The sequence below is a fragment of the Streptomyces sp. NPDC041713 genome, from assembly GCF_055591085.1.
The window spans coordinates 624,529-680,717 of sequence record NZ_JBVIZY010000002.1 but is presented as its reverse complement, the minus strand read 5'-3'; the positions used below and the strand labels follow the sequence as shown (position 1 = coordinate 680,717).

48 protein-coding genes (1 of these 48 running past the window's edge) are annotated in these 56,189 nt (G+C 72.5%); 34 read left to right on the top strand and 14 right to left on the bottom strand.

Annotation, left to right across the window (positions count from 1 at the left end; translation table 11 throughout):
- Window positions 1-503 precede the first annotated feature (503 nt).
- A complete protein-coding gene (locus tag ACZ6CV_RS07905; RefSeq protein WP_469250056.1) occupies window positions 504-1,850 on the bottom strand; it encodes an SWIM zinc finger family protein in 1,347 nt (448 codons plus the stop codon).
- 153 nt (window positions 1,851-2,003) lie between these two features.
- On the opposite strand from ACZ6CV_RS07905, the gene ACZ6CV_RS07900 reads away from it, so the two are divergent.
- From ACZ6CV_RS07900 to sucD, 5 genes are all read left to right on the top strand, one after another.
- Window positions 2,004-3,281: an ATP-binding protein gene (locus ACZ6CV_RS07900; protein ID WP_469250055.1), complete on the top strand. Its 1,278-nt coding sequence runs from the start codon at window positions 2,004-2,006 to the stop codon at window positions 3,279-3,281.
- On the top strand, window positions 3,278-6,298 hold the full coding sequence (locus ACZ6CV_RS07895; protein WP_469250054.1) for a DUF5682 family protein: 3,021 nt from the start codon (window positions 3,278-3,280) through the stop codon (window positions 6,296-6,298). Before ACZ6CV_RS07900 ends, ACZ6CV_RS07895 begins: the two co-directional genes overlap by 4 nt.
- 568 nt (window positions 6,299-6,866) lie before the next feature.
- The gene (locus ACZ6CV_RS07890) at window positions 6,867-7,994 is read left to right on the top strand and encodes a VWA domain-containing protein (protein ID WP_469250308.1); all 1,128 of its coding nucleotides are present in this window, start codon (window positions 6,867-6,869) and stop codon (window positions 7,992-7,994) included.
- Between the two features lie 380 nt (window positions 7,995-8,374).
- Window positions 8,375-9,553 (top strand): ADP-forming succinate--CoA ligase subunit beta, encoded by a 1,179-nt coding sequence (sucC, locus tag ACZ6CV_RS07885; RefSeq protein ID WP_362363632.1) that lies wholly within the window; start codon window positions 8,375-8,377, stop codon window positions 9,551-9,553.
- Window positions 9,554-9,575: 22 nt separating this feature from the next.
- Window positions 9,576-10,460, top strand: a complete 885-nt coding sequence (sucD, locus tag ACZ6CV_RS07880) for a succinate--CoA ligase subunit alpha (protein WP_362363635.1) — start codon at window positions 9,576-9,578, stop codon at window positions 10,458-10,460.
- A 148-nt stretch (window positions 10,461-10,608) separates the two neighbouring features.
- Here sucD and ACZ6CV_RS07875 read toward each other — a convergent pair whose 3' ends face one another.
- The gene (locus ACZ6CV_RS07875; RefSeq protein ID WP_469250053.1) at window positions 10,609-11,982 is read right to left on the bottom strand and encodes a helix-turn-helix domain-containing protein; all 1,374 of its coding nucleotides are present in this window, start codon (window positions 11,980-11,982) and stop codon (window positions 10,609-10,611) included.
- Window positions 11,983-12,226: 244 nt separating this feature from the next.
- Between ACZ6CV_RS07875 and ACZ6CV_RS07870 the strand changes: the two genes are divergently transcribed.
- A complete protein-coding gene (locus tag ACZ6CV_RS07870) occupies window positions 12,227-14,962 on the top strand; it encodes a cell division protein PerM (protein ID WP_469250307.1) in 2,736 nt (911 codons plus the stop codon).
- A gap of 116 nt (window positions 14,963-15,078) precedes the next feature.
- On the opposite strand, the gene ACZ6CV_RS07865 is transcribed toward ACZ6CV_RS07870, so the two are convergent.
- Window positions 15,079-15,945, bottom strand: coding sequence for a hypothetical protein (locus ACZ6CV_RS07865; RefSeq protein ID WP_469250052.1), 867 nt, complete (start codon window positions 15,943-15,945; stop codon window positions 15,079-15,081).
- Window positions 15,946-16,218: 273 nt separating this feature from the next.
- On the opposite strand from ACZ6CV_RS07865, the gene purN reads away from it, so the two are divergent.
- Window positions 16,219-16,857 carry a phosphoribosylglycinamide formyltransferase gene (gene purN, locus ACZ6CV_RS07860; RefSeq protein ID WP_469250051.1) on the top strand — a complete coding sequence of 213 codons (639 nt, stop codon included), beginning with the start codon at window positions 16,219-16,221 and terminating at the stop codon, window positions 16,855-16,857.
- A complete protein-coding gene (gene purH / locus ACZ6CV_RS07855) occupies window positions 16,854-18,431 on the top strand; it encodes a bifunctional phosphoribosylaminoimidazolecarboxamide formyltransferase/IMP cyclohydrolase (protein ID WP_469250050.1) in 1,578 nt (525 codons plus the stop codon). The genes purN and purH overlap by 4 nt, the downstream gene beginning before the upstream one ends.
- A gap of 83 nt (window positions 18,432-18,514) precedes the next feature.
- On the opposite strand, the gene ACZ6CV_RS07850 is transcribed toward purH, so the two are convergent.
- Window positions 18,515-19,144 (bottom strand): hypothetical protein, encoded by a 630-nt coding sequence (locus ACZ6CV_RS07850; protein ID WP_469250049.1) that lies wholly within the window; start codon window positions 19,142-19,144, stop codon window positions 18,515-18,517.
- Window positions 19,145-19,398: 254 nt separating this feature from the next.
- On the opposite strand from ACZ6CV_RS07850, the gene ACZ6CV_RS07845 reads away from it, so the two are divergent.
- The 4 genes from ACZ6CV_RS07845 to ACZ6CV_RS07830 all read left to right on the top strand — a co-directional run bounded on the left by ACZ6CV_RS07845 (window position 19,399) and on the right by ACZ6CV_RS07830 (window position 23,045).
- The gene (locus tag ACZ6CV_RS07845; protein ID WP_355803687.1) at window positions 19,399-20,253 is read left to right on the top strand and encodes a bifunctional methylenetetrahydrofolate dehydrogenase/methenyltetrahydrofolate cyclohydrolase; all 855 of its coding nucleotides are present in this window, start codon (window positions 19,399-19,401) and stop codon (window positions 20,251-20,253) included.
- A gap of 19 nt (window positions 20,254-20,272) precedes the next feature.
- On the top strand, window positions 20,273-20,854 hold the full coding sequence (locus ACZ6CV_RS07840) for a DUF3017 domain-containing protein (protein ID WP_469250048.1): 582 nt from the start codon (window positions 20,273-20,275) through the stop codon (window positions 20,852-20,854).
- A 293-nt stretch (window positions 20,855-21,147) separates the two neighbouring features.
- Window positions 21,148-22,311 carry a sensor histidine kinase gene (locus tag ACZ6CV_RS07835; RefSeq protein ID WP_469250047.1) on the top strand — a complete coding sequence of 388 codons (1,164 nt, stop codon included), beginning with the start codon at window positions 21,148-21,150 and terminating at the stop codon, window positions 22,309-22,311.
- On the top strand, window positions 22,308-23,045 hold the full coding sequence (locus tag ACZ6CV_RS07830; protein ID WP_469250046.1) for a response regulator: 738 nt from the start codon (window positions 22,308-22,310) through the stop codon (window positions 23,043-23,045). The genes ACZ6CV_RS07835 and ACZ6CV_RS07830 overlap by 4 nt, the downstream gene beginning before the upstream one ends.
- Window positions 23,046-23,090: 45 nt before the next feature.
- Here the strand turns inward: ACZ6CV_RS07830 and ACZ6CV_RS07825 are convergent, their stop codons facing one another.
- On the bottom strand, window positions 23,091-23,429 hold the full coding sequence (locus ACZ6CV_RS07825; RefSeq protein ID WP_362363665.1) for a hypothetical protein: 339 nt from the start codon (window positions 23,427-23,429) through the stop codon (window positions 23,091-23,093).
- 618 nt (window positions 23,430-24,047) lie between these two features.
- On the opposite strand from ACZ6CV_RS07825, the gene ACZ6CV_RS07820 reads away from it, so the two are divergent.
- Together ACZ6CV_RS07820 and ACZ6CV_RS07815 are read left to right on the top strand one after the other, a co-directional pair.
- The gene (locus tag ACZ6CV_RS07820) at window positions 24,048-25,169 is read left to right on the top strand and encodes a helix-turn-helix domain-containing protein (RefSeq protein WP_469250045.1); all 1,122 of its coding nucleotides are present in this window, start codon (window positions 24,048-24,050) and stop codon (window positions 25,167-25,169) included.
- Between the two features lie 658 nt (window positions 25,170-25,827).
- Window positions 25,828-26,817, top strand: coding sequence for a malate dehydrogenase (locus ACZ6CV_RS07815; RefSeq protein WP_362363671.1), 990 nt, complete (start codon window positions 25,828-25,830; stop codon window positions 26,815-26,817).
- 120 nt (window positions 26,818-26,937) lie between these two features.
- Here the strand turns inward: ACZ6CV_RS07815 and ACZ6CV_RS07810 are convergent, their stop codons facing one another.
- A complete protein-coding gene (locus ACZ6CV_RS07810; protein ID WP_469250044.1) occupies window positions 26,938-27,285 on the bottom strand; it encodes a hypothetical protein in 348 nt (115 codons plus the stop codon).
- A gap of 78 nt (window positions 27,286-27,363) precedes the next feature.
- On the opposite strand from ACZ6CV_RS07810, the gene ACZ6CV_RS07805 reads away from it, so the two are divergent.
- The 7 genes from ACZ6CV_RS07805 (at window position 27,364) to ACZ6CV_RS07775 (ending at window position 35,534) form a co-directional block, all read left to right on the top strand.
- A complete protein-coding gene (locus ACZ6CV_RS07805; protein WP_355803673.1) occupies window positions 27,364-27,609 on the top strand; it encodes a helix-turn-helix transcriptional regulator in 246 nt (81 codons plus the stop codon).
- Window positions 27,609-28,160 carry a hypothetical protein gene (locus ACZ6CV_RS07800; RefSeq protein ID WP_469250043.1) on the top strand — a complete coding sequence of 184 codons (552 nt, stop codon included), beginning with the start codon at window positions 27,609-27,611 and terminating at the stop codon, window positions 28,158-28,160. The genes ACZ6CV_RS07805 and ACZ6CV_RS07800 overlap by 1 nt, the downstream gene beginning before the upstream one ends.
- Window positions 28,161-28,277: 117 nt before the next feature.
- Window positions 28,278-29,807 (top strand): aldehyde dehydrogenase family protein, encoded by a 1,530-nt coding sequence (locus ACZ6CV_RS07795; protein WP_362363680.1) that lies wholly within the window; start codon window positions 28,278-28,280, stop codon window positions 29,805-29,807.
- A 127-nt stretch (window positions 29,808-29,934) separates the two neighbouring features.
- Window positions 29,935-31,470 (top strand): GMC family oxidoreductase, encoded by a 1,536-nt coding sequence (locus tag ACZ6CV_RS07790; RefSeq protein WP_469250042.1) that lies wholly within the window; start codon window positions 29,935-29,937, stop codon window positions 31,468-31,470.
- Window positions 31,467-32,591 (top strand): quaternary amine ABC transporter ATP-binding protein, encoded by a 1,125-nt coding sequence (locus ACZ6CV_RS07785; RefSeq protein ID WP_469250041.1) that lies wholly within the window; start codon window positions 31,467-31,469, stop codon window positions 32,589-32,591. Before ACZ6CV_RS07790 ends, ACZ6CV_RS07785 begins: the two co-directional genes overlap by 4 nt.
- Window positions 32,591-34,567 carry an ABC transporter permease gene (locus ACZ6CV_RS07780; protein ID WP_469250040.1) on the top strand — a complete coding sequence of 659 codons (1,977 nt, stop codon included), beginning with the start codon at window positions 32,591-32,593 and terminating at the stop codon, window positions 34,565-34,567. Before ACZ6CV_RS07785 ends, ACZ6CV_RS07780 begins: the two co-directional genes overlap by 1 nt.
- 1 nt (window position 34,568) lies before the next feature.
- Entirely contained in the window at window positions 34,569-35,534 is a 966-nt protein-coding gene (locus tag ACZ6CV_RS07775; RefSeq protein ID WP_469250039.1) for an ABC transporter substrate-binding protein, read from the top strand.
- 75 nt (window positions 35,535-35,609) lie between these two features.
- Here ACZ6CV_RS07775 and ACZ6CV_RS07770 read toward each other — a convergent pair whose 3' ends face one another.
- From ACZ6CV_RS07770 to ACZ6CV_RS07760, 3 genes are read right to left on the bottom strand one after another with little or no spacing between them, the layout of a single operon-like run.
- Window positions 35,610-36,341, bottom strand: coding sequence for an isocitrate lyase/PEP mutase family protein (locus ACZ6CV_RS07770; protein ID WP_469250038.1), 732 nt, complete (start codon window positions 36,339-36,341; stop codon window positions 35,610-35,612).
- Entirely contained in the window at window positions 36,335-36,781 is a 447-nt protein-coding gene (locus tag ACZ6CV_RS07765) for a carboxymuconolactone decarboxylase family protein (protein ID WP_469250037.1), read from the bottom strand. The genes ACZ6CV_RS07770 and ACZ6CV_RS07765 overlap by 7 nt, the downstream gene beginning before the upstream one ends.
- Window positions 36,778-37,335, bottom strand: a complete 558-nt coding sequence (locus ACZ6CV_RS07760; protein WP_469250036.1) for a carboxymuconolactone decarboxylase family protein — start codon at window positions 37,333-37,335, stop codon at window positions 36,778-36,780. The genes ACZ6CV_RS07765 and ACZ6CV_RS07760 overlap by 4 nt, the downstream gene beginning before the upstream one ends.
- A 46-nt stretch (window positions 37,336-37,381) precedes the next feature.
- Here ACZ6CV_RS07760 and pdxR point away from each other — a divergent pair, with 46 nt between their 5' ends.
- Window positions 37,382-38,893, top strand: a complete 1,512-nt coding sequence (pdxR, locus tag ACZ6CV_RS07755) for a MocR-like pyridoxine biosynthesis transcription factor PdxR (protein WP_469250035.1) — start codon at window positions 37,382-37,384, stop codon at window positions 38,891-38,893.
- 417 nt (window positions 38,894-39,310) lie between these two features.
- On the opposite strand, the gene ACZ6CV_RS07750 is transcribed toward pdxR, so the two are convergent.
- On the bottom strand, window positions 39,311-40,156 hold the full coding sequence (locus ACZ6CV_RS07750) for a DMT family protein (protein WP_469250306.1): 846 nt from the start codon (window positions 40,154-40,156) through the stop codon (window positions 39,311-39,313).
- Between the two features lie 186 nt (window positions 40,157-40,342).
- Here ACZ6CV_RS07750 and ACZ6CV_RS07745 point away from each other — a divergent pair, with 186 nt between their 5' ends.
- On the top strand, window positions 40,343-40,744 hold the full coding sequence (locus tag ACZ6CV_RS07745; protein WP_469250034.1) for a hypothetical protein: 402 nt from the start codon (window positions 40,343-40,345) through the stop codon (window positions 40,742-40,744).
- 34 nt (window positions 40,745-40,778) lie between these two features.
- A complete protein-coding gene (locus ACZ6CV_RS07740) occupies window positions 40,779-41,966 on the top strand; it encodes a glutathionylspermidine synthase family protein (RefSeq protein ID WP_469250033.1) in 1,188 nt (395 codons plus the stop codon).
- A 49-nt stretch (window positions 41,967-42,015) separates the two neighbouring features.
- On the opposite strand, the gene rocD is transcribed toward ACZ6CV_RS07740, so the two are convergent.
- Entirely contained in the window at window positions 42,016-43,323 is a 1,308-nt protein-coding gene (gene rocD / locus ACZ6CV_RS07735; protein WP_469250305.1) for an ornithine--oxo-acid transaminase, read from the bottom strand.
- 200 nt (window positions 43,324-43,523) lie between these two features.
- Here rocD and trpS point away from each other — a divergent pair, with 200 nt between their 5' ends.
- Both trpS and ACZ6CV_RS07725 read left to right on the top strand, forming a co-directional pair.
- On the top strand, window positions 43,524-44,537 hold the full coding sequence (gene trpS, locus ACZ6CV_RS07730; protein WP_469250032.1) for a tryptophan--tRNA ligase: 1,014 nt from the start codon (window positions 43,524-43,526) through the stop codon (window positions 44,535-44,537).
- 85 nt (window positions 44,538-44,622) lie between these two features.
- Entirely contained in the window at window positions 44,623-45,204 is a 582-nt protein-coding gene (locus tag ACZ6CV_RS07725) for a 2'-5' RNA ligase family protein (protein ID WP_469250031.1), read from the top strand.
- Between the two features lie 26 nt (window positions 45,205-45,230).
- Here the strand turns inward: ACZ6CV_RS07725 and ACZ6CV_RS07720 are convergent, their stop codons facing one another.
- Both ACZ6CV_RS07720 and ACZ6CV_RS07715 read right to left on the bottom strand, forming a co-directional pair.
- Complete coding sequence (locus tag ACZ6CV_RS07720) at window positions 45,231-45,986, bottom strand: decaprenylphospho-beta-D-erythro-pentofuranosid-2-ulose 2-reductase (protein ID WP_362363718.1); 756 nt, start codon at window positions 45,984-45,986, stop codon at window positions 45,231-45,233.
- 11 nt (window positions 45,987-45,997) lie between these two features.
- Window positions 45,998-47,422 carry an FAD-binding oxidoreductase gene (locus tag ACZ6CV_RS07715; protein WP_362363721.1) on the bottom strand — a complete coding sequence of 475 codons (1,425 nt, stop codon included), beginning with the start codon at window positions 47,420-47,422 and terminating at the stop codon, window positions 45,998-46,000.
- 176 nt (window positions 47,423-47,598) lie between these two features.
- Here ACZ6CV_RS07715 and ACZ6CV_RS07710 point away from each other — a divergent pair, with 176 nt between their 5' ends.
- From ACZ6CV_RS07710 to ACZ6CV_RS07695, 4 genes are read left to right on the top strand one after another with little or no spacing between them, the layout of a single operon-like run.
- A complete protein-coding gene (locus ACZ6CV_RS07710; protein ID WP_362363724.1) occupies window positions 47,599-48,120 on the top strand; it encodes a phosphatase PAP2 family protein in 522 nt (173 codons plus the stop codon).
- Window positions 48,113-49,066, top strand: coding sequence for a decaprenyl-phosphate phosphoribosyltransferase (locus ACZ6CV_RS07705; protein WP_469250030.1), 954 nt, complete (start codon window positions 48,113-48,115; stop codon window positions 49,064-49,066). The genes ACZ6CV_RS07710 and ACZ6CV_RS07705 overlap by 8 nt, the downstream gene beginning before the upstream one ends.
- Window positions 49,063-49,536 (top strand): GtrA family protein, encoded by a 474-nt coding sequence (locus ACZ6CV_RS07700; RefSeq protein ID WP_469250029.1) that lies wholly within the window; start codon window positions 49,063-49,065, stop codon window positions 49,534-49,536. Before ACZ6CV_RS07705 ends, ACZ6CV_RS07700 begins: the two co-directional genes overlap by 4 nt.
- Window positions 49,524-50,441, top strand: coding sequence for a YihY/virulence factor BrkB family protein (locus tag ACZ6CV_RS07695; RefSeq protein ID WP_469250028.1), 918 nt, complete (start codon window positions 49,524-49,526; stop codon window positions 50,439-50,441). The genes ACZ6CV_RS07700 and ACZ6CV_RS07695 overlap by 13 nt, the downstream gene beginning before the upstream one ends.
- Here ACZ6CV_RS07695 and ACZ6CV_RS07690 read toward each other — a convergent pair.
- On the bottom strand, window positions 50,432-51,676 hold the full coding sequence (locus tag ACZ6CV_RS07690) for a D-alanyl-D-alanine carboxypeptidase family protein (protein ID WP_469250027.1): 1,245 nt from the start codon (window positions 51,674-51,676) through the stop codon (window positions 50,432-50,434). The genes ACZ6CV_RS07695 and ACZ6CV_RS07690 overlap by 10 nt on opposite strands.
- 133 nt (window positions 51,677-51,809) lie before the next feature.
- Here ACZ6CV_RS07690 and ACZ6CV_RS07685 point away from each other — a divergent pair, with 133 nt between their 5' ends.
- The 4 genes from ACZ6CV_RS07685 to ACZ6CV_RS07670 form a co-directional block, all read left to right on the top strand.
- A complete protein-coding gene (locus ACZ6CV_RS07685) occupies window positions 51,810-52,052 on the top strand; it encodes an SCO4848 family membrane protein (protein ID WP_355803629.1) in 243 nt (80 codons plus the stop codon).
- A 2-nt stretch (window positions 52,053-52,054) separates the two neighbouring features.
- A complete protein-coding gene (locus tag ACZ6CV_RS07680) occupies window positions 52,055-53,356 on the top strand; it encodes a metallophosphoesterase (RefSeq protein WP_469250026.1) in 1,302 nt (433 codons plus the stop codon).
- Between the two features lie 93 nt (window positions 53,357-53,449).
- Window positions 53,450-53,842: a hypothetical protein gene (locus ACZ6CV_RS07675; protein WP_469250025.1), complete on the top strand. Its 393-nt coding sequence runs from the start codon at window positions 53,450-53,452 to the stop codon at window positions 53,840-53,842.
- On the top strand, window positions 53,842-56,189 hold the 5' portion of the coding sequence (locus ACZ6CV_RS07670) for a DUF4132 domain-containing protein (RefSeq protein ID WP_469250024.1). 226 nt of this gene lie beyond the right edge of the window; the window shows 2,348 of its 2,574 coding nt (coding positions 1-2,348); its start codon is at window positions 53,842-53,844; its stop codon lies off the right edge, out of view. The genes ACZ6CV_RS07675 and ACZ6CV_RS07670 overlap by 1 nt, the downstream gene beginning before the upstream one ends.

The following is a 56,189-nucleotide window of genomic DNA, read 5'->3' as shown; positions in this document are numbered from 1 at the left end:
CGGACGCTGAGGTGACGTAGCAGCTGGGCGCGCAGGCGGCGGCGCAGGGGCTTGGTCTCCGCTCGGAGCCGCAGCGGCACCGCTCCGGTTCGTCGACGCCACGGCACGGCTGCCCCTCATCGACGGTTCGGCACCGCCCCCGTCCGTCAGCGCACCGGGACCTCTGCCGTTCGTCGGCGTCGCGGCACTGCCTCTGTTCGTCGGCGAACCGGAACCGCCGTCACCCACCAATGCAGCACCGTCTCCGTCCCGCAGCGCGCCAGAACCATCGCTGTTCCTCAACCCAGCGGCACCGCCGCCGTTTCTCGACGCACTGGAACCCCCGCTCCTCGTCCCCGCAGCGGCACTGCCGCCGGCCGTCAGCGTCGTCGCACCGCCCCCGTCCGTCCGCACCCCAGAACCACCCCCGCCCGTCAGCGTCCGCCCACCGCCCCCGTCCGGCAGCGCCCCACAACCGCCCCCGTCCCCCACCACCCCGGCACCTCCCGCGCCACCCCCACCCCTCAGCACAGCGTCACCGTCTCTCCCGCGTCGTTCGACCACGCCGCCAGTGGTGTGAAGCCCTGGTGGCCGTGCTCGCCGAAGACCGTCAGGGGGGCGCCGCCCGACAGGGCCACCAGGCGCCACAAGCCCGGTCTCGACGCCGCGTACGGGGTCAGGGGCAGTGCCGAGGCGCCGTTCGCGTCGGCCAGTTGCCAGGAAGCCTCGTCCTGGGTCGGTATCACTTCGGTGAGCGTCACCGGCCAGGACTCCAGCCAGGGGTCGCCGCGCAGCGCCTCCCCGTAGCGGTCGGCCGCCTCGTCCGTCCGTATGCCCGGCGGCCGCCCGTGCGGCCCCGGTGTCGGCGCCGCGAACTGTTCGCCCAGGTCCACGCGGAGCTGACTCGCGCCGGGGTACCGCCTCACCTCGGCGTCGAGCACGAGGCCGACCGGCAGGGCGAGTTCGGGCGCGCGCCCCGCGGCCCCGTACGAGAGCAGGAGCGCGAAGCGGTCCGATTCCGTGCCGTGGAGCCAGATGCGGCGGGTGGTAAGTCTGCTGTCCGCCGTGTCGTACTGCGCGAGGACCAGCCAGCGGTCCCGTATCGACGGTCCCTGCGCCTTGGCCGGCAGGCCGACGCGGGAGCGCACCGTGGCGGCCAGCTCGTCCGGCAGCCGGTCGCGGTGGAGCCAGCCCTGGTCGAGGAGGTGCAGCAGCGCGCACTCCGCGAGCAGCCGGGACGGCCACCCGGGGCCGGTCGAGGGGATGGCCCCCAACTCCCGTACGCGCGCGGCCAGCCCGGGGGCCTGGGCGTCGACCATGCGGGCCGCTGTCTCCTCCCACAGTCCGTACCCCGCCTGCTCGGCCGTCGCGGTTCCGCTACGGAGCAGGTCGCAGAGGCGCTGCTCCAGCTCCGTCGCCCCCGCGGTGATCCGCTCGGCCCGCTTGTCCGCCCGTCTGCGCGCCGCGTCGGGATCGGCGGAGGCGGCCGGTGTCGCGGCCGGATCGCGCCGGGTGTTCGTCTTGCTGCGGCGTGCGGCCAGCCATGTCTCGGCCCACTCCGGCGGTTCGGCGCCCTCCGGCACGGTGCCGTCCGCGCCCGCCCACACCAGCAGCAGCCCCAGCGCGTGTTTGCACGGGAACTTGCGGCTCGGACAACTGCACTTGTACGCCGGATCCGCGATGTCCACGACCGTCTGATACGGCTTGCTGCCACTGCCCTTGCACAGCCCCCACACCGTCCCCTTGTCAGAACTGCCCGCCTCCGACCATGGGCCGGCGACGCCGAGTTTGCTGCCCGCCTTGCGTGACGAGGCATCAGGAGCCAGTGCCAGCACCTGATCCGCCGTCCAGCGCACCCCCTGCTGAGTCATGTCTCGAAGGTAGGCGCCGCCACTGACAATCGACCCTGACGCGCCCATCGTTGCAGGTCAGCGGCGTGCGAAGGGCGATTGTCAGTGGCGTGGTGCACGGTGGAGACACATCCGGGCCAGATGTGTCCGGACGAGCTGGAGGGGGATCGCTCCATGACCGTTTCCGTCGACTCGACGACGTCCGCGACCGCGAATCAGCCCACGCCCGCGCCCACGTCTGCGGCCACGCCCACGTCCGGTTCCGCCGGAGGTTCCGCGGGCGGCTCCGCCGCTGAGTCCGTGCCGGGTGGTGCCGTGTCGGGTGGTGCCGTGCCGGGTGGTGCGGTCGCCGCGCCCGCCCCCACCCCCGTCGAGCAGGCCCTGCGGCCGCACGCCGAGCACGCCTTCGCCGCCGAACTGGCCGCGCTCGCCGCGCAGGACGACCGGCCTCGGCCGCGCCGGTGGAAGCTCTCGCCGTGGGCCGTCGCGACGTACCTGCTCGGCGGCACGCTGCCGGACGGCACGGTGATCACGCCGAAGTACGTGGGGCCCCGCCGCATCGTCGAGGTCGCCGTCACCACCCTCGCCACCGACCGCGCCCTGCTGCTGCTCGGCGTGCCCGGCACCGCCAAGACGTGGGTGTCCGAGCACCTCGCCGCCGCGGTCAGCGGCGACTCGACGCTGCTCGTGCAGGGCACCGCGGGCACCCCGGAAGAAGCCATTCGGTACGGCTGGAACTACGCCCAGCTGCTCGCCCACGGCCCCAGCCGCGACGCGCTCGTGCCCAGCCCCGTCATGCGGGCGATGGCTGAGGGCATGACGGCCCGCGTCGAGGAACTGACCCGCATCCCGGCCGACGTGCAGGACACGCTGATCACGATCCTGTCGGAGAAGACGCTGCCCATCCCGGAGTTGGGGCAGGAGGTGCAGGCTGTCCGCGGCTTCAACCTCATCGCCACCGCGAACGATCGCGACCGGGGCGTGAACGACCTGTCGAGCGCCCTGCGGCGCCGCTTCAACACCGTCGTCCTGCCGCTGCCCGCGAGTGCCGACGCCGAGGTCGACATCGTCTCGCGTCGCGTCGACCAGATCGGCCGCTCCCTCGACCTGCCCACCGGACCCGAGGGCATCGACGAGATACGCCGTGTCGTCACCGTCTTCCGCGAGCTGCGCGACGGCGTCACGACGGACGGCCGTACGAAGGTGAAGTCGCCCAGCGGCACGCTCTCCACGGCCGAGGCGATCTCCGTCGTGACCAACGGGCTCGCGCTGGCGGCCCACTTCGGAGACGGCGTCCTGCGTCCCGCCGACGTCGCCGCCGGCATCCTCGGAGCCGTCGTGCGCGATCCGGCGGCGGACCGCGTCATCTGGCAGGAGTACCTGGAGGCGGTCGTGCGGGAGCGCGACGGCTGGAAGGACTTCTACCGCGCGTGCCGCGAGGTGAGCGCATGACGAACACGGGCGAGCACGTGACGAATACGGACGGGCACGTGACGAATGCGGGTGAGCAGGTGCCGAAGACGGGTGGGCGCAGGGCGAACACGCGGGGACCGTTGCTGCTCGGGGTGCGGCACCACGGTCCGGGCTCCGCGCGCGCCGTCCGGGCCGCGCTCGACGCGGCGCGGCCCGACATCCTGCTCGTCGAGGGCCCGCCGGAGGCCGACGCCCTGGTGGATCTCGCCGCCGACGAGGGGATGCGACCGCCCGTCGCCCTGCTGGCGCACGTGGTGGACGAGCCGGGCCGCTCCGCGTTCTGGCCGCTCGCGGAGTTCTCCCCGGAGTGGGTCGCGATCCGGTGGGCCCTGGGGGAGGGCGTTCCGGTGCGCTTCATCGACCTCCCGGCGGCGCACTCGCTGGCGCTGCGCGCCGAGGAGGAGCAGGAAGAGGAGCACGCAGAGGGGGGCAGGGAAGGCGGGAGAGGCGGGGGAGGTGAGGGGCACGATGAGCGGCGCGGGCGTGGTGAGGGGGACGGGCGCGGTGCGGGGGACGTGCGGATCGATCCAATTGCCGTCCTCGCCGAGACCGCCGGGTACGACGACCCCGAACGGTGGTGGGAGGACGTCGTCGAGCACCGGGGGACGGGCGGCGAGCAGCGGGGGGTGGGCGGCGGGCGCCTGGGTACGGGCGGCGAGCAGCCGGGGGTGGACGGCGGGCCCGGGGGGACGGGCGGCCAGCACCTGGGGGCGGACGGCGGGCCCAGGGGGACGGGCGGCCAGCACCTGGGGGCGGGTGGCGAGCAGCGCGAGGCGGGCGGCGGGCGCCGGGGGACGAGAGCCGAACACCTGGGGGCGGGCGGCGAACAGCGGGGGATGGACGCTGGGTGCCTGGGTACGCGCGGCGAGCAGCACGGGGCGAACGGCGGGCACCGAGGGTCGGGCGGCGAGCAGCGGGCGGCGGGCGGCCAGCACTTGGAGACGAGCGGCGGGCGGCGCGGGGCGGACGGTGAGCGCAGAGGGGCCGGCGGTGACGTGTTCGCTCCGTTCGAGGCGTTGGGTGAGGCGATGGGGGCGTTGCGCGAGGCCTACGGGGACGGTGGTCACGGCGGCCGTGACCTCGTGCGCGAGGCGTACATGAGGCTCCAACTGCGCGCGACGGCGAAGGAGTTCGGGGCCGGTCGGGTCGCTGTCGTATGCGGGGCCTGGCACGTGCCGGCGCTGCGGCGGACGACCACGGTGGCCGCGGACCGGGCGTTGCTCAAGGGGCTGCCCAAGGTCAAGGCGGAGATGACCTGGGTGCCGTGGACCCACCGCCGGCTCTCCCGCGCGAGCGGATACGGGGCGGGGATCGCCTCGCCCGGATGGTACGGCCACCTGTTCGCCGCGCCCGACCGGCCCATCGAGCGCTGGATGACGAAGGTCGCGGGGCTGTTCCGCGACGAGGACCGGCTCGTCTCGTCCGCGCACGTCATCGAAGCGGTGCGGCTGGCCGACACGTTGGCCGCGATGCGGGGGCGGCCGCTGGCCGGGCTCACCGAGACGACGGACGCCGTACGGGCGGTGATGTGCGAGGGCTCCGACGTGCCACTCGCTCTGGTGCACGACAAGCTCGTCGTCGGTGACGTGCTGGGCGAGGTGCCGGAGGCGGCGCCCGCGGTGCCGTTGCAGCGGGACCTGACCCGGCTACAGCGCCGACTGCGCCTCAAACCGGAGGCGCTGGAACGGGAGTTGGAGCTCGACCTCCGCAAGGAGACGGACGCGGCGCGCAGCAGGCTGCTGCACCGGCTGCGGCTGCTCGGCATCGGCTGGGGCGAGCCGGCGGTGTCCCGGGGGAGTACGGGGACGTTCCGTGAGACCTGGCGGCTGCGGTGGGAGCCGGAGCTGTCCGTGCGGGTCGCGGAGGCGGGGGTGTGGGGCACCACGGTCCTGGGCGCGGCCACCGGGAAGGCGGCGTCCGACGCGGTCGAGGCGCGGGCCCTCGCCGACGTCACCGCGCTCGCCGAGCGGTGTCTGTTCGCGGAGCTGCCGGACGCGCTCCCCGTGGTGATGCGGGTCCTCGCGGACCGGGCGGCCCTGGACACGGACGTCGGTCACCTCGCGCAGGCGCTGCCCGCGCTGGTGCGGTCGCTCCGGTACGGGGACGTGCGGGGCACCGGCACGGAGGCGCTGGGGGAGGTGGCCCTCGGCCTTGCCGAGCGGATCTTCGTGGGGCTGCCGCCGGCCTGCGCGGGGCTGGACGCGGACGCGGCGCTGGAGATGCGGGGGCATGTCGACGCGGTTCACCAGGCGGTGGGCCTGCTGGACGAGCTGACGCCCGCCGAGCCGGTTCTCACGGGGGCGTCCCCTACTGCGCCGGTCCTCGCAGAGTCGGTCCTCACCGCGCCGGACCCCGCCGAGCCGGCGCCCGCCGGGAGCGTGGCCGCTCCGGGCATGCGGGTGCGGTGGGGGGCCGTGTTGCGTGTGCTCGGTCAGCGGGAGGGCGTGGCCGGGATCGTGCGGGGGCGGTGCGTGCGGTTGTTGTTGGACGGTGGGGAACTGGGGGACGAGGAGGTGGCCCGGCTCATGGGGCTCGCGCTCTCCCGAGGGAGCGCACCGGCTGATGGCGCCGCCTGGATCGAGGGGTTCGTCGGGGGCGGCACCGGCGGCGGGATGTTGCTGATGCACGACACGCGTCTGCTGGGGCTGGTCGACGACTGGCTGTGCGGGGTGTCGGACGACGCCTTCACTGACGTACTGCCGTTGCTGCGGCGCACCTTCTCGGCGTACGAGCCGGGGGTACGGCGGACGTTGGGTGAGCTGATACGGCGCGGGCCCGCCCGCGCCGGGGCCGGGTCGAGCGGCGACGGCGCGGGGACGCCCGGCTCCGTGGGGGAACTCGACGCGGCGCGCGCGGACGCGGTGGTGCCCATCGTGCGCCTCCTGCTCGGCCTGTCGGCCGGGTCAGGGGCGACCGACCCCCACGCGACCGCGTCGGACGGGCCGCGCCGGACGGGACGAGGTCCTCGGCTGGAACGACCAAGGGCAGCGAGCTGATGGGGGTGACGGGATGACGGCGACGATCGGGGCGAGGGGGACGACGGAGGTGACCAACGTGACCGAGGCGACCAAGGTGACCGGGGTGACCGACGCGACCGGTGCGACCAACCTGCCCGGCGCGGACGGAGTGACCAGCCCGGCCGGAGTGACCCGCCCGGACGGTGCGATCGGCGCGAATGGCGTGACCCGCCCGGACGGAGTGCCTGGCGCAGACGGTGCGACCGGCGTGGACGGAGTGACCTGCCCGGACGGAGTGTCCGGCGCAGCCGGTGCGACCCGTGCGAACGGCGTGACCTGCCCGGACGAGGTGTCCGGCGCTGACGGAGAGCCTCGCGCGGCCGGAGCGACCGGCGCGTACGCCGTGCCCCGCCCGCCCGAAGCGACCCGCACGGACGGCGTGCCCGGCACGGACGCCGTGACCCGCCCGGACAGCGGAAGCAGCCGCATCAACGCCACCGCCACCGCCAACACCGCCGCCACCCCCGACGCCACCGCCACCGCCGACACCACCACCGACACCGCCACCCCCGCCGCCCCCGACGCCCGCCTCCGGCGATGGCGGCTCGTGTTGGGGGGCGACGGGGGGGACGGGACCGGGTGGGCGCTTCAGGGGCGGGACGTGGCGGTGGACGGGGCGTTGAGCGCGTTGTACGGCGGGGCGGGGGAGAAGGACGGGCGGGGGCGGGACCGTTCCGCGGGGCTCGGCGCGTCCGCGCCGTCCGTGGCGCGGTGGCTCGGGGACATCCGGACCTACTTCCCCTCGTCCGTCGTACAGGTCATGCAGCGCGACGCCATCGACCGCCTAGGCCTCTCCGCACTGCTCCTGGAGCCGGAGATGCTGGAGGCCGTCGAGGCGGACGTCCACCTCGTGGGCACGTTGCTCTCGCTCAACAAGGCCATGCCGGAGACGACCAAGGAGACCGCGCGGGCCGTCGTGCGCAAGGTCGTCGAGGACCTGGAGAAGCGGCTCGCGACCCGCACCCGTGCCACGCTCACCGGCGCCCTCGACCGCAGCGCCCGCGTCAGCAGGCCGCGCCACCACGACATCGACTGGAACCGCACCATCGCGGTCAACCTCAAGAACTACCTGCCGGAGTACCGGACGATCGTCCCCGAGCGGCTCATCGGGTACGGGCGGGCGTCCCGGTCGGTGAAGAAGGAGGTCATCCTCTGCATCGACCAGTCGGGGTCGATGGCCGCCTCCGTCGTGTACGCCTCGGTGTTCGGGGCCGTGCTCGGGTCCATGCGCTCGCTCGACACGCGGCTCGTCGTGTTCGACACCAACGTCGTCGACCTGACCGACCAGCTCGACGACCCCGTCGACGTCCTCTTCGGCACCCAACTGGGCGGCGGCACGGACATCAACAGGGCGCTCGCGTACTGCCAGGCGCAGATCACCCGGCCCGCCGACACCGTCGTCGTACTCATCAGCGACCTCTACGAAGGGGGCATACGCGACGAGATGCTGAAGCGGGTCGCCGCGATGAAGGCGTCCGGGGTGCAGTTCGTGACGCTGCTCGCGCTCTCCGACGAGGGGACACCGGCCTACGACCGCGAGCACGCCGCGGCGCTCGCCGCGCTGGACGCGCCGGCCTTCGCCTGCACCCCCGACCTCTTCCCGGAGGTGATGGCCGCGGCGATCGAGCGGCGCCCGCTTCCCATACCGGACACCGCGGCGGGGCACCGTGCCTGAGGGGCGGGGCAACGTGCCTGAGGAGGGCGCCGGTACGTGACGTACCTCTCGTCGGCTCCCCCGCCCCCACCCGGTTGCGGGAGCAACTGCGGCAACCGGAGCAAACGGCCGATCCCGGCGCCCCGGGGGCCGCACCCGTTGCGGGGCCGGTGCCGGCGGTTGACATCTGTGACCGTCATCACCGCCCAAATGTGATCTGCGATTTAGGGACCTACGTCCCGCGGCGATAACCTGCGAGACGGACATGCCGCGTACCGGACTCCGTCCTACGCCTCCCTTGTGACAGCGCAGTCACGTTGCCCTCCGCGGCACGCCCATGCAGACAGCTGACACCAAAGCAGCGAGATCGCAGCGAGATCACGGATAAGGGACGGACGCGCGTGGACCTGTTCGAGTACCAGGCGAGGGACCTCTTCGCCAAGCACGGTGTACCGGTGCTGGCCGGTGAAGTCATCGACACGCCTGAGGCGGCGCGCGAGGCCACCGAGCGACTGGGCGGCAAGTCGGTCGTCAAGGCGCAGGTGAAGGTCGGTGGCCGCGGCAAGGCCGGCGGCGTGAAGCTGGCGGCGAACCCGGACGAGGCCGTCGCTCGCGCGACGGACATCCTCGGCATGGACATCAAGGGCCACACGGTCCACAAGGTGATGATCGCCGAGCTGTCGCCGGAGATCGAGGCGGAGTACTACGTCTCGTACCTGCTCGACCGCACCAACCGCACCTTCCTGGCCATGGCGTCGGTGCAGGGCGGCATGGACATCGAGGAGGTCGCGGAGAAGACCCCCGAGGCCCTCGCGAAGGTCCCGGTCAACGCCGTCGAGGGCGTGACCATCGAGAAGGCCCGCGAGATCGTGGCCCAGGCGAAGTTCCCGGCCGAGGTGGCCGAGGGCGTCGCCGAGGCGATGGTGACCCTGTGGGAGACCTTCGTCGCCGAGGACGCGCTCCTCGTCGAGGTCAACCCGCTGGTGAAGACCAAGGACGGCCGCATCCTGGCCCTGGACGGCAAGGTCTCGCTCGACGAGAACGCCGACTTCCGCCAGGCCGACCACGAGGCTCTTGAGGACAAGGCCGCAGCCAACCCGCTCGAGGCTGCCGCCAAGGCCAAGAACCTCAACTACGTCAAGCTGGACGGCGAGGTCGGCATCATCGGCAACGGCGCCGGCCTGGTCATGTCGACCCTGGACGTCGTCGCGTACGCCGGTGAGAACCACGGCGGCGTGAAGCCGGCCAACTTCCTCGACATCGGTGGCGGCGCCTCCGCCGAGGTCATGGCGAACGGCCTGGAGATCATCCTCGGCGACCCGGACGTCAAGTCCGTGTTCGTCAACGTCTTCGGTGGCATCACCGCGTGCGACGAGGTCGCCAACGGCATCGTGCAGGCCCTGGAGCTGCTCGCCTCCAAGGGCGAGAAGGTCGAGAAGCCGCTGGTCGTGCGCCTCGACGGCAACAACGCGGAGCTGGGTCGCAAGATCCTGAGCGACGCCAACCACCCGCTCGTGCAGCGTGTGGACACCATGGACGGCGCGGCCGACAAGGCCGCCGAGCTCGCGGCTGCGAAGTAAGGGAAGAGGTTAAGACACCACCATGGCTATCTTCCTCAACAAGGACAGCAAGGTCATCGTCCAGGGCATGACCGGTGCCACGGGCATGAAGCACACCAAGCTCATGCTGGGTGACGGCACGAACATCGTCGGCGGCGTGAACCCGCGCAAGGCCGGCACCGAGGTCGACTTCGACGGCACGTCCGTGCCGGTCTTCGGCACGGTCAAGGAGGCCATGGAGAAGACGGGCGCCAACGTCTCCGTCCTCTTCGTGCCGCCGGCCTTCTCCAAGGCCGCCGTCGTCGAGGCGATCGACGCCGAGATCCCCCTCGCCGTCGTCATCACCGAGGGCATCGCCGTCCACGACTCCGCCGCCTTCTGGGCGTACGCGAAGTCGAAGGGCAACAAGACCCGCATCATCGGCCCGAACTGCCCCGGTCTCATCACCCCGGGCCAGTCGAACGCCGGCATCATCCCGGGCGACATCACGAAGCCGGGCCGCATCGGCCTGGTCTCGAAGTCCGGCACGCTGACGTACCAGATGATGTACGAGCTCCGTGACATCGGCTTCTCCTCGGCCGTCGGCATCGGTGGCGACCCGGTCATCGGCACGACGCACATCGACGCCCTGGAGGCGTTCGAGGCCGACCCCGAGACCGACCTGATCGTCATGATCGGCGAGATCGGCGGCGACGCCGAGGAGCGCGCGGCGGACTACATCAAGGCCAACGTGACGAAGCCGGTCGTCGGCTACGTCGCCGGTTTCACCGCCCCCGAGGGCAAGACCATGGGCCACGCCGGCGCCATCGTCTCCGGCTCCTCCGGCACCGCGCAGGCCAAGAAGGAGGCCCTCGAGGCCGCCGGCGTCAAGGTCGGCAAGACGCCGACCGAGACGGCGAAGCTGGCGCGCGCGATCCTCGCGGGCTGAGTGTGCCGCGACGGCTGCCGCTAAGGCTGCCTCGGCAGGCGCGCCGGCGGTCGCCGTAACGGCAGCCCCGGCACCTGCCTCAGCGACTGAAAGCGGGCCCGCACCTCGACAGAGGTGCGGGCCCGCTTTTTTCGCGCCGTGGAGCGCGCTACTCCGTCCGCGGGGTCAGCCGGTAGGGGCCGCTGGTCAGCTCCGTGTGGAGCTTGTTCCGCAGCGCCTGGTCCGCCGGTGTGAACGGGCCGGGGCCCATCCGCGGCGGCACCCCGCTGATGGCCCGGCCCGGCGCCAGCGGGGCCTCGTACCGGGTGGGGGCGTGCTGCAGGGTCAGCCCGGTCGCGCCGACGATCAGGGTCGTGAACGCGATGGCGGTACGCGTCCAGAAGCGAGTGCGGTGCTCGCCGCCTGTGCGGATGCGCTCGGCCTTCGGGAGCCGCAGCCGCTCGCCCCTGCCGATCTCGTCGAGGCGCCGGTGCAGTGCCTCGGGGTCGGCCAGGTCGGGGAGCCGCTCGCCGACGGTCTCGCGCGCGTTCATCAGGCGGTGCGCGGTGGCGGGTGTGCTCGCCTCGGTCTCGGCCGCGGTCTCCGGCAGGTCGAGGCCGACGCCGTCGTACAGCATCAGGGCGCGGCGCTGCACGGGTGGCAGGTCCATGAGCACCTTGAGGAAGGCGCGGTCGGCCGGTGTCGCGGGCGGGGCGTCCGAGCGGCGGCCGGGGCGCAGGCGGTGCCAGGGGGACATCGCGTACTCGTACGCCGCCGCGCGCACCCAGCCCGCCGGGTCCCGGTCGACGGCCACCTCGGGCCAGCGCTGCCACGCCAGCTGGAAGGCGCGCTCCACCGACTCCTGGGCGAGGTCCCGCCGCCCGGTGAGCGCGTACGCCTGTCGTACGAGGCCGGGGGCGCAGTCGGCGCAGAGGGCGTCGAACGCCTGGGCGGGCGTGAGGTCCGCGGGGTCGGCGGGCGGGGGAACGGCGGTCGGCCCCGACACCGACACCGACACCGGCACCGACACCGACACCGGCGTCGGGGGCGGTGCGGGAGCCGCCTTAATCGGGCGCTTGGCGGCGGCGGTGGGGGCGGGCTCCCGGTCGCGTTCGAGCAGGGTGGTCCCGGCGCCGCGGGTGGCGCGGCCGCTGCCCGCGACGACCTTCTCCGGCGCGCTGTCCGCCGTACGGCCGGGAGCGTTGGCCGGAGCCTTGTCCGGGGCGGTGTCCCGGGGCTGGGCCTTCGCGGGCCGCGAAGGCTCCGAGGGCTTCGACGCCACCGACGCCACCGACGGTTTCGACGCCACCGGCGGCTCAGCGGGTGTCATGGACGTCGTGGGCTCGGCGAGCGCGTTCAGGAGCTTCGCGTAGGCCTGGAGCTTGCGGCCCCGCGGCTGGGTGCGGCCCGTCTCCCAGGAGCGCACCGTTTCGCGGGTGACACCGATCCTCGCCGCGAGGTCGGCCTGGCTCAGCGACTTCGCCTCGCGCAGCCTGCGGCGTTCCTTGGGGGACGGCAGAGGCGTGGCAGGGCTCTGGGGCATGTCGGACTCTCCGCACCGTGGGCCGACGTGCGGCGGGTGGCCGGGCACGACCCTCCCGCCGTACGTATAAGTACATAAACGTATCTTGAGCGACACATCGGACATTCGCCTGTTACGGGACGAAAGCGCGTGTCGTTGGGAGCATGGCCGGGTGACGCAGACGACCGATCCTCACGCCCCGTTGCCACCCGTGGAGCCGTTGCGCGAACGGGTCCGTGACCGCTCGCCCGGCCTGGCCGGCTGCATGGTCGGCGGGGTGGTCGCGGCGGGCCTCGGGCTCGGGGCGTTCGCGGTCCTGGTGATGGTGCTGTGGATCAGTTCGCCGTATCCGGACAGCGGGCCGCAGGGTGCGCTGCACGTCGCCGCGGGGCTGTGGCTGCTGGCGCACGGCGCGGAACTCGTGCGTACGGACACGCTCTCGGGGGCGGCCGCGCCGATCGGGGTGACCCCGCTGCTCCTCGCCGTGGTCCCCGGTCTGCTGGTGCACCGGGCGGCGCGGGAGGCGGCGGCGCCCGACGGGCGTGGGGAGGCGGCGCGGACGGCGTGGGCCGGCGTAGTGGCCGGTTACCTGCTGGTCGCCGTGGCCGCGGCGCTGTACGCGACGGGCGGCGAGCTGCGGCCCGACTGGATCGGCGTGATCGTGCATGTGCCGGCGCTGACGGCGGTGGCGGCCGGGTTCGGGGTCTGGACGGCGCACGGCCGCCCGCACGGGCCGCTGCCGGCGTCCCTGCGGGATGTCTCCCTACGGGACGTTTCCTTGAGGGGCGGACCGCTACGAGGTGGGTCGCTGCGGGGCGGTGCGCGACGGGGTGGGTCTCTACGAGACAGGCGGGTCGTCCCTCCCCGGGGGCCGGACGGGACGCTGGCGGGCGGCTTCGTCGTACGGCGCGGGGCGATCGCCGTCGTACGGGCCGGGGCGGCGGGCGCGGTGGCGCTCGTCGGCGGCGGGGCGCTGCTCGTCGCGGTGTCGCTGGTGCTGCACGTGGGGCCCTTGCAGTCGTCGTTCACGCAGGTCACGGACGTGTGGTCGGGACGGCTCGCGGTGCTGATGCTGGCGCTCGCGCTGGTGCCGAACGCCGCGGTGTGGGGTGCGTCGTACGGCTTGGGGCCCGGTTTCGCGCTCGGTACGGGGGCGGTCGTCGACCCGCTGGCCGCGGGGACGGTGCCGTTGCTGCCGCCCTTCCCGCTGCTGGCCGCGCTGCCGTCGCCGGGCGAGGGGACGCCGCTGAACTGGGCGACCGTGGCGGTGCCGGTGGGGGCGGGACTCGCGGTGGCGTGGTGCACGGCCCGGGCGGCGGCGCCCGCCCGCGGGGAGCGTGGCGGAGCGTGGTCGCGGGGCCGGACGGCCGCGGGGTCGGCCATGGCGGCGGTGGTGTGCGGGGTGCTGACGGCCGGGCTGGCGGCACTGGCGGGCGGCCCGATGGGGGTGGCGGTCCTGTCCGAGTTCGGTCCGGTGTGGTGGCTGACGGGGGCGGCGGCGCTGGCCTGGACGACGGTGATCGGTGTCCCGTCGGCCCTGATCCTGCGCGCGTGGCGCCTGCGGGCGCCGTCGGACAGACAACGGTGGCACCGCCTCCGCCGCCTGACCCTCCCCACGCTCCGCCTGCCCCGCCCACGCCTCCCCCAGGCGGGAACGGGCCGCGCACGGTTGCCGTGGCCGGGGCGGTCGGGTGCGGTGGAGGGGGCCGGTGTCGAGGGTGCGAGGCCTGGGGCTGGGGAGGGTGTTCCGGGGGTGACGGGTGAGCGCGTACGGAGGCCATGGCCGGGGCGGCGACGGGGGGCGGAGAGTGCCCCTGGGGGCGGCGCAACGGGTGCCGCCTCACCGGGAGATGGGGCGGGCGCCAGTCCCGATCCCCGGGACGCCGTACCGAGTGGTGAGACGGCCCCGGCGCCCGGAGCGGGGGCCGTGCCCGGCGACGACGGGACGACGAACGCCGGGGCCGCCACCGCCACCGAACCGGCGGAGGGACAGCCCCGACACTGGTGGTCCGCACCGACGGCCGGGGCTGCCCCCGCGGAGGGCGACGCCCGGCCGAAGCGATCCGGCGCGAACGCTGACGCCCGCCCCGAGGACGAGGTGGCGGCGACAGGTGGGCGGATGGGGTGGCCGTGGCCCGGACGGAGGACCGAGGACGACCCGGCGGCTGCGCGCGGTGAGCACGGGAGTCACGACGCCCCGCGCCCGCCGTCCGAGCGGCGGACCGAAGCCGAGGCGGCGCTCCGTGCGGAGGTGACCGGAGCTGACGTATCCGGAGGCGTTCGGCCGGAGTCGACTCACGGGACCGGCCCCGTGCCGGGTAAGCACGGGGGTCAAGCTGACCTGACTGGATCCGACGTAACCGGAGGCGCCCGGCCTGAGTCGACTCACGGGACCGGCCCCGTGCCGGGTAAGCACGGGGGTCAAGCTGACCTGACTGGATCCGACGTAACCGGAGGCGCCCGGCCGGAGCCGACTCACGGGACCGGCCCCGTGCCCGGTGAGCGTGAGGGTCACGCTGGCCTGACCGGAGCTGACGTATTCGGAGGCGTTCGGCCGGAGCCGACTCACGGGATCGGCCCCGTGCCCGGTGAGCGCGGGGGTCACGCTGACCTGACCGGAGCTGGCGTATCCGGAGGCGTCCGGTCTGAGCCGGCTGACGAGACCGGCCCCGTGCCCGGTGAGCGCGAGGGGCACGCTGACCTGACCGGATCCGACGAATCCGGAGGCGTTCGGCCGGAGCCGGAAGACGGGCGCGAACCCGTTGCGAGCGGAGGCGGCAAGCGTGCCCGGCTCTCGTGGTTCGGTCGGCTGGCCGACGCGGAGCCCCCGGACACGGGGAGCGACACGGCGCCGGCAACCGAGCCGTCCGACGCCGCGTACCCCCGGTCGGAGTCCGGCGAGCTCCCACCCTCCTGGCACGAGGACGCCGTCCGGGAAGCCCGTTGGAGGGCCCTGAAGGAGGCGCGGGAGGAGAGGGAGCGCAGGGAGCGGGGGGAGTAGCAAACCCGGGACGTGGGCCCCGGGCCCGTACCTGTTCCGGCGCCACCCGTGGCCCAGCTACCCGCCCCTGCCCCCCCGGGGTCCTCTCGCCCCGCCAAGGAGACCGGCTCGGTCAGTCAGTCCTGCTCGCCCAGGAGTGGACGCAGCGGCTTCGGGAGGTGGTCCTCGCAGGACTGCTGCGACGCGTTCGTGAGCGCGTCGTCCACGCACGTGTAGTAGTCCCGGTACACCAGCTGCGCGGTGAACGTCGCCGCCACCATGAGCAGCGCGAGCCCACCCGTCACCAAACCGCTGATCGCGGCCGTCGTCTGCGGCCGGGTGCTCGACGGCGGGTCGGCCGGGGCCCGGTCGGCCGGGGCCCGGTCGGCCGGCGCGGGCGGAGTGGCCGCAGTCGCCGTCGGCGTCGGTGCCGACACGGCAGCACGTGCCGCCGCATCCGCCGCATCCCGCGTACGCGGCTTCGCCCGCAGCGCCTGCACCGCCCACATCACCGCGAGCGCGCCCAGCAGCAGCGCCAGGTACCGCCAGCCGAACAGGGCGAAGAAGAAGCCCCACATGCCGGACAGCAGCGCGTAGCGCGCGCGGCGCTGGGCCGGGTCCGCGGGGTCCCAGCGCATGCCGGAGCCGCCGGGCGACGAGGGGTCCTCCTTGCCGGGGCCGTTCTGCTGGCGGGGCCGGTCGCCGAAGCCGCCCTGCGAGCGGCCGGGCTGACGGTCGCTCCACTGGCTCCCCCAGGGAGACCCATGGCCGTCACCGGAACCGGAACCGGAGCCGGAACCCTCGCCGTCAGGCCCGGCCTCGCCCGACGGGCGGCGCGGCTGCCACGGCCGGTCCGGCGTCCCCTCCGGCGGCGGCGCGAAGGGGTTGTCGTCGTCCTTGCCCGTCCCCTGGGAGCCCGAGCCCCGGGCACCCGCGTCCCGGGACTCCGGTCCCTGGGCGTCCGGGTCCTGCGGTGGAGACGAAGGGCGGCTACGGTCCGGCATCAGGTGTGCGTCTTCCCCTTGGTAGGGCCCCTCGCGGGGCCGTGACAGGGCCGTGGCGGAGCCGTTGCGCGGCTCGACAACGCGGCGTTCTTCGGTATTCAGGCGCTTCCCCACAGACGCTACCTTCCGGTCGCGCCCCCGTCCCGTGAGGGGCGGTTCCGTGTGCCGGTATCGTTGCTCGCGGTCGGCCGCTTCGTAGGGTTCCCCGTATCGCGGGGCTCGAAGCCTTCGTGCGACCGTACAAAGACGCACCTTCCGAGAAAGGGCCCCGCTGTGGCCGAGAGCGCTGTGGTCGCGCCTCCCAAGCGACTCGTCGTGCTGGTCTCCGGGTCGGGCACGAACCTGCAGGCGCTGATCGACACGATCGCGGCCGAGGGCACCGGCGCCTACGGGGCCGAGATCGTCGCGGTCGGCGCCGACCGCGACGGCATCGCGGGCCTGGAGCGCGCCGAGCGCGCCGGACTGCCCACCTTCGTCTGCCGCGTGAAGGACCACGCGACGCGCGATGCGTGGGACGCGGCTCTGGCCGAGGCGACCGCCGCGCACGATCCCGACCTGGTGGTCTCCGCCGGGTTCATGAAGATCGTGGGCAAGGAGTTCCTCGCGCGCTTCGGCGGGCGGTTCGTGAACACGCACCCCGCGCTGCTGCCCAGTTTCCCGGGGGCCCACGGTGCGCGCGACGCGCTCGCGTACGGCGTGAAGGTCACCGGCTGCACCGTCCACTTCGTCGACGACGGCGTCGACACCGGACCGATCATCGCCCAGGGCGTGGTCGAGGTCCGGGACGAGGACGACGAGAGCGCTCTGCACGAGCGCATCAAGGAAGTCGAGCGCACGCTGCTCGTCGATGTCGTGGGGCGTCTGGCCCGGCACGGCTACCGCATTGAGGGACGAAAGGTTCTTATCCCGTGACCGCCGAAGCTACGAACGCCCCCGAGGCGCAGCGCCCCGTCAAGCGCGCACTCGTCAGCGTCTACGACAAGACCGGCCTGGAAGAGCTCGCGCGCGGGCTGCACGAGGCGGGCGTCGAGCTGGTCTCCACCGGCTCCACCGCCTCGAAGATCGCCGCCGCCGGAGTGCCCGTCACCAAGGTCGAGGAGCTCACCGGCTTCCCCGAGTGCCTGGACGGCCGCGTCAAGACCCTCCACCCGAAGGTGCACGCCGGCATCCTCGCCGACCTGCGTCTGGAGGACCACCGCCGGCAGCTCGACGAGCTGGGCGTCGAGCCCTTCCAGCTCGTCGTCGTGAACCTGTACCCCTTCAAGGAGACCGTCGCCTCCGGGGCCACCCCCGACGAGTGCGTCGAGCAGATCGACATCGGCGGCCCCTCGATGGTCCGCGCCGCCGCCAAGAACCACCCCTCGGTCGCGGTCGTCACCGACCCGAAGCGGTACGCGGACGTCCTCGCGGCGGTCAAGGCGGGCGGCTTCGACCTGACGGCGCGCAAGCGGCTCGCGGGAGAAGCGTTCCGGCACACCGCCGCGTACGACGTGGCCGTCGCCTCCTGGTTCGCCGATGACTACGCCGCCGCCGACGACTCCGGTCACCCCGGCTTCCTCGGCGCCGCGTACGAGCGCAAGAACGTGCTCCGCTACGGCGAGAACCCGCACCAGGGCGCGGCCCTCTACGTCGACGGCACGGGCGGCCTCGCCGAGGCCGAGCAGCTGCACGGCAAGGAGATGTCGTACAACAACTTCACGGACACGGACGCCGCGCGCCGTGCCGCGTACGACCACGACGAGCCCTGCGTCGCGATCATCAAGCACGCCAACCCGTGCGGCATCGCGATCGCCGCGAACGTCGCCGAGGCGCACCGCAAGGCGCACGCCTGCGACCCGCTCTCCGCGTTCGGCGGCGTCATCGCGGTGAACCGTCCGGTCTCCAAGGAGATGGCGGAGCAGGTCGCCGACATCTTCACCGAGGTCATCGTCGCGCCCGAGTACGAGGACGGCGCGCTGGAGGCCCTCACCAAGAAGAAGAACATCCGCGTGTTGCGTGCCCACCGGGCGCCGTCCAACGCGGTCGAGGTCAAGCAGATCGACGGCGGCGCGCTGCTCCAGGTCACCGACCGGTTGCAGGCCGACGGCGACAACCCCGCCAACTGGACGCTCGCCACGGGTGACGCGCTCAACGCGGGCGAGCTCGCCGAACTCGCCTTCGCCTGGAAGGCGTCGCGCGCGGTCAAGTCCAACGCGATCCTGCTCGCCAAGGACGGCGCCTCGGTCGGCGTCGGCATGGGCCAGGTCAACCGCGTCGACTCCGCGAAGCTCGCGGTCGAGCGGGCGGGCGAGGAGCGGGCGCGCGGCTCCTACGCCGCGTCCGACGCGTTCTTCCCCTTCCCCGACGGCCTGGAGATCCTGACCGCCGCGGGCGTCAAGGCCGTGGTCCAGCCGGGCGGTTCGGTCCGCGACGAGCTGGTGGTCGAGGCGGCGAAGAAGGCGGGCGTGACGATGTACTTCACGGGGACGCGGCACTTCTTCCACTGAGCCTGAGCCTGAGCCGTACGTACAAGGGCCGCACCCTCCTTGCCAGGAGTGGTGCGGCCCTTGCGTGCGCGCGGAGAAGTCGCTCAGTAGCGCGGGCGGTTGAACCAGGCGGTGCCGGACGGGGCGATCATCGCCGCGGCCATGATTCCGCCGAAGCCGATCCAGAGCAGCGCCCAGACCAGTCCCACGGTGGTGTTGGCGTCGGCCGAACCGATCAGGATCAGCACCCCGAACAGGGCGCCGAGGATGCCGTACACCATGGTCGTGATGCGGATCCCCTGGCCACCCTTGGAGAACTTCACGCCGAGCGTGATCGACAGTGCGGCGAGCCCGAGGAAGAGCAGGGCTATGACCAGGATGATCGCGGCCGAGTCCTGCCCGATGTCGGAGAACTCGTTGTCCCCGAACGTGTCGGACGCCGCGTCCGAAGCGTCGCTGACCGTGGCCGCGCCGAAGATCGCGAAGATGCCGATGAGGACCTGCACCGCGGCGACGATGAACAGGAACACGCGAGCCGTCATCATCAGCCCCGGCATCGACTGCTGCATCATGTTGCCGCCCGGGTAACCGGGGTAGGCGGGCTGCTGCGGGTAGCCGTAGGGCGCCTGCGGCGGCATGCCGGGCGGGCCCTGCTGGGGGTAGCCGTATCCGGGAGCGGCCGGGGGCTGCTGGGGCGGCTGCCCGTATGGGTTGTTCGGGTCGCCGTAACTCATGGCGGTCTTCCTCCGTCGGATGGTGCGGGGACGACGCGGCACATCACGGAGGAATGTTCTACAGATGCGGTCCGTCCCCCCGACACTGCCCGCGGCACTGTGCCGCTCATCGTTCTTTAGCATGGGCTTATTTGTCCAGCCGCATTCGGTATGTGTTGTGCAAGTGCAACCTCGCTGATCAGCCACGGGACCCGTGGGGCGTCCAGGGCGGCCCTGATTGGTACCGGGCGGGCCTCATCCGGGAAGATGGGGTCATGACCGCCCAGATTCTCGATGGCAAGGCCACCGCAGCCGCGATCAAGTCCGAACTGACCGCCCGCGTGGCGGCCCTGAAGGAGAAGGGCGTCACGCCCGGACTCGGTACCGTCCTGGTCGGCGACGACCCGGGCAGCCAGAAGTACGTCGCCGGCAAGCACCGCGACTGCGCGCAGGTCGGCATCGCCTCCATCCAGCGCGAACTGCCCGCCACCGCCTCCCAGGAGGAGATCGAGGCGGTCGTCCGCGAGCTGAACGAGGACCCCGCCTGCACCGGCTACATCGTCCAGCTGCCGCTGCCCAAGGGCATCGACGAGAACCGCGTCCTGGAGCTCATGGACCCGGACAAGGACGCCGACGGACTGCACCCGATGAACCTCGGCCGTCTCGTCCTCAACGAGCCCGCGCCGCTGCCCTGCACCCCGTACGGCATCATCCGGCTGCTCCGCGAGCACGACGTGGAGATCAAGGGCGCCGAGGTCGTCGTGGTCGGCCGCGGCGTGACCATCGGGCGGCCCATGCCGCTGCTCCTCACCCGCAAGTCGGAGAACGCCACGGTCACCCAGTGCCACACCGGCACCCGTGACCTCGCCGCGCACCTGAAGCGGGCCGACATCATCGTGGCCGCGGCCGGTGTGCCGCACCTGATCAAGCCGGAGGACGTGAAGCCGGGCGTCGCGGTGCTCGACGTCGGCGTCTCGCGCGACGAGAACGGCAAGATCGTCGGAGACGTCCACCCGGGCGTCGCCGAGGTCGCGGGCTGGATCTCCCCGAACCCGGGCGGCGTCGGCCCGATGACCCGCGCCCAGCTCCTGGTGAACGTCGTCGAGGCCGCGGAACGCTCCGCGCGCTGAACGGGAAAGGGGCGAGGCCATGAGCGCAGGACCTGACACGGGCGGCACGGGCGCTTCGCGGGGCGAGGACGGCGCATCCCTGACGGAGGACGCCTCCCCGGCGGAGCACCACGCCTCCCCGGCGGAGGGCGCTTCCGGAGCCGAGGCGTCCGCCGCCGACGACGTCCCCCGCGCCAAGGGCGCGGTCAGCGCGCCGGGGCCCGACGGGCGGCCGCGGAAGGTGTCGCGCCGCTTCCCGCTGTTCACGCGGGACACCGCGCGGCCCGAGGGCGGCGGCCGTGCCGCGGCCGGTGACGCCCCCGCACCGGCCCGTCAGTGGCCGCTGCTCAGCGTCTCCGCCCTGATCGGACTCGGGCTGCTGCTCACCGCGTTCGACGTCTTCCGCGTCGGCACGATTCTGGTCGGCGTCGCGCTCATCGGGGGCGCCGTGCTGCGCTGGGCGCTGCCCGACGTGGGCATGCTCGCGGTGCGCTCACGGTTCACCGACATGGTCACGTACGGGGTGCTCGGCGTCGCCATCGTGCTCCTCGCGCTGATGGCGCAGCCCAAGCCGGTCCTGGAGATCCCGTTCCTGGACGACACCCTGCACTACACGATCTGACCGAACGGGCTGCACGTACGGTCTGCACGAACGATCTGAACGAACGCCCCGCGCCGGTGGCCCGTCCTCCCCCGAGGAGACGGGCCACCGCCGCGTGCACCGGCCGCCCCGCTTCCGTTCCCCCGGCGGCCGCGGCACCGGTTCCACACACTACGGGCGGCCGCCGTCGCTGTCGTCAGGCGCTGGGTGGAACCGCGGGTGCGCCCTGGGTCGTAGGACTCCGGTTCCTGCAACTACCGCTGTACCGCCGCTGGTTGACGTTCCGCCGCCCATATGCGGGCTACGCTGCGGCGATGCGGATCCGCCCCCTCGCCGTCGACGTGGCCATCGCGGTCGCCCTGACCACGGTGGCCGTGCTGCTCGGGCGGGAGTCCACCACCGAGGGCTGGCCCCGGCTCGACGTCCTGGGATACGCGCTGGTCGGCGTGGTCTGCCTGCCGGTCGCCGTCCGCAGCAGGGCGCCGCTCGCCGTCCTGCTCCTGGTGCACACGGCGTGGTTCGCGTACGTCACCGTCGGCTACTGGCCCGTGGTCGGCACCTTCGGACCGATGCTCAGCGTCTACACCGTCGCCTCCCTGCGGCCCCCGCGCGTCTCCCTCCCCTGCACCGCCCTGATGGCCGCGCTGTGGATCTACGCCGGCGCGATCAGCGCGCACGCCTCGATGCCGTCCGTCGTCGGGCAGGCCGTGGGCTTCTCCCTGGTGCTGTGGCGGTTCGGGTACGTGGCGCGCCGGTCGACGGAGCTGGCACGGCAGTTGAAGCGGGAGCAGGACGAGCGGGCCCGGCGCGAGGTCGCCGAGGAGCGCGGCCGCATCGCCCGCGAGCTGCACGACGTCGTCGCCCACCACATGTCGGTGATCTCCGTGCAGGCGGGCCTCGCGACGTTCGTCTTCGGCTCCGACCCGGCGACCGCGCGGGCGGCGCTCGGCACGATAGCGGGGACCAGCGGCGAGGCGCTCGAAGAGCTGCGCCGCATGCTGCGGGTGCTGCGCGCCGGGGACGGCGAGTCCGGCGACGACGCCCCCGCGGCACCGATGCCGGGCCTCGCTCGCCTCGACGAGATGGTGGAACGGGTGCGCGCCGGCGGAGTCCCCGTGGAACTGCGCGTCACGGGAGCGCCGCGGCCGCTGGCGCCGGGCGTGGAACTCTGCGCGTACCGCGTGGTGCAGGAGGCGCTGACCAACGTACTGAAGCACGCCCGCGGCGCCTCGGCGACCGTCGAACTCGCCTACCGCAGACGGCACATCGAGGTCGCCGTCACCGACGACGGAGAGGGGGTGGATTTGGACAGAGTGCGGCCGGGCGGCGGGCACGGCTTGATTGGGATGCGGGAGCGGGCCAAGCTCTACGGCGGGGCGATCAGCATCGGCCCGCTGAGCGAGGGGGGATTCGCCGTGCGTCTCACCCTGCCGACCTCGGCGCGGGCCGCGGCGCGGGGGGACGACACCACGGAATGACCGGATGGCCGGACGACCGGACGGCGGCACCCGTCAGGGTGCTCGTCGTCGACGACCAATTCCTCATCCGTGCGGGGTTGGTGGGGCTGCTGCGTGCCGCGCCGGGCGTCGAGGTCGTGGGCGAGGCGGGCGACGGCGAGGAGGCCGTGGCGCTCGCCGCGCGGGCCCGGCCGGACGTCGTCCTGATGGACATCAGGATGCCCGGCATGAACGGCATCACCGCCACCGCGAAGATCCTCGAACAGGCCGCCGAGCCCGCCCCGCGGGTCCTGGTGCTGACCACGTTCGACCTCGACGAGTACGTGTACGGGGCGTTGCGCGCCGGAGCGTCCGGCTTCCTGCTCAAGGACTCCGGGCCCGAGCGGCTGCTCGCCGCGGTGGCGGCGGTCGGCTGCGGCGACGCGCTCTTCGCGCCCAGTGTGACGCGCCGCCTGGTCGAGGCGTTCGCCTCCCGGGCGGGGGAGGCCGTGGGGGCGGGGGCCGGACCCGGGGGCGGGGGGTGTGAACCCCCGCCCGATCTCGCGGCGTTGACCGGGCGCGAGGTGGAGGTGCTGAAGCTGATCGCGCGCGGCCTGGCGAACGCGGACATCGCCGAGCGGCTCTACATCAGCGAGGCCACCGTCAAGACCCACCTCAACCGCACGATGAGCAAACTCGACCTGGACAGCCGGGCGCAGGCGGTGGTGGTGGCGTACGAGAGCGGTCTGGTCACGCCGGGGGAGGCGGGGGTCTGAGGCGGCCGCCGCGCTCCGAGCGGCCGGGCCTCGCGGCGGGGAGGATCAGCAGGTGACCACCTTGCCGTAGGAGCCGCGGCCCCAGTTCCACTCCCACTGCTCGTTGTTCTGGTACGTCAGGCACGGCGAGTCGCTGCCCCAGTCGATGACGACCTTCAGGTGCATGGCGTGCCCGCAGTGGTTGGTCACCTTCACGTACTTGCGGTGCTTGATGACGTCCCGCACGACGCAGGACGGGGCCGTGCCGCGGAACTCCGCGGCGCCGGCCACGGTGGGCGTGGTGGCCGCGGAGGCCGCGGGGGGCGCCGCGAGGGCGGTGCCGAGGAGGGCGGCCGCGGCGATGACTCCGCCGGCGAGGCGCTTGCCGTACGTGGCGTGCTGCATGGCTGGTTTCCTTCGGGTGCGTGGACGGGACCGTCTGCTGCTCTGTGATCCTGCCGAGCCCCTCGGCCGCCGGGCGGCAGGACAGGGCCGAAGTCGCCCTTTCGGGGACGTCCCGCGCGGGGAAGGAGGCGGTGCCCGCCCTCACCCCCGTGAGAGGGCGGGCACCGCGGTCCGGGAGCGGTTCCTCTCGGAACCTCCCGATATAAGCGGAGCGTTCCGCTCGTGATCCAGAGTCATGGACCCGCCAACTTCGTTCAAGGGATGCCTGGCCCCTGTGGCACGGAGGTGACCATTCCGCAACGGTGTTCGGAGCCTGCAACGAGCAATTTCCGCGTTCGGGAGATTCCGGGGCTTATCCGACCGGTACTTGGGGTTCCGCATTGTCCGGTGGGGTGGCGATGGGACACTTGCCCGACCGCGGGGAGCGCGGTGGCGCTTGCCGGTGGACCGAACGCTCCCGTGCGCCCCCACTCCGGGAACTGACATCCTGGCCCCGCGCATCCCTCTGGGTAGTCCAGAACGGGGCCGCGCGAGGTCGGCGCGGGGACCGGTGCGAGGTCGACGAGGGGTCGGCGCGGGGGCAGGACAGGCACGTACGGGGGGAACAGGGGGAGCAGAATGCCTCGTTGGAAGGCGCTACCGGATGAGCTCGACCCGCAGGTCAAGGAGTTCGCCGGCCAGCTGCGCGGGCTCGTCGACCGCAGTGGTCTGAGCATCGCGGCGGTCTCGGACCGCACGGGCTACAGCAAGACGTCGTGGGAGCGCTATCTGAACGGGCGGCTGCTCGCCCCCAAGGGCGCGATCGTCGCGCTGGCCGAGGTGACGGGCACGCCGCCGGTGCACCTCATCACGCTGTGGGAACTCGCGGAACGGGCGTGGAGCCGGTCCGAGATGCGGCACGACATGACCATGCAGGCCATCCGCATCTCGCAGGCGCGGGCCGCGCTGGGGGAGTTGGGTGAGTCGGCCGAGCCGGGTGATTCGGGTGCTTCGGGTTATTCGGGTGCTTCGGGTACGGAGCGTGGTGGCGGCGCGGGGGGTACGGGGGGTGCGCGTCGGGCGCGTCATGGCTCGGGTGGCGGGCCCGCAACCGGTGTGGCCGGGCCGGCCGGAGTGTCGCCGGTCGCCGCTCCCGGTGTGTTCGGGGCGCCCGGTTCGGGCGGTCCGGCCGGTGCGGCTGCGGCTGCGGGTGCCGGTGCGGGTGCCGGTGCGGGCGTGGGTGCGGGCTCGTCCGGCGGGCGGCGGCGGAAGATGACGATGTTCCTCGCGGGTGTCGTCGGGGCGCTGGTCGTCATCGCTGCCGCGGTCTTCCTGACCGGGGTCGGCGGGGACGACGACAAGAAGGACGACGCCAAGCCGTCGGTCACGCCGTCCCGCAGTGACGCGAAGGTGCCGGCCGGGGGTGAGTGCGAGGGTGCGGAGTGCGCGGGCAAGGACCCCGAGAAGATGGGGTGCGGGGGTGACCTGGCGAAGACCGCCTCGCGGGCCACGGTCGGCAAGGCGGTCATCGAGGTGCGGTACAGCGCGGCGTGCGGGGCCGCTTGGGCGCGGATCACTCAGGGCGCGGTGGGGGACAAGGTGACGATCACGGGGTCCGGGAGCGGGGCCGGGGCGAAGCAGGACGGGACGGTCAACGCGGACTTCGACGCGTATACGCCTATGGTGGCCGCCTCTTCGGGGGGCGTGGCCAAGGCTTGCGCGGTGTTGGGGTCGGGGCAGTCGGGGTGTACGGGGTCCTAGCGGTGCGGGGCGTCGTTTGCGCCTTGGGTTCGGTTCTTGGGTGCGGGGCCGCGGGGGTATGTGCGTACTCGCCATCCACTGTTCGCCACGCCTCGCGGACAACATTGCTACAGCGCGCTCGGTGCTCCGTGCGCACATACCCCCACGTCCCCTCCCGTCTCGTACGCGGGTGTGGGCCGGTGGTCGCCTCTCGGCCGCTTCCGTTTCGTACGCGGGTGTCGGGCCGTGGTCGTCTCTCGGCACCTTCCGTCTCGTGCGCGGGTGTGGGGCGGTGGTCGCCTCTCGTCCCGGGTACGGGCCTGCCTGGGCGTGTGGGGCGGGGTGTTGGGGGCGTGGCAGAAAGTTTTTGTGGGTGTGCATACGTGGGGGATCGGCGGGCAGGCGGACCGTACCCCCACGGGAGTGGTCACACCCCCCCCGGCGGCCGCCACGTTCTCCCCCCTACGTGGCGGCCGCCCCCCCCTTCTCGGCTGTGGGCCGGGACACAGTGGCCCGGGGGTCAGGGGTGGCCGGGGCGCGATAGCCTGGCGGCGGATCTCTCTTGATGCCAAGAGATCGATCATCGAGAGGCGATCGAGCGGTGTCGGCGGGGATCCAGGAACCAGGGGATCCACGGACGACAGGGACCCCCACCGCCAGCTGTCTTACGGAGATCGCCATGACCCGCACTCCCGTGAATGTCACCGTCACCGGCGCGGCCGGCCAGATCGGCTACGCGCTGCTCTTCCGCATCGCCTCGGGCCACCTGCTCGGCGCGGACGTGCCGGTCAATCTGCGACTGCTCGAGATCACGCCCGCCCTGAAGGCCGCCGAGGGCACCGCCATGGAGCTCGACGACTGCGCCTTCCCGCTGCTGAACTCGATCGAGATCAGCGACGACCCGAACGTCGCCTTCGACGGCGCCAACGTCGCGCTGCTCGTCGGCGCCCGCCCCCGTACCAAGGGCATGGAGCGCGGTGACCTCCTGGAGGCCAACGGCGGCATCTTCAAGCCGCAGGGCAAGGCCATCAACGACCACGCCGCGGACGACATCAAGGTCCTGGTGGTCGGCAACCCCGCCAACACCAACGCGCTGATCGCCCAGGCCGCCGCCCCGGACGTACCGGCCGAGCGCTTCACCGCCATGACCCGGCTCGACCACAACCGCGCGCTGTCGCAGCTGGCGAAGAAGACCGGGTCGTCCGTCGCCGACATCAAGCGGCTCACCATCTGGGGCAACCACTCGGCCACCCAGTACCCGGACATCTTCCACGCGGAGATCGCCGGCAAGAACGCCGCCGACGTCGTGGGCGACCAGTCCTGGCTCGCCGACGAGTTCATCCCGACCGTCGCCAAGCGCGGTGCCGCGATCATCGAGGCCCGTGGCGCCTCGTCGGCCGCCTCGGCCGCCAACGCCGCCATCGACCACGTCCACACCTGGGTCAACGGCACCGCCGCCGGCGACTGGACCTCCATGGGCATCCCCTCGGACGGTTCGTACGGCGTGCCGGAGGGGCTCATCTCCTCCTTCCCGGTCACCACGAAGGACGGCGCGTACGAGATCGTCCAGGGCCTGGACATCAACGAGTTCTCGCGCACCCGCATCGACGCGTCCGTGCAGGAGCTCACCGAGGAGCGCGAGGCCGTCCGCGGTCTCGGCCTCATCTGAGCCGACGCGCAGGCACACATCTGAGAGACCGCCCTCCGGCAGCCGTCAAGGCTGCCGGAGGGCGCTCTTGTTGGCGTACGACACGGAGGGGCGAGTCTCGGAGAGCCCGGGACCGGGCGGTCATGACCGAGAGGGCCCGTCCTCGCCCGCCCGCAGCGCCGCCGCCTCCTTGGACAGCTGTACCGCCGACGCCAGGCTCAGGCCCGGCTCGGCCTGGCGCAGGGCCTTGACCGCGTGGACGGAGTCGGCGGGGCCCGTGTGCCCGGCGGCGGCGAGCCGGCGCAGGGCCCAGCGGCCGCGTATCTCGGAGTCCGGGACGGCGGCCGTGCGGGCGAGGAGCGCCGCCGCGCGCTCGAGGCCGGGGCGGTCCCTCTCGTCGGCTGTCGCGAGCGCCTCGCGCAGCTCGTCCGCGACCGCGTCCGTGTCGCGCAGGGCGATCACCATCAGTTCCCGCTTGGTGCCGAACATGTCTTCCGCTCCCTGTCCTCGTGGCTCTTGGCGCCGGGGCCATTGCTGTCGTACTCACGAATGTAGTACTTCTTATATATGAGCGAGCAAGTGCACAACAGGCTGGCGATGGTGCGCGCCGAGCGGAAGGTGTCGCGGCAGAGCCTGGCCGAGGCGGTCGGGGTCCACTACCAGACCATCGGCTACATCGAGCGGGGGCAGTACAACCCGAGCCTGGATCTGGCCCTGAAGATCGCCCGGTTCTTCGGGCTGCCCGTCGAGGCCCTGTTCTCCCTGGAGCCCTTTCGCCCGCTCACGGATCAGGTCTACGGGAGGAAGCAGTGATGAGGGCCGAAGAACAGCGTCCGCCGACCGACTACGACCGGCGGATGCACCGGTTGATGAACCGCCGCGAGGCGGCCGCCTTCCACGCCACCGCCGCCCGCAGGCGGGCCATGGTCACGGTCCACGTGGCGCTGACCGCGGTGGCCGTCACCCTCTGGCTGTGCTCGCTCGTCGGCGACGCACGCTGGGCGACGTTCTCCATGCTGGGGCTGCTGCTGCCGTGGTGCTTCGTCACCGGCGTCATCAACAGCTCGACCCGTGGCCTGCTCGATCTGCGGGTGCGCGCGCTGGACGAGCGCCAGCGCGCGGAGCGCAGCCGCGTCGCGGCCACGGCCCAGCGGGTGATGCTGTGGCTGCTTCTCGCGGTCACCGTCGCGGCGGGCACCGCCACCCTGAAGGGCGTGGACGTCGACGGATTCCTCTTCCCCGTCCTGTTCGCCGTCTTCGTCGTCCACTGGCTGATGCCGCTGTGGGTGGCCGGGCTCTCGGCCGAGGACGAGCCGGCGGACGAGGCCTTCGACGAGTTCGCCGGTGCCGCCGACGCACGGTGACCCGCGCCCTCGTTCCCGCACGCACCGTGACACAGCGCACTTTCGGCCACAGGATGTGCATGGTTTCTCCGCCGGAGGGCAGGTGCACCCGGCTACCGCGAGTGACAGGCGGGGCATATGACAGGAACGGAAGGCAAACGGGACGTGTCCGCACAAAAGACCATTCATGTGGGCGGAGAGTGGCTTGCGGCCGCCTCCGGCGCCACCCGCGAGATCCTCGACCCCGCGGACGCCAAGCCGTTCGCCGTGATCGCCGAGGGCTCCACGGAGGACGTGGACGCCGCCGTCGCAGCCGCCCGCACGGCCTTCGACGAGGGCCCCTGGCCGGGCACGCCCGTCGCCGAGCGCGCCGCGCTGCTGCGCCGGGTCGCCGACCTCCTCGTACGCGACCGCGAGAAGATCGGGCTCCTGGAGAGCCGCGACGCGGGCAAGACCGTCGAGGAGGGCCGCGTCGACGTCGACTGCGTCGCCGACGCCTTCCGGTACTTCGCCGACCTGGTGATCGGCGAGGGCGCGGGCCGGGTCGTCGACGCCGGCTCCGAGGACATCCACAGCGTCGTCGTGCACGAGCCCGTCGGCGTCTGCTCGATGATCACGCCCTGGAACTACCCGCTGCTCCAGGCCAGCTGGAAGATCGCGCCCGCGCTCGCCGCCGGCAACACCTTCGTCATCAAGCCCAGCGAGATCACGCCGCTGACGACCGTCGCGCTCATCGAGCTCCTCGTCGAGGCCGGGCTGCCCGCCGGTGTCGCCAACATCGTCACCGGCCCCGGCCACACCGTCGGCGCCCGGCTCTCCGACCACCCCGACGTCGACCTGGTCTCCTTCACCGGCGGCCTCGTCTCCGGCACCAAGGTCGCCCAGGCCGCCGCGCTCGGCGTGAAGAAGGTCGCCCTCGAACTCGGCGGCAAGAACCCCAACGTCGTCTTCGCCGACGCCTGCGCCACCGAAGAGGGCTTCGACACCGCCGTCGACCAGGCGCTCAACGCCGCCTTCATCCACAGCGGGCAGGTCTGCTCCGCCGGTGGCCGCCTCATCATCGAGGAGTCCGTCCGCGAGCGCTTCGTGGCCGAACTCGCCCGCAGGGCCCGCAAGATCAAGCTCGGCCGCGGCACCGAGGACGGCGTCGAGTGCGGCCCCCTCGTCTCGCAGCAGCAGCGCGAGAAGACCGAGATGTACGTGGCCTCCGCCCTGGAGGAGGGCGCGGTGCTCCGCTCCGGCGGCAAGCGCCCCGAGCCGAGCGACGTGCGGCCCGCCGAGGGCTACTTCTACGAGCCGACCGTGCTCGACCAGTGCCACCGCGAGATGCGGGTCGTGCGCGAAGAGGTCTTCGGCCCGGTGCTGAGCGTGGAGACCTTCCGTACCGAGGACGAGGCCGTCGCCCTCGCCAACGACACCGAGTACGGCCTCGCCGGCGCCGTGTGGACCAGCGACCAGGGCCGCGCCGCCCGGATGGCCCGCCGGATGCGCCACGGCACCATCTGGATCAACGACTTCCACCCCTACCTGCCGCAGGCGGAGTGGGGCGGCTTCGGCAAGAGCGGTGTCGGGCGCGAGCTCGGGCCCGCGGGTCTCGCCGAGTACCGCGAGTCCAAGCACATCTACCAGAACCTGGCGCCGCAGCCGGTGCGCTGGTTCGCGGGCTGACACAGCCGGCACTCACGAAGGACGCGCGGGGCGGGAAGTCCGCCCCGCGCGCAACACGTTCAAGCGCCCCCCGCTCATTACGCGCAAGCACCTTGGCACGACCTCGCAGGAAGAGGAGCACGTACGCATGTCTGACCAGACCGAGTTCGACTACGTCATCGTCGGCGGCGGCACCGCAGGATCGGTGATCGCGTCCCGTCTCACCGAGAACCCCGACGTCACCGTCGCCGTCATCGAGGGCGGCCCCAGCGACATCGGCCGAGAGGACGTCCTCACGCTGCGCAAGTGGCTCGGCCTGCTCGGCGGCGAGCTGGACTACGAGTACACGACCACCGAGCAGCCGCGCGGCAACTCGCACATCCTGCACAGCCGCGCCAAGGTCCTCGGCGGCTGCTCGTCGCACAACACCCTCATCTCCTTCAAGCCGCTGCCGTCCGACTGGGACGAGTGGGAGGCGGCCGGCGCCACCGGCTGGAACGCCAAGGCGATGGACCCCTACTTCGGCAAGCTGCGCAACAACATCGTGCGCGTCGCCAAGAAGGACCAGAACCAGATCGCCACCGACTGGGTCGAGGCGACGAAGACCGCACTGGGCGTCCCCGAGGTCATCGGCTTCAACGACAAGCCCTTCGACGAGGGCGTCGGCTTCTTCGACCTCTCGTACCACCCGGAGAACAACAAGCGCTCCTCCGCCTCGGTCGCCTATCTGCACCCCCACATGGAGGCCGGCGACCGCCCGAACCTCCACCTCTTCCTGGAGACCTGGGCCACCAAGCTGGAGCTGGACGGCAAGACCGCCCGCGGGGTGCACATCCGCACCAAGGACGGCGTCGAGAAGCTGTTCACCGCCCGCCGCGAGGTCCTCGTCTGCGCCGGCGCCGTCGACACGCCGCGGCTGCTCATGCACTCCGGCATCGGCCCGAAGAAGGACCTCGAAGCCCTCGGCATCCCGGTCGTCCACGACCTGCCGGGCGTCGGCGAGAACCTCATCGACCACCCCGAGTCGGTCATCGTCTGGGAGACCAACGGGCCGATCCCCGGCAACTCCGCGATGGACTCCGACGCCGGCCTGTTCGTGAAGCGGGACCCGGACCACAAGGGCCCGGACCTGATGTTCCACTTCTACCAGATTCCGTTCACGGACAACCCGGAGCGCCTCGGCTACGAGCGCCCCGAGCACGGCGTCTCGATGACCCCGAACATCCCCAAGTCCCGCTCCCGCGGCCGCCTCTACCTGACGTCGGCGGACCCCGAGGTGAAGCCCGCCCTGGACTTCAAGTACTTCGAGGACGAGGGCGACTACGACGGGCAGACCCTCGTCGACGGCATCAAGCTGGCCCGCCAGGTCGCCGAGGCCGAGCCGTTCAGGAAGTGGCTCAAGCGCGAGGTCTTCCCCGGTCCCGACGTCACCGACGACGCCGAGATCAGCGAACTCGTCCGCAAGGCCGCACACACCGTCTACCACCCGGCCGGCACCTGCCGAATGGGCGCTTCCACTGATGAACTCGCCGTGGTCGACCCGGAGTTGAAGATCCGCGGCCTGGCAGGAATCCGTATCGCGGACGCATCCGTCTTCCCGACGATGCCCGCCGTGAACCCGATGATCGGAGTACTCATGGTCGGGGAGAAATGTGCCGAGATCCTTGGTGGTGACGGCCGATGAGCGAGGCCACCGTGACCAGCACGGACAAGACGACCGAAGCGAGCGGGGCGGCCGACGGGCCCGTCTTCGCCGTCCGCAACCTCTGGAAGGTCTTCGGACCCGGCGCCGAGCGAATACCCGGCAACACCGAGGTGCACGACCTCGGCCCCGCCGAACTGCGCGAGCGCACCGGCTGCACCGCCGCCGTGCGCGACGTCTCCTTCGACGTCAGGAAGGGTGAGGTCTTCGTCGTCATGGGCCTGTCGGGCTCCGGCAAGTCCACCCTCGTGCGCTGCCTCACCCGGCTCATCGAGCCCACCTCCGGCAGCCTCGCCATCGACGGCGAGGACGTCCTCGCCATGGACAAGGCCCGCCTGCGCGAACTGCGCCGCCACCGCGCCGCCATGGTCTTCCAGCACTTCGGCCTGCTGCCGCACCGCTCGGTCCTCGACAACGTCGCGTACGGCCTGGAGATCCAGGGCGTCGCCAAGGCCGAGCGCCGCGCCAAGGCCCTCGACGTCGTCAAGAAGGTCGGCCTCGAAGGGCTCGAACAGCGCAAGCCCGGCCAGCTCTCCGGCGGCCAGCAGCAGCGCGTCGGCCTCGCCCGCGCCCTCGCCGTCGACCCCGAGGTCCTCCTCTTCGACGAGCCGTTCAGTGCCCTCGACCCGCTGATCCGCCGTGACATGCAGGAAGAGATCTGCCGCCTGCACGACGAAGAGGGCCGCACGATGGTCTTCATCACCCACGACCTCAGCGAGGCCCTCCGGGTCGGCGACCGCATCGCCCTGATGCGCGACGGCCGCGTCGTCCAGCTCGGCACCCCCGAGGAGATCGTCGGCTCCCCGGCCGACGACTACGTCCGCGACTTCGTCCGCGACGTGGTGCGCGCCGACGTGATGACCGTACGCAGCGCCATGCGCCCCGCCGACGGCGACGAGGAGACCCGCGGCGCCGCCCTCGCACCCGACGCCAAGGTCTCCGAGGCCATCGAGGCCGTCGCCCGCACCGGCTTCCCGGTGCGCGTGATGGACGGCAAGCGCTGCCTGGGCGTGGTGGACCACGCCGGGCTGCTCGCCGTGGTCGCGGGGACCTCGGCCCCCGCGCCGGACACGGCCCCCGGCCCGGGCGAGGTGGTCGTCTGATGGCCACCGCCACCGCCTCGGGACCCGTACGAGATACGGGAATCGGCGCGCTCCTGCGCCACCGCGCCGTCGGCAAGCTCCTGCTGCTCGCCGTCGCTGCGGCCGTCATCGTGCCGATCGTCAACGCCAAGTGGGCCTCCGGCGCCTGGCCCGACGCGCTCACCGTCGACCTGACCGGGCCGCTCGGCAGGACCACCGACTGGATCATCGACAACCGCGACAGCCACCCGCTGTTCATCTACTTCCTCGGGCACGTCAGCAACGCCATCGTGCTCTCCGTGCGCGGCGTCTACCTCGTGCTCCTCGCGGCCGGCTGGGCCGGCGTGACCATCGGCGCCGGGCTCGTCGCCTGGCGGGTGGCGGGCGTCAAGCTCGCCGTCATGGCCTCCGCCGCGTTCGCCGTGTGCGGTCTGCTCGGCATGTGGGTGCCGACCATGCAGACGCTCGCGCTGATGATCGTCGCCGTCCTCGTCTCGGTCGTGATCGGGCTGCTGCTCGGCCTCGCCGGCGGCCTCAACGACCGGATCTTCCGGATCCTGCGGCCGGTCCTCGACACCATGCAGGTGCTGCCCGCGTACGCGTACCTGCTGCCGTTCGCGCTCGTCTTCGGCATGGGCGTGCCGGCTGCCATCATCGCCACCGTCGTCTACGCCGCCCCGCCGATGGCCCGGCTCACCGCGCTCGGCCTGCGCGGCGCCGACGGCGGCGTGATGGAGGCGGTGACCTCGCTCGGCGCGACCGGCAGGCAGCGGCTGTTCTCCGCGCGCTTCCCGCTCGCCGCCAAGCAGCTCCTGCTCGGCCTCAACCAGACGATCATGATGGCGCTGTCCATGGCCGTCATCGCCTCGGTGATCGGCGCCGGCGGCCTCGGCGACCGCGTCTACCAGGCGCTCTCCACCGTCGACGTCGGCCAGGCGCTCGCCGCCGGCATCCCGATCGTGCTGCTCGCCGTGGTCCTCGACCGGGTCACCGGCGCCGCCGGCGAACACGCCGGGGCCGGCGCCGAGGACACCTCCGCGCTGCGCGGCTGGCGCGGCTGGTCCGTCGCCGCCGCGGGCACCGTCGTCGTCGCGCTCGCCGCGCGCTTCGCGGACCGCGTGGACTGGCCGACCGGCTGGGTCGTCAACATCGCCCCCTCGGTGAACACCGCCAAGGAGTGGATGGTCGACCACATCTACACCGGCGTGCCCGTCGTCGGCGGCACCGCCGACTGGGCCTCGCACTTCACCACCTGGGTCCTCAACCCGGTCAGGGACGGCCTGCAGGGCCTGCCCTGGTGGTCGGTCCTCCTCGTGGTCGCCGCGCTCGCCTGGCTGATCGGCACCTGGCAGACCGCGCTCACCGCCGTCGCCGCGATGGCCGCGATCGGCGTGCTCGGCGTCTGGGACAAGTCCCTCGACACCCTCGCCCAGGTCCTCGCCGGCGTCGCCGTGACGCTGGTCCTCGGCTTCGCGACCGGCATCGCGGCCGCCCGCAGCGGGCGCTTCGAACGCCTGCTCAGGCCGGTGCTCGACGTCTTCCAGACGATGCCGCAGTTCGTCTACCTGATCCCGGTCGTCGCCCTCTTCGGCATCGGCCGCGCCCCCGCGGTCGCCGCGGCGGTCGTCTACGCGCTGCCCGCCGTCGTCCGCATCACCACACAGGGCCTGAACCAGGTCGACGCCGCCGCGATGGAGTCCTCGCGCTCGCTCGGCGCCTCCAGCTGGCAGCAGCTGCGCAAGGTCCAGCTGCCGCTGGCCCGCCCCGCGCTCATGCTCGCCCTCAACCAGGGCGTCGTCCTGGTCCTCGCCGTCGTCGTCATCGGCGGCCTGGTCGGCGGTGGCGCGCTCGGCTACGACGTCGTGTTCGGCATCGCCCAGGGCGACCTGGCGACCGGCCTGGTGGCCGGTGCCGCGATCGTCTGCCTCGGCCTGATGCTCGACCGCGTCACGCAGCCCACGGAACGCCGGCCCCGCCGCGCGAAGAAGGGAGCCTGACATGCGCGTTCGTACGCGTGTCCTGAGCGCCGTCACGGCCGGCGGCGCGCTGCTCGCGCTCTCCGGCTGCGGCGCCGCCGACATGAGCAAGCAGGCGTCTCCGTACGCGAACGCCGAGGGCGCCAAGACGGTGACCCTCTCCGTCCAGTCCTGGGTCGGCGCGCAGGCGGACGTCGCCGTCGCCGAGTACCTGCTCAAGAACGAGCTGGGCTACCGCGTCGACAAGGTCCAGATCGACGAGGTGCCCGCCTGGGACGCCCTCAGCCAGGGCCGCGTCGATGCGATCATGGAGGACTGGGGCCACCCGGACCAGGAGCAGCGGTACGTCAAGGAGAAGAAGACGATCGTCCCCGGCGGCGACGTCGGCGTGACCGGGCACATCGGCTGGTACGTCCCGACGTACTTCGCCAAGAAGCACCCGGACGTCACCAACTGGAAGAACCTCAACAAGTACGCGAAGCAGCTGCGGACGTCCGAGAGCGGCGACAAGGGCCAGCTCATGGACGGTTCCCCGTCGTACGTGACGAACGACAAGGCCCTGGTGCAGAACCTGGGCCTGGACTACCAGGTCGTCTTCGCGGGCTCCGAGGCGGCGCAGATCACCCAGATCGAGCAGTTCGCCAAGCAGCAAAAGCCGTTCCTCACCTACTGGTACAAGCCGCAGTGGCTGTTCGAGAAGGTGCCGATGACGGAGGTGAAGCTGCCGAAGTACAAGGAGGGCTGCGACGCCGACCCCGCCAAGATCAAGTGTGCCTACCCGCACACGCCGCTGCAGAAGTACTTCAACGCGGACTTCGCGAAGAACGGCGGCGACGCCGCGAAGTTCCTGAAGAACTTCAAGTGGTCGGAGGAGGACCAGAACGAGGTCTCCCTGATGATCGCGGACAAGAAGATGTCGCCGGACGACGCGGCGAAGAAGTGGATCGACGAGCACAGGTCGAGGTGGAAGGGGTGGCTGCCCAAGTAGGCGGCTTTCCCTGGCCGGGTGCCGGGTGCCGGGTGCCGGGTGCTCCGGTAAAGCGGGCACCCGGCACCTCCACGCCTACCTCAGCTGATCGGAGATGTCCCGCAGGGCCGCCATGGCCCGGTGCAGCAGCCCGGGACCGAACGTGATCCGCGTGGCACCGAGCTCCCCGAGCTCCCGCGGCGAGGGCCCGTCCGGCAGCGCCACCACGTTGATCGGCCCCTCGATCCCCGCCCGCAGCGCAGGGATCGCCTCGGCCGGGGCGAGGATCGGGTACACACAGTCCGCGCCCGCGGCCACGTACAGGCGGGCCCGCTCGACGGCCGCCGCCGGATCGGTGACGCCCCTGACGAACGTGTCCACCCGGGCGTTGACGAAGAGCCGGTCACCCGCCGCCTCCCGCACCTCCGCGAGGAACGCGGCCTGTTCGGCGGGGTCCTTGAGGGTCCCCGCCGGGCCGTGGCCGCCCACGGAGTCCTCCAGGTTGCAGCCGACCGCGCCCGTCTCCAGGAGCCGCTCCACCAGCTCCTTCGGGGCGATGCCGTAACCCGCCTCGATGTCCGCGGTCACGGGCACGGAGACCGACCGCACGATCCGCGTGATCGCCGCGAACATCTCCTCCGGCGGCACCTGCCCGTCCTCGTACCCGAGGGAGAGCGCGATGCCGGCGCTGGGCGTGGCGAGCGCCTCGTACCCCTTCTCCTCGAACACCCGGGCGCTCGCGGCGTCCCACGGGCCCGGCAGGACCAGCGGCCCGTCGGCCGCCGACCGCTGGTGCAGGGCGCGCAGTGTGTCGACGTGGTTCACCATGCCGGGCCTCCGGGTGCGATGCGGCGGCTGACCATCAGCCGGTTCCAGCTGTTGATGACGGCGATCACCCCGAGGAGATGGGCGAGCCGCCCCTCGTCGAAGTGTGCGGCCGCCCGCGCGTAGACGTCGTCGGGCACGAACTCCTCGGTGAGCACGGTGACCGCCTCCGTCAGCGCCAGAGCGGCGCGCTCCCGCTCACTGTAGAGCTCGCCCGCCTCTTCCCAGGCGTTGAGGAGGGCGATGCGCTTGGGGTTCTCGCCGTTCTTCAGGGCGACGTCCACGTGCATGTCGAGGCAGAACGCGCAGGCGTTGATCTGTGAGGCCCGCATCATCACGAGTTCGGCGAGCACGGGATCGCCGAGCCCCTTCTTGGCGGCGGCGCTGAGGGCGCTCATCGCGGCGACGACGTCCTGGTCCAACCGCGTGGTGCGTACGTTCACTTGGCGCTCTCCGCCTTGTAGTGACCCGGCACCTGTCGGGTGCTGACGCCGAAGCGGTTCCACGCGTTGATGACGGTGATCGCGGCGATGAGCTGGGTCAGCTCCGCCTCGTCGAAGTGCGCTGCGGCCCTCGCGTACACCTCGTCCGGCACGAAGCCGTCGGTGAGCACGGTGATCGCCTCGGTCAGCTCGATCGCGGCGACCTCCTTGGCCGTGTAGAAGTGCTGCGACTCCTCCCAGGCGCTGAGCTGGATGATGCGCTCGACGCTCTCGCCCGCGGCGAGGGCGTCCTTGGTGTGCATGTCGAGGCAGAGCGCGCACCGGTTGAGCTGCGAGGCGCGGATCTTGACGAGCTCGCCGATCACCGGGTCGAGTCCCTTACGGGCGGCCGCGTCGAGCTTGATCATGGCCTTGAACACCTCGGGCGCGTGCCGGCTCCAGTCGAGGCGGGCGGTGTGCTCGTGGACGTGGGCGCTGGTGGTGTGGGCGCCGGTGGTGTCGGCCTGGCCGGCCGGGTTGCTGGTCTGTTCGGTGGTGGTCGGGTTCGTCGTCATGCTTCGACCCTACGGAAGGGGTAGCCCACGGGTATGGTCCATTTCCATGGGAGAAACGTGGGCCACTTCTGCGGACGTCGGCGGGAGTGGGGACGCCGATACGGGCGGCACGGGCGGCACCGGAGGCGGTGTCCTGGGCGTCGACCTCCACCTGGAGACGGGCGGCGGCGCGTCCCGGCACGGGGTCCGCAAGGGCCTGACGGACGCGCTGCGGGAGGCGGTGCGTGGCGGCCGCCTGGCCCCCGGCACCCGGCTGCCGTCCTCCCGCTCCCTCGCCGCGGACCTGGGCGTCGCCCGCAACACGGTGGCGGACGCGTACGCCGACCTGGTCGCCGAGGGCTGGCTCACGGCGCGCCAGGGCTCGGGCACCCGGGTGGTCGAGCGCGCGATCGCCCCGCCGGCGCGGCCCGCGCGGCCCCGCAGGACGGGTGGGGCGCCGATGTACGACCTGGGTCCCGGCACGCCGGATCTCTCCACGTTCCCGCGCGCGGAGTGGCTCAAGGCGGTCCGCCGCGCGCTGGCCACGGCGCCGGCCGACGCACTCGGTTTCGCGGATCCGCGGGGGCGCGTCGAACTGCGCGCCGCCCTCGCCGACTACCTGGCGCGGGCCCGCGGCGTGCGCGCCGACCCGGACCGCATGATCATCACCGCGGGCTTCGTCCACGCCCTGTCGATCCTCGGCCGGGTCCTGAAGGCGCGCGGGCTGCCCGAGGTGGCCGTGGAGGCGTACGGCCTGGACCTCTACTGGAACCAGTTGCACCGGGCGGGCCTGCGCACGGTTCCGCTCGGCTTCGACGAGCGGGGCACGGACGTGGCGGGACTGGGCGTGGCGGGACCGGGCGTCGACGACGGCAGGCGTCGCGGGCCGGCGAAGGCGGTGCTGCTCACCCCGGCGCACCAGTTCCCGATGGGCGTGCCGCTCCACCCCGACCGGCGGGCGGCCGTCGTCGACTGGGCGCGGCGCGAGGGCGGGGTGATCCTGGAGGACGACTACGACGGGGAGTTCCGCTACGACCGCCAGCCCGTCGGCGCGCTCCAGGGCCTGGACCCCGAACGCGTCGTGTACTGCGGCACGGCCAGCAAGTCCCTCGCGCCCGGCCTGCGGCTCGGCTGGATGGTGCTGCCGTCGGGCCTGTGGGACGAGGTGCTCGCCGAGAAGGAGGCGGGGGGCGCGTCGTGCGGTGCGGTGGAGCAGTTGGCGCTGGCGGAGTTCATCACGTCCGGCGCGTACGACCGTCATGTGCGCGCCGCCCGCCTCCGCTACCGGCGCCGCCGCGACCAACTGGTGGCGGCGCTGGCGGCGCGGGCGCCGGAGGTGCGGGCCACGGGCATCGCGGCGGGCCTGCACGCGGTGCTCGAACTCCCGCCGGGCACCGAACGGTCGGTGGTCCAGGCGGCAGGCCGCCAACACCTGTCGCTCCACGGCCTGACGTCCTACCGCCACCCCCAGTCGGGCCTGCCGGGGGGCGGGGACGCGCTGGTGGTGGGCTACGGGACACCGGCGGAGCATGCGTGGGCGGGGGCGTTGGAGGCGTTGTGCCGGGTGCTGCCGGGGTGAGGGCGCTTGCGCGTGCAGCGGGGCTTCGCTCTGTGCGGTGGTGCGGGGAATTTCACGGGCGGCGGGCTGAGGGAAATCCAGCCCCTCCGGCGTTTGAGGAGCGGGGTCGGGGGCGGAGCCCCGTGGCGTGGGGCGGAGGGGCTCGCGGTTGAGGCGGGCTCTGGGGTTCCGCGTGTACGGTGCGCAAGTTCAGCCTCTCCGGCGCCGGTGAGGAATATCAGCCCCTCCGGCGTTTGAGGAGCGGGGTCCGGGGCGGAGCCCCTAGGCGTGCGGCGAAGGGGGTCCGCGTGCCGTGGAGTCCGGAGCCCCGGCTCGGGCGGTGACGGAAATTCAGCCCCTCCGGCGTTTGAGGAGCGGGGTCCGGGGCGGAGCCCCGAGGCGTGCGGCAAAGGGAACCCGCAGCTGACCCCACCGAGCTCAACCGGTGACCGCCCCCACACCGTCCCCAGACTCAGGCTCACCGAACCGTGCCAACGCCAACGCCCCCACCACCGCCACCGCGAAGCCCAGCACGGCGAGCCACTCCAGCCCCTCGCGCGTACGGTCGCCCAGCCACACCACACCCACCAGCGCGGGACCGATCGTCTCGCCGATCACCAGGCCCGCCGTGGCCGTCGTCACCGAGCCCCGCTGCAACGCCGACGTGAGCAGCAGGAACGCCGCACCCCCACCCACAAGCAGCGCGTACGTCGCCGGATTGGTGAACAGCGCGCCCGGCGCCATGTCGTCGATGAGGCGTACGGTTACCTCCACCACTCCGAAACCGCACCCCGCCCCCAGGCCGAGCGCCAGCGCCCGCCCCCGTCCGGGCAGCCGCCCGGCCACCGCGCCGAGCAGCAGGACGGCGAAGGCGATGCCCAGCATCACGTACCGCAGGGTCGTCGAACCGGCGCGCTCGCCCTCGTCACCGGAGGCGAGCCCGAGCATCGCGAGCCCCGCGCAGACGACGGCCACGGCACCCCACTCCACGCCGCTGAGCCGTACCCGCAGCAGCCGGGCCGCCACCACCGCCGTGACGGCGAGGCTCGCGGCGAGCGCCGCGCCCACCGCGTAGATGGGGATGGTCCGCAACGCCACGATCTGCAGCAGGAATCCGAGCCCGTCGAGGCCGAGCCCCACGAGGTAGCGCCACTGGCGCAGGGCGCGCAGCAGCAGCGCCGCGTCGACACCGGAGCCGGTGCCGGGCGCGGTGGCCCGCGTACCGACCGCCTGAAAGACCGAGGCCGTGCCGAAGCAGACCGCTGAACCGAGAGCGCAAATCATCCCAAGAGACACGAAGTGACTGTAGAGGACGCGGAGTAGGCGCGATTCGCGGGGGAACCAGGGGGGAGGCGGCTGGCCCGGACGGCCGAGCCTTACCTACGCTGATCGCGCACGCGGCGAACACGGCCCGGCAACGCCCGGCGAAACCGGACGGGCAAAACTGGACAACGGGGGAGCGGAAACACCATGGCACAGAAGCAACCACGACGGCTGCGGTCGAGCACGGTCGTGCTCGGCAGCATGGGCGTCCTCGCGGCGGCCCTGACCTCCTGCGGCTCGGACCCCGACCGCCGGTGCGTGGACCGCGACAGCTACGACTACACCAAGGGCTACCGCGTCGTCAGCGACAGCAAGTGCAAGTCCGGCGCCTCGGGTTCGTCCGGCGCGTCCTCCGGCAAGTCCCGCAAGGGTTCCCACGGCACCGGAACCGGAACCGGAACCGGCAAATCGTCGGGCCGCGCCGACGCCGCCTGGTACTACGACGCCGACGTCGACGGGCGCTACGCGGACGACGGCACCTTCAGCCGCAGCGAGGCCGTCGACCGGGACGGCTTCGGCTGCTCGGGCAGCGGCAGCGGCGGCGGCTGAGCGGCCGGCCCGACCCGGACACGACACACACGCCATGGAACGCCACACCATAGACCCGCGCCCCGGCTGGCAGCAGACCGTCGAGGACCAGGGGCTCATCTACCCCCTCACGCGCTACCCCGACGACACCCTGCGCCCCTACTGGGACGAGAGCGCCTACTACGTCTTCTCGCTCCCCGAGGTGGAGGCCCTGGAGGAGGTCGTCGAGGAGCTGCACGCGATGTGCCTGGCCGCCGCCGCGCACCTCGTCGAGCACGACCGCCTCGCCGACCTCGGCATCACCGACCCGCGGGTGGCCGACGCCGTCACCGAGGCCTGGCACCGCCGGGCCGAACTCCCGTCCCTGTACGGCCGTTTCGACCTGCGGTACGACGGCACGGGCCCGGCGAAGATGCTGGAGTACAACGCCGACACCCCCACCTCCCTCGTCGAGGCCGCGAGCCCGCAGTGGTTCTGGATGGAGGAGCGCTTCCCCGGCGCCGACCAGTGGAACTCCCTGCACGAGCGCCTCGTCGACGCCTGGAGGAAGCAGGCCGAGCTCCTGCCGCCCGGCGGCCCGCTGTACTTCGCGCACTCCGCGGCCGACGAGCTCGGCGAGGACCTGATGACGGTCGCGTACCTGCGGGAGACGGCCGAACAGGCGGGCCTCGCCGCGGAGTCGATCTCCATGGAGGACATCGGCTGGGACCGGCTCTCGCGCCGGTTCGTCGACAAGAAGCTCCGCTTCATGCGCAGTTGCTTCAAGCTCTACCCGTGGGAGTGGCTGACCACCGACCGCTTCGCCCCGCACGTCCTGGAGACCCTCGACAACGGCGGCGGCACCGGCTCGACCCTGTGGATCGAGCCCGCCTGGAAGATGCTGCTCTCCAACAAGGCGCTGCTCGCCGTGTTGTGGGAGCTGTATCCGGGCCACCCGAACCTCCTCCCCGCCTACCTGGACGGCCCCCGCGAGCTGGCCCGGGAACGCGGATACGTCGCCAAGCCGCTGCTCGGCCGCGAGGGCGCCGGAGTGACCGTGCACGAGCGGAAAACCGAGCCGCCCGCCCCCCGCCAAGAGGCGTGCTGCTACCAGGAGCTGGCCCCGCTCCCGGACTTCGACGGCAACCGGGTCGTGCTCGGCGCGTGGGTCGTCGAGGACGAGGCGGCCGGCCTCGGCATCCGGGAGTCGTCCGGCCTGATCACCGACGAGTACGCGCGGTTCGTACCGCACGTGATCCTGTGAGGCCGCACGACTCCCCGTACGGGCAACGACCCGGTCCCGGCGGAAACCCCTAGCTCAGCACGGCCCGCAACTGGTCCAGGCCCCAGTCCAGGTCCTCCTTGCTGATCACCAGCGGGGGAGCGATGCGGATCGTCGACCCGTGCGTGTCCTTGACGAGCACCCCCCGGTCCATCAGCTTCTGGGAGATCTCCCGTCCCGTGCCGTACGACGGCGCGATGTCGACGCCCGCCCACAGCCCGCGCCCCCGCACCTGCGTCACCTTGCCCGTACCGGTCAGCAGGCCCAGCTCCGCGTGCAGGTGCTCGCCCAGCTCCGTGGCCCGCTGCTGGAACTCGCCCGTCTCCAGCATGGCGACCACCTCGAGGCCCACCGCACAGGCGAGCGGATTGCCGCCGAACGTCGACCCGTGCTCGCCCGGCCTGAACACCCCGAGCACATCCGAGTCGGCGACCACCGCCGACACCGGCACCACGCCGCCCCCGAGCGCCTTGCCCAGCAGGTACACGTCCGGCACCACGCCCTCGTGCTCGCACGCGAACGTCCGCCCCGTCCTGCCGAGGCCGGACTGGATCTCGTCCGCGATGAACAGGACCCGGCGCTCCCGCGTCAGCTCCCTGACCGCCGGCAGATAGCCGGGCGGCGGGACCAGGACCCCGGCCTCGCCCTGGATCGGCTCCAGGAGCACGGCCACGGTGTCGTCGGTGACGGCGGCCCGCAGCGCCTCCAGATCGCCGTACGGCACGATGTCGAAGCCCGGCGTGTACGGTCCGTAGTCGGCCCGCGCCTCCTCGTCCGTGGAGAAGCTGACGATGGTCGTCGTCCGGCCGTGGAAGTTGTCCGCCGCGACCACGATCCTCGCCTGCCCGTCCGGCACGCCCTTGACCCGGTAGCCCCATTTCCGCGCGGTCTTCACGGCCGTCTCGACGGCCTCCGCGCCGGTGTTCATGGGCAGCACCATCTCCTTGCCGCACAGCGCGGCCAGGCGCGTACAGAACTCCGCGAACCGGTCGTGGTGGAAGGCACGCGACGTCAGCGTCACCCGGTCCAGCTGCGCCTTCGCGGCGTCGACGAGGCGGCGGTTGCCGTGCCCGAAATTGAGGGCCGAGTACCCGGCGAGCATGTCGAGGTAGCGGCGCCCCTCCACGTCGGTCATCCACGCGCCCTCGGCCGAGGCGACCACGACGGGCAGCGGATGGTAGTTGTGCGCGCTGTGCGCCTCGGCCGAGGCGATGAGCTGCTCGCTGGCCGTCCGGGAACTGTTCGTAGCGGAAGATGACGTACTCGACACGGCGGAAGATGACGTACTCGACACGGGGTCTCCGTTCGTCCTGCGGCTGGGGGCGGGTGTGGCGCCCATTCCTATCGTCGCTCGCATCGCGGACGAAGAAACCTGCCGAACCGGCGTGCCCGCCGGGGCGCCCCCGACAGCACGGTGACTGGCGCACGGGCCGGCGCCCGGGGAACGGACCCCGATCCCGCTCTGTTCGACTCCGTTCGGTTCTCACTCGTCACACACCTGTTTCCGAGCTATGAGAGTCACCTGAGAGAATGGACACCATGGCCTCTGAACGACCTCGTGTGCTCTCCGGAATCCAGCCCACCGCCGGCTCGTTCCACCTCGGCAATTACCTCGGCGCGGTCCGCCAGTGGGTGGCGCTGCAGGAGTCCCACGACGCCTTCTACATGGTGGTGGACCTGCACGCGATCACGCTGCCGCAGGACCCCGCCGACCTGCGCGCCAACACCAGGCTCGCCGCCGCGCAGCTGCTCGCCGCCGGCCTCGACCCGGAGCGCTGCACGCTCTTCGTCCAGAGCCACGTCCCCGAGCACGCCCAGCTCGCCTGGGTGATGAACTGCCTCACCGGTTTCGGCGAGGCCTCGCGCATGACGCAGTTCAAGGACAAGTCCGCCAAGCAGGGCGCCGACCGCGCCTCCGTCGGCCTCTTCACGTACCCGGTCCTGCAGGTCGCCGACATCCTGCTGTACCAGGCCCACGAGGTCCCGGTCGGCGAGGACCAGCGTCAGCACATCGAGCTCACCCGTGACCTCGCCGAGCGTTTCAACGGCCGCTTCGGGGAGACCTTCACCGTGCCGTCGGCGTACATCCTCAAGGAGACGGCGAAGATCTACGACCTCCAGGACCCGTCGATCAAGATGAGCAAGTCGGCGTCCACGCCGAAGGGCCTCATCAACCTCCTCGACGAGCCCAAGGCCACCGCCAAGAAGGTCAAGAGCGCCGTCACCGACACCGACACCGTGATCCGCTACGACGTGGCCGAGAAGCCGGGTGTGAGCAACCTCCTGAGCATCTACTCCACGCTCACCGGAACCGGTATCGCGGAACTGGAGCAGAAGTACACCGGCAAGGGCTACGGTGCGCTGAAGACCGACCTCGCCGAGGTCATGGTCGAGTTCGTGACTCCCTTCCGGGACCGCACCCAGCAGTACCTGGACGACCCGGAGACGCTCGACTCGATCCTGGCCAAGGGGGCGGAGAAGGCCCGCGCCGTCGCCGCCGAGACCCTCGCCCAGGCGTACGACAAGGTGGGCTTCCTGCCCGCCAAGCACTGACCCGACGGACCGGACGAGCACACCGGCACCGCGCTGCCCACCGGGCAGCATCCCCTGCCCATGGACACGACGACAGGAGTACGACGTGGGGACCGTAACGATCGGCGTCTCGATCGCGGTCCCGGAGCCCCACGGCAGCCTGCTCCAGGAGCGGCGCGCGGGCTTCGGGGACCCCGCGGCGCACGGCATCCCCACGCACGTCACCCTGCTGCCGCCGACCGAGGTGGAGGCGTCCGCGCTGCCCGCGGTCGAGGCGCATCTGCTCTCGGTCGCCGCGGCCGGGCGCCCCTTCCCGATGCGCCTGTCCGGAACGGGCACCTTCCGCCCGCTGTCCCCCGTGGTCTACGTCCAGGTGGTGGAGGGCGGCTCGGCCTGCTCCTGGCTCCAGGAGCGGGTCCGGGACGCGTCGGGGCCGATCCAGCGCGAACTGCAGTTCCCGTACCACCCGCATGTGACGGTGGCGCACGGCATCTCCGAAGAGGCCATGGACCGCGCGTACGAGGAGCTCTCGGAGTACGGGGCCGCGTGGCCGTGCACCGGCTTCGCCCTCTACGAGCAGGGCTCCGACGGGGTCTGGCGCAAGCTGCGGGACTTCGCCTTCGGCGGCTGCGTGGTGCCCCCGCAGGCGTCGGCCCCGGCGGCACGGGGCTCGCTGCCCGCCTGCTGACCGGGGCCGGTGGAAGGTGGCTTGCCCTACAGCGGCAGCCGCCGGAAGACCGGCCGGGGCACGTGCCGCAGCGCCGACATCACCAGCCGGAGCGCCCCCGGCACCCACACCGTCTCCGAGCGCCGCCGCAGGCCCGTCTCGATGGCCTCGGCGACCGCGTCCGGCGTGGTCGCCATGGGGGCCTCCTCCAGGCCCGCCGTCATCTTCGAGCGCACGAACCCGGGGCGGACGACCATCACGTGCACCCCGGTGCCGTGCAGGGCGTCGCCGAGGCCCTGGGCGAACGCGTCGAGGCCCGCCTTGCTGGAGCCGTAGATGAAGTTGGAGCGGCGCGCGCGCTCGCCCGCCACGGAGGAGAGCACCACCAGGGAGCCGTGGCCCTGGGACTGCAGCGCCCGCGCGCAGACCAGGCCCGCCGAGATCGCGCCCGTGTAGTTGGTCTGGGCGACGCGGACCGCCGCGAGCGGCTCGTCCTCGTCGCGGGCCTGGTCGCCGAGGATGCCGAAGGCGAGCAGCACCATGTCGATGTCGCCCTCGGTGAAGATCTTGCCGAGGGACGCCTCGTGGGACTCGGAGTCGAGCGCGTCGAAGGCGACGGTGTGCACCTGCGCGCCCATGTCGCGCAGGCCGGCGGCGGCCTTCTCCAGGTCCGGCGAGGGGCGGCCGGCCAGCCACACGGTGCGGGTGCGGCGGGCGACGAGGCGCCGCGCGGTGGCGAGGCCGATCTCCGAGGTGCCGCCGAGGACGAGCAGGGACTGCGGGGTGCCGAAGGCGTCTTTCATGGTCCGGTCTCCTAGAGGGCGAGGCGGCGGGAGAGGTCCGAGCGGAACACGCCGCGCGGGTCGAGGTCGGCCCGCAGGGCGCGGAAGTCGTCGAGCCGGGGGTACATCGCGGCGAGCAGGTCGGGCCGCAGGCGGGAGTCCTTGGCGAGGTAGATGCGCCCGTCGGCGGCGGCCACCTCCTCGTCGAGCTCGTCGAGGAAGGCGCCGAGCCCGGGGAGGTTCGCCGGGATGTCGAGCGCGAGCGTCCAGCCGGGCATCGGGAAGGACAGCCAGCCCGGATCGCTCTCCCCGAAGCGCTTCAGTACGGCGAGGAAGGACGGGCAGCCGCGCTCCGAGATGCGCTGCACGATGCGGCGCAGGGCCTCCTCCTTCCCGTACCCGACGACGAACTGGTACTGCACGAAGCCGCCGCGGCCGTAGATGCGGTTCCAGTGCGGGACCCCGTCCAGGGGGTGGAAGAAGGTGGAGATCTTCTGCAGCTCACCGGTGCGGGAGCGGGGCGCCTTGCGGTACCAGAGCTCGTTGAAGAGGCCCACCGAGGCCTTGCCGAGCAGGCCCTCCGGCAGGAACGAGGGGGCCGCGGGGAACTGTCCCGGCCGGAACGCCAGCGGGGCCCTGCGCGCGCGTGCCCGCTCCGGGAGCGCGTCCAGCGGGGCGTGGTCGCCGCGCGTGAGGACCGAGCGGCCCATCGCGGCGCCGCGGGCGAGCAGGTCGATCCAGGCGACCGAGTAGCGGTAGCGGTGGTCGGTGGCGGCGAGGCGGGCCATCAAGTCGTCGAGGTCCGTGGCGCGTTCAGTGTCGACGCTCATCAAGGACGTCTCGACCGGCAGGAGTCGTACGGTCGCCGCGAGGATCACGCCGGTGAGGCCCATGCCGCCGGCCGTCGCGTCGAACAGGTCGCTGCCGGGCTCGACGGTGCGGACCGTGCCGTCGGCGGTCAGGACGTCCATCGACAGGACGTGCCGGGAGAAGGAGCCCGAGACGTGGTGGTTCTTGCCGTGGATGTCGGCGCCGATCGCGCCGCCGACCGTCACGTAGCGGGTCCCGGGGGTCACCGGCACGAACCAGCCCAACGGCAGCAGGACCTCCATCAGGTGGTGCAGCGACACGCCCGCGTCGCAGACCACGGTGGCCGCCGGGGCGCCGGTCTCCGTCGTCCGCGTGGTGTCGATGACGCGCACCCGGTCCAGGCCCGTCATGTCGAAGACCGCGCCGCCCGCGTTCTGCGCGGCGTCTCCGTAGGCACGGCCCAGGCCGCGGGCGATGCCGCCGCGCTCCCCGCAGTCGCGCACCGCGGCGGCGGCCTCCTCCTGCGTACGGGGTCTCACGAGCCGGGCGGTGGTCGGGGCGGTGCGGCCCCAGCCGGAGACGGAGACGGGGAGGTCGGACGGCGCCGGGGCGGGGGCGAGGGAATCGGCGGGGGAGTCGGCAGACATGCAGGCGACGGTATCGCCCGCAAGTGGGCGGTTCGCCCCAAGCTGTTCCGGCTCTCACCGAAATGGGTGATTAAGAGAGTGTCAGCGTAGATTGACCCCATTATCGGGAGATTGCCTAGAAGAGTCGAGATGCCCAGCCCTCGAGTGTCTTCGCATCTCTTCGAATAAGAGGCCACATGTACGACATGGACCACAGGTTGCTGTCGGCCCTGCGCGACTGCGGCACCGACCCGCGCGTGGCGTCCGCCGCGCGCGCCCTGTCCCGGACCGGCGAGCACGGCGCGCTGTGGATCGTGGCCGGTCTGGCGGGCGCCGCCGTCGACCGCGAGCGGCGCGGCGCCTGGCTGCGCGGCACCGCGCTCACCGCCGCCGCACACCTGGCCAGCATGGGCGTCAAGCGGATCGTCCGCCGCCCCCGCCCCGGCGACCACCACGGCGTGCGGCCGCTCGTACGGACCGTGGGCCGCCACTCCTTCCCCAGCTCGCACGCCACCTCCGCCGCGGCGGCCACCGTCGCGTACGGCGCGCTGCGCCCCGTCGGCGCCCGTCTCGTCCCGCCGCTGGCCGCCGCGATGTGCGTCTCCCGCATGGTCGTCGGCGTCCACTACCCCTCGGACATCGCCGCGGGCGCGGCACTCGGGGCGCTCACCGCGCGCGCGGGCGCCGCCTGGATGAACGGAGGGCGCCGCGATGCCTGAACGTGCCGCCGTCGTCCTGGAGCGGCCCAGCCCGCCCCGCAAGCCGCGTACGGGAGCCGTCGGACTGCCGCTCGGCCTCCTGAAGACCGCACGCCCCCGCCAGTGGGTCAAGAACGTCCTCGTCGTCGCGGCCCCCGCCGCGGCCGGCGAGCTCTTCTCCCGGCACGCGCTCGTCCAAGTCGCGATCGTCTTCGCGCTGTTCACGGCCGCCGCGTCCGCCGTCTACCTGATCAACGACGCCCGCGACGCCGACGCCGACCGCGCCCACCCCACCAAGTGCCGCAGGCCGGTCGCCGCCGGACAGGTCCCGGTGCCCGTCGCGTACGCCGTGGGCGGCGTCCTGGCCGTCCTCGCGCCCACGGCGGCCGCCCTCCTCTGCACGCCGCTCACCGCGGCGCTCCTGGCCGCGTACGTCGTCATGCAACTCGCCTACTGCATCAGCCTCAAGCACGTCCTCGTCGTCGACCTCACCATCGTCACGACCGGCTTCCTGATGCGCGCCATGATCGGCGGCCTGGCGCTCGACATCCCGCTCTCGCGCTGGTTCCTGATCACCACGGGCTTCGGCGCGCTCTTCATGGTCTCCGCCAAGCGCTACTCCGAGGCCGTGCAGATGTCGGGAAGCTCGGAACGACTGGGCGCCACGCGCGCGTTGCTCACCGAATACACCACCGGGTACCTGCGCTTCGTGTGGCAGCTCGCCGCGGGCGTCGCCGTCCTCGCGTACTGCCTGTGGGCCATGGAGGAGGGCGGCACCGCCAGCGGCCTGCTGCCCTGGCGCCAGCTGTCCATGACGGCCTTCATCCTCGCCATCCTGCGCTACGCCGTCTTCGCCGACCGGGGCACCGCGGGCGAGCCCGAGGACGTCGTCCTGCGGGACCGGGCGCTCGCCGTCATCGGCCTGGTGTGGCTCGCGATGTACGGGCTCGCGGTCGCGGACTGGTGAGCCCGCTCGCGCGACTGCGGTCGCTCGGCCCTGAGCTGCTCGGCTTCGCGGCCGCCGGCATCTGCGCCTACGCCGCCGACCTCGGCCTGTTCCTCTGGCTGCGCGGCCCCGTGGGCCTCGACCCGCTGACCGCCAAGGCGCTCTCCTTCGTGGCGGGCTGCTCGGTCGCCTACGTGGGCAACGCGCTCGGCACCTACCGGCGCAGGGCCGCCGGGGTCTCCCGGCTGCGCCAGTACGCGGTGTTCTTCGCCGTCAACATCGCGGGCGCCCTCGTCCAACTGCTGTGCATCGCCGTGTCCCACTACGGTCTCGGTCTCACCTCGCAACGCGCGGACACCGTCTCGGGCGCCGGAGTCGGCATGGCACTCGCCACAGTCCTGCGGTTCTGGGGCACCCGGACCTTGGTCTTCCGCACAGCGGGCAGGACATCAGGCAGTACAGCGGGCACGGAGGCGTCATGGACTGGCTGAAGAAACTGCCCGGGATCGGGCCGCTCGTCGAGAAGGGCATGCGCACGCACGCGTGGCAGGCCTACGAACGGCTCGACCAGGTGCACTGGACGCGGCTCGCGGCCGCCATGACGTTCATCAGCTTCCTGGCGCTCTTCCCGCTGCTCACCGTCGCCGCCGCGGTCGCCGCCGCGACGCTGTCGAAGAAGCAGCAGAACACCCTCGAAGGCAAGATCTCCGAGCAGGTGCCCGGCATCTCCGACCAGCTGGACCTGAACGCCCTGGTCGCCAACGCGGGCACGGTCGGCCTCGTCGCCGGCGCCCTGCTGCTCTTCACCGGCATCGGCTGGGTCGGCTCGATGCGGGAGTGCCTGAGGGCCGTCTGGGAGCTCGCCGACGAGGAGGAGAACCCCGTCCTGCGCAAGGCCAAGGACGCCGGTGTGCTCCTCGGGCTCGGCGGCGCGGGCCTCGCCTCGTTCGCCGCGTCGGGGCTCGCCTCGCTCGCCGTCGGCTGGACCGCCGACCTCCTGGGCGTCGACGAGAAGGGCTGGGGCGCCGTCCTGCTCCAGGTCATCGCGTTCGCCATCGCCGTCCTCGCGGACTTCCTGCTGCTGCTCTACGTACTGACGCTGCTGCCCGGCGTCCAGCCGCCGCGGCGCGCACTCCTCACCGCCGGACTCATCGGCGCGGCCGGCTTCGAGCTGCTCAAGCTGCTGCTCGGCGGCTACATGAAGGGGGTCGCCTCGAAGAGCATGTACGGCGCCTTCGGCGTGCCCGTCGCGCTGCTCCTGTGGATCAACTTCACGGCGAAGCTGCTGCTGTTCTGCGCGGCGTGGACGGCGACGCGGAAGGCCGCACACGCAGAGGCGGCCCCCGAAGAGACCGCCTCCGCCGCCACGTCCGCTACGGAGCGCCCTCAGCCCTGACGCTCGCGCCGCCCCGCCTGGCCCGGCAGCGGCAGCCTGCGCCTGATCACGAAGGCACCCGCGGCGAGCACCGCGAGCACGCCGCCCGCGATGGCGAAGGCCACGCCCATGCCGTTGCCGCCGTCGTCGGAGGAGTGCGCCGCGTTCTCGGCCCCGTCCGTCGAGCCGCCGCCGCTGCCCGGGGCGCCCTTGCCGGCGCCGCCCGTCGCGGCCCCCTTCGGGGCGACCAGCTCACCCACCGGGTCGACCTTGCCGGCGGCCTGGAAGCCCCAGTCGAAGAGCCGCGCGGTCTCCTTGTAGACCGCGTGCGCCTCCGTGGAGGAGGGGTTCATGACGGTGACGAGGAGCACCTTGCCGTCGCGCTCGGCGACGCCGGTGAACGTGTTCCCCGCGTTCGACGTGTAGCCGTTCTTCACCCCGGCGATGCCCTTGTAGGGGGTGACGCCCTCGCCGCCGGTGAGCAGCTTGTTGGTGTTCTGGATGCCGAAGGACTCGCGCTTGGTCTTGCCCTTGTCCTCGCCCTTCTCGATCTTCTTCGTCTCGCCGGGGAACTGGGCGGTGGCCGTCGCGCAGTACTCGCGGAAGTCCTTCTTCTGCAGCCCGGAGCGGGCGAACAGCGACAGGTCGTACGCGGAGGAGACCTGCCCCTTCTCGTCGTAGCCGTCCGGCGTGACCACGTGGGTGTCGAGCGCCTGCAGGTCCTCGGCGTGCTTCTGCATGTCCTCGACGGTCTTCGGGACGCCGTCGTTCATCGCCGAGAGGACGTGCACCGCGTCGTTGCCGGAGCGCAGGAAGACGCCCAGCCACAGGTCGTGGACCGTGTACGTCTCGTGCTCCTTGATGCCGACCATGCTGCTGCCGGCGCCGATGCCCGCCATGTCGGAGGGCGCGACCTTGTGCTTCTGCGTCTTGGGGAACTTCGGCAGGACGGTGTCCGCGAAGAGCATCTTCAGGGTGCTCGCCGGGGGCAGCCGCCAGTGCGCGTTGTGCGCGGCGAGGACCTCGCCGGTCTCGGCGTTCGAGACGATCCAGGAGCGCCCCGTGAGCTCCTTGGGCAGCACCGGCGCACCCGCCTTGAGCTTCACCTGGGTGCCCGCCTCACCGAGTTTGGCGCCGCCGACGGTGGACATCTTGGCGGGGGGCTTCGGCTGGTCGTCGTCCTTTCCGGGCTTCCCGTCCGCCAGCGCGGGCGCTGCGGTCGACATGGTCAGCAATGCGGCGGAAGCGACCAACATGGCGGTCTTTTTTACGGCAGGCACGGACGAGAACGTACAGGGCCGCGCTGTGTGCGTCTCCGCCGAGGTGGGCTGTGTCCCGTCGTCCCCACCCCGGCGGCGGTGCGCGAGAGGAGCTCGCGATACTGAACGCATGAAGCTCAGCCGCCCTGTCTCCTGGTTCCTGCTCGCCTTCGGGGTGTGGAGCTGGTTCATCTGGATCACTTTCGTCAAGAACCTGTGGAAGGACGGCAGTGGGCTGGCCTTCGACGACGCGGACAACCCGACCGGGTACTTCTGGGTGCACCTGACGCTTGCCGTTGTCTCCTTTGCCTTGGGGACGGTGGTAGGGGTCATCGGGTTCCGCGGAGTCCGCGCTCTGCGGAGAACCTCATAGCCGTGGTGGTCCTCGCGGTCCTCGTAGGCCTGGCCGTTCTGGCGGCCTTCGCCGGGCTCCACTGGTACGTGTGGCGGCGGGTGGTGCGGGACACCACGGCCGGGCCCGGGTTCGCCAGGCGGGCGGGCACGGTGGCGTTCGTCGCGGCCCCGCTGCTGATGTTCGCGGCGCTCGCGGCCGAGCGGACCGGGGCGCCCTTCCTGCTGCAACAGGTGCTGGCCTGGCCCGGGTTCCTGTGGTTGGCCTTCGCGCTCTATCTGCTGCTCGCGCTGGTGGTGGGGGAGCTGGCGCGGCCGTTGGTGCGGCGGTGGGCGGAGCGTGGGGTGGCGGGGCGGCGGTCCGTGGATCCGGTTGCGGGGCTCTCCGTAGGGACCGCCTCCGCGAAGGCACCCTCCGAAGCGGCCGCGGGGGCCGGCGAGGTAACAGACTCTGCCCCCGAGTCCGCGGCCCCCGCCCCCGCGACTGCCCTTTCCGCCGCCCCCTCGCGCCGCCTCTTCGTCTCCCGCATCATCGGCGGGAGCGCGGCCGCCGTCGCCGCCGGAACGGTCGGCTACGGAACGTACGGCGTGCTGCGCGGCCCGAAGGTGAAGCGGATCACCGTGCCGCTGGCGAAGCTCCCGCGCGCGGCGCACGGATTCCGGATCGCCGTCGTCAGCGACATCCACCTCGGGCCGATCCTCGGAAGCGGCTTCACCCGGCGGGTGGTCGACACGGTCAACGCCACACAGCCCGATCTGATCGCCGTGGTGGGCGACCTGGTCGACGGCAGCGTCGAACACCTCGCCCCGGCCGCGGCCCCGCTCGCCGGACTGCGCTCGCGGCACGGCGCGTACTTCGTCACGGGCAACCACGAGTACTTCTCCGGCGCCGACCAGTGGGTCGACCACGTACGCGAACTCGGCCTGCACCCGCTGCGCAACGCCCGCACCGAACTCCCCGGCTTCGACCTCGCGGGCGTCGACGACGTCGCGGGCGAGAGCGAGGGAAAGGGCCCCGACTTCGCGAAGGCCCTCGGCGACCGGGACCGCTCACGCGCCTCCGTACTCCTCGCGCACCAGCCGGTCGTCATCCACGACGCCGTCGAACACGGCGTGGACCTCCAACTGTCCGGCCACACCCACGGTGGCCAACTGTGGCCGGGCAGCCTCGTCGCCGAACTGGCGAACCCGACGGTGGCGGGCCTGGAGCACTACGGCGACACCCAGCTCTACGTGACGCGCGGCGCGGGGGCGTGGGGCCCGCCGGTACGGGTCGGGGCGCCGTCGGACATCACGGTCGTGGAACTGGCGTCGGGACAGGCCTGATTCAGCCTGATTCCGCCACCGCCACCCCTACCGCCATCGCTGCCACCGCCGCTGTCGCGGCCGTTGTCAGTGGCTGCGTCTACCGTTTCGGTCATGGGAATGGTGACGTTCGTCGACGAGACGACTGCGGGGGATCGCCGTGACGCCGGTGCGCTGGAGGTCGTGGAAGAGCGGTTGACGGTGCGGGAGTTGATCCGGCGCCGGGTCTTCCACGAGGTGGGCCGGTACAACGGTCTCGCGACCGACGTCTTCCACGGACTCGTCCAGCCGACGGACACGGAACGGGCGTTGAACGGATACGCGCTTCGGGCGCCGCGCGAGGTGGACGCCGAGCGGCAGTACGAGCAGGCCGTCGGGGCGTTCGCCCGCAACGGCTTCCTGGTCCTGGTCGGCGACCGGCAGGTGGTCGACCTGGACGACGAGATCGACATGACGCCGGACACCCGGGTCGCTTTCCTCAAGCTCGTCCCGCTGGTGGGTGGCTGATGACCACGCACCACGCCCAGCATGTCGCGGACGTCACGCGGCTGGCCGCCGCCGGTGACATGGACGGCCTCGCCGACGCCCTCCTCAAGACGGCGAACGCCAACGGCAACCGTTGGGACGGCGCCGGCGAACAGGTCCTCACCACCCTCGGCGCCCTGCCCCCGGACCAGCGGACCCGGCTCGCCCACACCCTCACGGAACAGGCCGACCCACCCGACGGTCACCAGCCGATCACCCCCCTCCTGACACTGCTCGGCGTCGTCGCCGACGGCCTGCCCGGCGACCTGCTCTCGGCCGCGCGCGTCAGACGACTGCACAAGCTCGGCACGGCGTACTGCGTGTGGGGGAGCCGCGAGGCCATGGCGCTGGTGGACGCCGAACTGGCCGCGGGGCACCCGATTCCCGCCACGACCGTCGCCGCCCTGCGCCGCACCGCGCTGGTCGAGTACTACCGGGGGCCGGAACTGGCCCGGTTCGTCGCGAAGTTGACCGATCCCGTCGTCAATCCGGGCGAGGCCTGGGCCGACCGGGCCCTCGCGGACATCGCGGAGCGGGACGGCACCTGGTCCGAGCTCCTGCGGCACGCCGTCGCCGCCACCTCGGCCAAGCCCTCCGCCGCCTGGGAGAAGACCGCCCGCACCCTGCTCGGCCGGCTGGATGCCGACGAGGTCCGCGACACCCTCCTCGCGTGGCTCGCCCTGGTGGGCCGCCCCCGCACCCTGCCGTTCCACGGCTCCCCCTACGCCGTGGCGCCGAACGACGCGTACGACCCGTGCAACACCGACGCCCTGCGCGGTCTGGCCTGGACGGTGGCCCTGCTGCCGCCGCACCCGGTCGCCGCCCGCGCGCTCGGCACGCTCGTCGAGGTCTCGCTCCGCAAGATTCCGGGCCTCGGCCCGCGCAACCCGAAGGTGGCCAACGCCGGCGTCACCGCGCTCGCCCGCTCCGAAGGCGAGGCGGCACTGGCCGAACTGGCCCGCCTCGCCTCCCGTGTCACGTACAAGACCACCCTCAAGCTGATCGACGCCGGGCTGGAGAAGCGGGCCGCGGCGCTCGGCCTCGGCCGGGAGGAGGCCGAGGAACTGGCCGTCCCCGCCTACGGACTCACGGAGGTCGGGCGCAGCGTCCACCGGCTCGGGGAGTGCGCGGCCGAGCTGACGGTGAGCGGCACGAAGGCCGCGCTGCACTGGCGCAACGCCGCGGGCAAGCCGGTCAAGTCGCCGCCCGCCGCCGTGAAACGGGACCACCCCGACGAGCTGAAGGAGCTGAAGGCGGCCGCCAAGGACATCGACAAGATGCTCCCGGCGCAGGTGGAGCGGCTCGACCGGCAGTTCCTGGCCCGGCGGACGTGGGCGTACTCCGCCTGGCGCGCCCGGTACCTCGACCACCCCCTGCTCGGCACACTGGCCCGGCGGCTCCTGTGGACCGTCGACGGGACGCCGTGCGGATTCGCGGACGGTGAACTGCGCACCGTCACGGACGAGCCGCTGACATCCGGCGGCGGCGGCGGCGACGGCACGGCCACCGGCGACGGGGGCGGCGTCCCCGGCGACCGTGTGGTCGCCCTCTGGCACCCGGTGGGCCGGGACCCGGACGAGGTGGTCGCCTGGCGGGCGTGGCTGGAGCGGCACGGCATCACCCAGCCCTTCAAGCAGGCCCACCGCGAGGTGTACCTCCTCACCGACGCCGAGCGCGGGACCCGCACGTACTCGAACCGGTTCGCCGCACACATCCTGCGCCAGCACCAGTTCAACTCCCTGGCCTCGGTGCGCGGCTGGCGGAATCAGCTGCGACTGAGCGTGGACGACGAGTACCCGCCGGCGGTCCGTGAGCTGCCCTCCTGGGGGCTGCGCGCCGAGTACTGGGTCGAGGGCGTCGGCGGCGAGCACTGGGACGAGGAGCTCACCGAGGCGGGCAGCTATCTGCGGATCCGCACCGACCAGGTGCGCTTCTACCCGATCGATGCCCCGCGGAACACGGCGCACGCCGGTCGCGGGGAGTACCGCATGCTGCTCCACGACGGCCGCGAGCCGGTCGAGGCGCTGCCCCTGGAGGAAATACCGCCGCTGGTCCTGAGCGAGGTCCTGCGCGACGTCGACCTGTTCGTGGGCGTGGCCAGCGTGGGCAACGACCCCACCTGGCAGGACGGCGGCCCCGAGGGGCGCTTCCGTGCGTACTGGACGTCGTACGGCTTCGGTGAACTCGGCCCGAGCGCCGAGACGCGCCGGGACCTCGTCGCCCGGCTCCTGCCGCGTCTGGCGATCGGTGACCGGTGCTCGGTCGAGGGCCGCTTTCTGCGGGTGCGGGGCGAATTGCACACGTACAAGATCCACCTGGGCTCGGGGAA

Bases quoted from the DNA above. Each gene is read 5' to 3' on its own strand.
- ACZ6CV_RS07875 (WP_469250053.1), bottom strand. From the start codon at position 11,982: ATGCCCCAGAGCCCTGCCACGCCTCTGCCGTCCCCCAAGGAACGCCGC.
- ACZ6CV_RS07720 (WP_362363718.1), bottom strand. From the start codon at position 45,986: ATGAAAGACGCCTTCGGCACCCCGCAGTCCCTGCTCGTCCTCGGCGGC.
- ACZ6CV_RS07815 (WP_362363671.1), top strand. From the start codon at position 25,828: ATGACCCGCACTCCCGTGAATGTCACCGTCACCGGCGCGGCCGGCCAG.
- pdxR (WP_469250035.1), top strand. From the start codon at position 37,382: ATGGGAGAAACGTGGGCCACTTCTGCGGACGTCGGCGGGAGTGGGGAC.
- ACZ6CV_RS07715 (WP_362363721.1), bottom strand. From the start codon at position 47,422: ATGTCTGCCGACTCCCCCGCCGATTCCCTCGCCCCCGCCCCGGCGCCG.
- ACZ6CV_RS07805 (WP_355803673.1), top strand. From the start codon at position 27,364: ATGAGCGAGCAAGTGCACAACAGGCTGGCGATGGTGCGCGCCGAGCGG.
- ACZ6CV_RS07905 (WP_469250056.1), bottom strand. From the start codon at position 1,850: ATGACTCAGCAGGGGGTGCGCTGGACGGCGGATCAGGTGCTGGCACTG.
- ACZ6CV_RS07820 (WP_469250045.1), top strand. From the start codon at position 24,048: ATGCCTCGTTGGAAGGCGCTACCGGATGAGCTCGACCCGCAGGTCAAG.
- ACZ6CV_RS07775 (WP_469250039.1), top strand. From the start codon at position 34,569: ATGCGCGTTCGTACGCGTGTCCTGAGCGCCGTCACGGCCGGCGGCGCG.
- ACZ6CV_RS07895 (WP_469250054.1), top strand. From the start codon at position 3,278: ATGACGAACACGGGCGAGCACGTGACGAATACGGACGGGCACGTGACG.
- sucD (WP_362363635.1), top strand. From the start codon at position 9,576: ATGGCTATCTTCCTCAACAAGGACAGCAAGGTCATCGTCCAGGGCATG.
- rocD (WP_469250305.1), bottom strand. From the start codon at position 43,323: ATGGGCGCCACACCCGCCCCCAGCCGCAGGACGAACGGAGACCCCGTG.
- ACZ6CV_RS07900 (WP_469250055.1), top strand. From the start codon at position 2,004: ATGACCGTTTCCGTCGACTCGACGACGTCCGCGACCGCGAATCAGCCC.
- ACZ6CV_RS07770 (WP_469250038.1), bottom strand. From the start codon at position 36,341: ATGGTGAACCACGTCGACACACTGCGCGCCCTGCACCAGCGGTCGGCG.
- ACZ6CV_RS07705 (WP_469250030.1), top strand. From the start codon at position 48,113: ATGCCTGAACGTGCCGCCGTCGTCCTGGAGCGGCCCAGCCCGCCCCGC.
- ACZ6CV_RS07850 (WP_469250049.1), bottom strand. From the start codon at position 19,144: ATGAGTTACGGCGACCCGAACAACCCATACGGGCAGCCGCCCCAGCAG.
- ACZ6CV_RS07845 (WP_355803687.1), top strand. From the start codon at position 19,399: ATGACCGCCCAGATTCTCGATGGCAAGGCCACCGCAGCCGCGATCAAG.
- ACZ6CV_RS07800 (WP_469250043.1), top strand. From the start codon at position 27,609: ATGAGGGCCGAAGAACAGCGTCCGCCGACCGACTACGACCGGCGGATG.
- ACZ6CV_RS07695 (WP_469250028.1), top strand. From the start codon at position 49,524: ATGGACTGGCTGAAGAAACTGCCCGGGATCGGGCCGCTCGTCGAGAAG.
- ACZ6CV_RS07675 (WP_469250025.1), top strand. From the start codon at position 53,450: ATGGGAATGGTGACGTTCGTCGACGAGACGACTGCGGGGGATCGCCGT.
- ACZ6CV_RS07785 (WP_469250041.1), top strand. From the start codon at position 31,467: ATGAGCGAGGCCACCGTGACCAGCACGGACAAGACGACCGAAGCGAGC.
- ACZ6CV_RS07810 (WP_469250044.1), bottom strand. From the start codon at position 27,285: ATGTTCGGCACCAAGCGGGAACTGATGGTGATCGCCCTGCGCGACACG.
- ACZ6CV_RS07690 (WP_469250027.1), bottom strand. From the start codon at position 51,676: ATGTTGGTCGCTTCCGCCGCATTGCTGACCATGTCGACCGCAGCGCCC.
- ACZ6CV_RS07830 (WP_469250046.1), top strand. From the start codon at position 22,308: ATGACCGGATGGCCGGACGACCGGACGGCGGCACCCGTCAGGGTGCTC.
- ACZ6CV_RS07865 (WP_469250052.1), bottom strand. From the start codon at position 15,945: ATGCCGGACCGTAGCCGCCCTTCGTCTCCACCGCAGGACCCGGACGCC.
- ACZ6CV_RS07745 (WP_469250034.1), top strand. From the start codon at position 40,343: ATGGCACAGAAGCAACCACGACGGCTGCGGTCGAGCACGGTCGTGCTC.
- ACZ6CV_RS07790 (WP_469250042.1), top strand. From the start codon at position 29,935: ATGTCTGACCAGACCGAGTTCGACTACGTCATCGTCGGCGGCGGCACC.
- ACZ6CV_RS07840 (WP_469250048.1), top strand. From the start codon at position 20,273: ATGAGCGCAGGACCTGACACGGGCGGCACGGGCGCTTCGCGGGGCGAG.
- ACZ6CV_RS07795 (WP_362363680.1), top strand. From the start codon at position 28,278: ATGACAGGAACGGAAGGCAAACGGGACGTGTCCGCACAAAAGACCATT.
- ACZ6CV_RS07740 (WP_469250033.1), top strand. From the start codon at position 40,779: ATGGAACGCCACACCATAGACCCGCGCCCCGGCTGGCAGCAGACCGTC.
- ACZ6CV_RS07780 (WP_469250040.1), top strand. From the start codon at position 32,591: ATGGCCACCGCCACCGCCTCGGGACCCGTACGAGATACGGGAATCGGC.
- ACZ6CV_RS07870 (WP_469250307.1), top strand. From the start codon at position 12,227: ATGGTCGGCGGGGTGGTCGCGGCGGGCCTCGGGCTCGGGGCGTTCGCG.
- trpS (WP_469250032.1), top strand. From the start codon at position 43,524: ATGGCCTCTGAACGACCTCGTGTGCTCTCCGGAATCCAGCCCACCGCC.
- ACZ6CV_RS07835 (WP_469250047.1), top strand. From the start codon at position 21,148: ATGCGGATCCGCCCCCTCGCCGTCGACGTGGCCATCGCGGTCGCCCTG.
- ACZ6CV_RS07750 (WP_469250306.1), bottom strand. From the start codon at position 40,156: ATGATTTGCGCTCTCGGTTCAGCGGTCTGCTTCGGCACGGCCTCGGTC.
- ACZ6CV_RS07710 (WP_362363724.1), top strand. From the start codon at position 47,599: ATGTACGACATGGACCACAGGTTGCTGTCGGCCCTGCGCGACTGCGGC.
- ACZ6CV_RS07825 (WP_362363665.1), bottom strand. From the start codon at position 23,429: ATGCAGCACGCCACGTACGGCAAGCGCCTCGCCGGCGGAGTCATCGCC.
- ACZ6CV_RS07685 (WP_355803629.1), top strand. From the start codon at position 51,810: ATGAAGCTCAGCCGCCCTGTCTCCTGGTTCCTGCTCGCCTTCGGGGTG.
- ACZ6CV_RS07760 (WP_469250036.1), bottom strand. From the start codon at position 37,335: ATGACGACGAACCCGACCACCACCGAACAGACCAGCAACCCGGCCGGC.